The sequence below is a fragment of the Anaerolineae bacterium genome, from assembly GCA_025062375.1.
GTDB lineage: Bacteria > Chloroflexota > Anaerolineae > SpSt-600 > SpSt-600 > SpSt-600.
The window spans coordinates 57,023-114,693 of the sequence record JANXAG010000002.1 but is presented as its reverse complement, the minus strand read 5'-3'; the positions used below and the strand labels follow the sequence as shown (position 1 = coordinate 114,693).

48 protein-coding genes (1 of these 48 cut by a window edge) are annotated in these 57,671 nt (G+C 50.5%); 20 read left to right on the top strand and 28 right to left on the bottom strand.

Translation table 11 applies throughout. The features are described 5' to 3' along the window. The first annotated feature begins 136 nt into the window (after positions 1–136). Positions 137–577, top strand: coding sequence for a hypothetical protein (locus tag NZ653_01370; GenBank protein ID MCS7285779.1), 441 nt, complete (start codon positions 137–139; stop codon positions 575–577). Here the strand turns inward: NZ653_01370 and NZ653_01365 are convergent. From NZ653_01365 to NZ653_01330, 8 genes are read right to left on the bottom strand one after another with little or no spacing between them, the layout of a single operon-like run. Then, positions 574–1,503 carry a pseudouridine-5'-phosphate glycosidase gene (locus NZ653_01365; GenBank protein ID MCS7285778.1) on the bottom strand — a complete coding sequence of 310 codons (930 nt, stop codon included), beginning with the start codon at positions 1,501–1,503 and terminating at the stop codon, positions 574–576. The two genes, NZ653_01370 and NZ653_01365, sit on opposite strands and share 4 nt — an antisense overlap. Beyond that, the gene (locus NZ653_01360; protein MCS7285777.1) at positions 1,484–2,413 is read right to left on the bottom strand and encodes a carbohydrate kinase family protein; all 930 of its coding nucleotides are present in this window, start codon (positions 2,411–2,413) and stop codon (positions 1,484–1,486) included. The genes NZ653_01365 and NZ653_01360 overlap by 20 nt, the downstream gene beginning before the upstream one ends. Positions 2,414–2,416: 3 nt before the next feature. Continuing rightward, positions 2,417–3,322: a signal peptide peptidase SppA gene (gene sppA / locus NZ653_01355; protein ID MCS7285776.1), complete on the bottom strand. Its 906-nt coding sequence runs from the start codon at positions 3,320–3,322 to the stop codon at positions 2,417–2,419. After that, positions 3,322–4,398 (bottom strand): glucose-1-phosphate thymidylyltransferase, encoded by a 1,077-nt coding sequence (locus NZ653_01350; protein ID MCS7285775.1) that lies wholly within the window; start codon positions 4,396–4,398, stop codon positions 3,322–3,324. Before NZ653_01350 ends, sppA begins: the two co-directional genes overlap by 1 nt. A 5-nt stretch (positions 4,399–4,403) precedes the next feature. Next, the gene (locus NZ653_01345; protein MCS7285774.1) at positions 4,404–4,511 is read right to left on the bottom strand and encodes an AURKAIP1/COX24 domain-containing protein; all 108 of its coding nucleotides are present in this window, start codon (positions 4,509–4,511) and stop codon (positions 4,404–4,406) included. 24 nt (positions 4,512–4,535) lie between these two features. Then, entirely contained in the window at positions 4,536–5,279 is a 744-nt protein-coding gene (locus NZ653_01340; GenBank protein ID MCS7285773.1) for a capsular biosynthesis protein, read from the bottom strand. Further along, positions 5,269–5,943, bottom strand: a complete 675-nt coding sequence (locus tag NZ653_01335) for a CpsD/CapB family tyrosine-protein kinase (protein MCS7285772.1) — start codon at positions 5,941–5,943, stop codon at positions 5,269–5,271. The genes NZ653_01340 and NZ653_01335 overlap by 11 nt, the downstream gene beginning before the upstream one ends. Positions 5,944–5,955: 12 nt before the next feature. Then, positions 5,956–6,651 carry a hypothetical protein gene (locus tag NZ653_01330; GenBank protein ID MCS7285771.1) on the bottom strand — a complete coding sequence of 232 codons (696 nt, stop codon included), beginning with the start codon at positions 6,649–6,651 and terminating at the stop codon, positions 5,956–5,958. Between the two features lie 86 nt (positions 6,652–6,737). Between NZ653_01330 and NZ653_01325 the strand changes: the two genes are divergently transcribed. Continuing rightward, positions 6,738–6,914: a hypothetical protein gene (locus NZ653_01325; protein MCS7285770.1), complete on the top strand. Its 177-nt coding sequence runs from the start codon at positions 6,738–6,740 to the stop codon at positions 6,912–6,914. Positions 6,915–7,108: 194 nt separating this feature from the next. Here NZ653_01325 and NZ653_01320 read toward each other — a convergent pair whose 3' ends face one another. Beyond that, positions 7,109–7,336 carry a hypothetical protein gene (locus tag NZ653_01320; protein ID MCS7285769.1) on the bottom strand — a complete coding sequence of 76 codons (228 nt, stop codon included), beginning with the start codon at positions 7,334–7,336 and terminating at the stop codon, positions 7,109–7,111. A 429-nt stretch (positions 7,337–7,765) separates the two neighbouring features. Here NZ653_01320 and NZ653_01315 point away from each other — a divergent pair, with 429 nt between their 5' ends. After that, complete coding sequence (locus NZ653_01315) at positions 7,766–8,980, top strand: hypothetical protein (protein MCS7285768.1); 1,215 nt, start codon at positions 7,766–7,768, stop codon at positions 8,978–8,980. Here NZ653_01315 and NZ653_01310 read toward each other — a convergent pair. After that, a complete protein-coding gene (locus tag NZ653_01310; GenBank protein ID MCS7285767.1) occupies positions 8,926–10,356 on the bottom strand; it encodes a hypothetical protein in 1,431 nt (476 codons plus the stop codon). The two genes, NZ653_01315 and NZ653_01310, sit on opposite strands and share 55 nt — an antisense overlap. A 213-nt stretch (positions 10,357–10,569) precedes the next feature. Between NZ653_01310 and NZ653_01305 the strand changes: the two genes are divergently transcribed. The 4 genes from NZ653_01305 to tatA all read left to right on the top strand — a co-directional run bounded on the left by NZ653_01305 (position 10,570) and on the right by tatA (position 16,447). Beyond that, a complete protein-coding gene (locus NZ653_01305) occupies positions 10,570–12,723 on the top strand; it encodes a hypothetical protein (protein MCS7285766.1) in 2,154 nt (717 codons plus the stop codon). A 392-nt stretch (positions 12,724–13,115) separates the two neighbouring features. After that, complete coding sequence (locus NZ653_01300; protein ID MCS7285765.1) at positions 13,116–14,921, top strand: hypothetical protein; 1,806 nt, start codon at positions 13,116–13,118, stop codon at positions 14,919–14,921. 276 nt (positions 14,922–15,197) lie between these two features. After that, the gene (locus tag NZ653_01295; GenBank protein MCS7285764.1) at positions 15,198–15,911 is read left to right on the top strand and encodes a hypothetical protein; all 714 of its coding nucleotides are present in this window, start codon (positions 15,198–15,200) and stop codon (positions 15,909–15,911) included. 362 nt (positions 15,912–16,273) lie between these two features. Beyond that, positions 16,274–16,447 (top strand): twin-arginine translocase TatA/TatE family subunit, encoded by a 174-nt coding sequence (gene tatA / locus NZ653_01290; GenBank protein ID MCS7285763.1) that lies wholly within the window; start codon positions 16,274–16,276, stop codon positions 16,445–16,447. On the opposite strand, the gene NZ653_01285 is transcribed toward tatA, so the two are convergent. Next, a complete protein-coding gene (locus NZ653_01285) occupies positions 16,444–17,724 on the bottom strand; it encodes a hydroxymethylglutaryl-CoA reductase, degradative (protein MCS7285762.1) in 1,281 nt (426 codons plus the stop codon). The two genes, tatA and NZ653_01285, sit on opposite strands and share 4 nt — an antisense overlap. Before the next feature lie 469 nt (positions 17,725–18,193). Here NZ653_01285 and NZ653_01280 point away from each other — a divergent pair, with 469 nt between their 5' ends. From NZ653_01280 to murI, 3 genes are all read left to right on the top strand, one after another. Continuing rightward, positions 18,194–19,399, top strand: coding sequence for a BMP family ABC transporter substrate-binding protein (locus NZ653_01280; GenBank protein ID MCS7285761.1), 1,206 nt, complete (start codon positions 18,194–18,196; stop codon positions 19,397–19,399). Between the two features lie 65 nt (positions 19,400–19,464). Beyond that, a complete protein-coding gene (lpdA, locus tag NZ653_01275; protein ID MCS7285760.1) occupies positions 19,465–20,874 on the top strand; it encodes a dihydrolipoyl dehydrogenase in 1,410 nt (469 codons plus the stop codon). Between the two features lie 12 nt (positions 20,875–20,886). Next, positions 20,887–21,717 (top strand): glutamate racemase, encoded by an 831-nt coding sequence (murI, locus tag NZ653_01270; protein ID MCS7285759.1) that lies wholly within the window; start codon positions 20,887–20,889, stop codon positions 21,715–21,717. On the opposite strand, the gene mutS is transcribed toward murI, so the two are convergent. From mutS to prxU, 4 genes are all read right to left on the bottom strand, one after another. Then, entirely contained in the window at positions 21,695–24,310 is a 2,616-nt protein-coding gene (gene mutS, locus NZ653_01265; GenBank protein ID MCS7285758.1) for a DNA mismatch repair protein MutS, read from the bottom strand. The two genes, murI and mutS, sit on opposite strands and share 23 nt — an antisense overlap. After that, positions 24,307–25,707 (bottom strand): NAD(P)/FAD-dependent oxidoreductase, encoded by a 1,401-nt coding sequence (locus NZ653_01260; protein MCS7285757.1) that lies wholly within the window; start codon positions 25,705–25,707, stop codon positions 24,307–24,309. Before NZ653_01260 ends, mutS begins: the two co-directional genes overlap by 4 nt. Further along, the gene (gene ligA, locus NZ653_01255; GenBank protein MCS7285756.1) at positions 25,704–27,758 is read right to left on the bottom strand and encodes an NAD-dependent DNA ligase LigA; all 2,055 of its coding nucleotides are present in this window, start codon (positions 27,756–27,758) and stop codon (positions 25,704–25,706) included. Before ligA ends, NZ653_01260 begins: the two co-directional genes overlap by 4 nt. Before the next feature lie 230 nt (positions 27,759–27,988). After that, positions 27,989–28,690, bottom strand: a complete 702-nt coding sequence (gene prxU, locus NZ653_01250; GenBank protein MCS7285755.1) for a thioredoxin-dependent peroxiredoxin — start codon at positions 28,688–28,690, stop codon at positions 27,989–27,991. Between the two features lie 426 nt (positions 28,691–29,116). Here prxU and thyX point away from each other — a divergent pair, with 426 nt between their 5' ends. Both thyX and NZ653_01240 read left to right on the top strand, forming a co-directional pair. Next, a complete protein-coding gene (gene thyX, locus NZ653_01245) occupies positions 29,117–29,788 on the top strand; it encodes an FAD-dependent thymidylate synthase (GenBank protein ID MCS7285754.1) in 672 nt (223 codons plus the stop codon). Next, positions 29,785–30,666 carry a glycosyltransferase family 2 protein gene (locus tag NZ653_01240; GenBank protein MCS7285753.1) on the top strand — a complete coding sequence of 294 codons (882 nt, stop codon included), beginning with the start codon at positions 29,785–29,787 and terminating at the stop codon, positions 30,664–30,666. The genes thyX and NZ653_01240 overlap by 4 nt, the downstream gene beginning before the upstream one ends. Before the next feature lie 82 nt (positions 30,667–30,748). Here the strand turns inward: NZ653_01240 and NZ653_01235 are convergent, their stop codons facing one another. The 4 genes from NZ653_01235 to csx15 all read right to left on the bottom strand — a co-directional run bounded on the left by NZ653_01235 (position 30,749) and on the right by csx15 (position 36,167). Continuing rightward, positions 30,749–32,458, bottom strand: coding sequence for a helicase-associated domain-containing protein (locus NZ653_01235; protein MCS7285752.1), 1,710 nt, complete (start codon positions 32,456–32,458; stop codon positions 30,749–30,751). After that, positions 32,455–33,522, bottom strand: a complete 1,068-nt coding sequence (locus NZ653_01230; GenBank protein MCS7285751.1) for a phosphotransacetylase family protein — start codon at positions 33,520–33,522, stop codon at positions 32,455–32,457. Before NZ653_01230 ends, NZ653_01235 begins: the two co-directional genes overlap by 4 nt. Before the next feature lie 12 nt (positions 33,523–33,534). Beyond that, a complete protein-coding gene (locus NZ653_01225; GenBank protein ID MCS7285750.1) occupies positions 33,535–35,634 on the bottom strand; it encodes an acetate--CoA ligase in 2,100 nt (699 codons plus the stop codon). A gap of 134 nt (positions 35,635–35,768) precedes the next feature. Beyond that, positions 35,769–36,167 carry a CRISPR-associated protein Csx15 gene (csx15, locus tag NZ653_01220; protein ID MCS7285749.1) on the bottom strand — a complete coding sequence of 133 codons (399 nt, stop codon included), beginning with the start codon at positions 36,165–36,167 and terminating at the stop codon, positions 35,769–35,771. Between the two features lie 198 nt (positions 36,168–36,365). Between csx15 and amrB the strand changes: the two genes are divergently transcribed. Next, a complete protein-coding gene (gene amrB, locus NZ653_01215) occupies positions 36,366–37,901 on the top strand; it encodes an AmmeMemoRadiSam system protein B (protein ID MCS7285748.1) in 1,536 nt (511 codons plus the stop codon). Positions 37,902–37,938: 37 nt separating this feature from the next. On the opposite strand, the gene NZ653_01210 is transcribed toward amrB, so the two are convergent. Next, positions 37,939–39,189, bottom strand: a complete 1,251-nt coding sequence (locus NZ653_01210) for a PLP-dependent aminotransferase family protein (protein ID MCS7285747.1) — start codon at positions 39,187–39,189, stop codon at positions 37,939–37,941. Positions 39,190–39,726: 537 nt separating this feature from the next. Between NZ653_01210 and glmU the strand changes: the two genes are divergently transcribed. From glmU to NZ653_01195, 3 genes are read left to right on the top strand one after another with little or no spacing between them, the layout of a single operon-like run. Continuing rightward, the gene (glmU, locus tag NZ653_01205; GenBank protein MCS7285746.1) at positions 39,727–41,064 is read left to right on the top strand and encodes a bifunctional UDP-N-acetylglucosamine diphosphorylase/glucosamine-1-phosphate N-acetyltransferase GlmU; all 1,338 of its coding nucleotides are present in this window, start codon (positions 39,727–39,729) and stop codon (positions 41,062–41,064) included. Then, a complete protein-coding gene (locus NZ653_01200) occupies positions 41,061–42,203 on the top strand; it encodes a hemolysin family protein (protein MCS7285745.1) in 1,143 nt (380 codons plus the stop codon). The genes glmU and NZ653_01200 overlap by 4 nt, the downstream gene beginning before the upstream one ends. Beyond that, entirely contained in the window at positions 42,172–43,053 is an 882-nt protein-coding gene (locus NZ653_01195) for a HEAT repeat domain-containing protein (GenBank protein MCS7285744.1), read from the top strand. Before NZ653_01200 ends, NZ653_01195 begins: the two co-directional genes overlap by 32 nt. On the opposite strand, the gene NZ653_01190 is transcribed toward NZ653_01195, so the two are convergent. After that, positions 43,002–43,997, bottom strand: a complete 996-nt coding sequence (locus tag NZ653_01190; GenBank protein MCS7285743.1) for an ROK family protein — start codon at positions 43,995–43,997, stop codon at positions 43,002–43,004. The genes NZ653_01195 and NZ653_01190 overlap by 52 nt on opposite strands. A 269-nt stretch (positions 43,998–44,266) precedes the next feature. Here NZ653_01190 and NZ653_01185 point away from each other — a divergent pair, with 269 nt between their 5' ends. From NZ653_01185 to NZ653_01170, 4 genes are read left to right on the top strand one after another with little or no spacing between them, the layout of a single operon-like run. Further along, positions 44,267–45,070 (top strand): 4Fe-4S binding protein, encoded by an 804-nt coding sequence (locus NZ653_01185; GenBank protein ID MCS7285742.1) that lies wholly within the window; start codon positions 44,267–44,269, stop codon positions 45,068–45,070. After that, complete coding sequence (locus NZ653_01180) at positions 45,021–46,250, top strand: (Fe-S)-binding protein (protein MCS7285741.1); 1,230 nt, start codon at positions 45,021–45,023, stop codon at positions 46,248–46,250. The genes NZ653_01185 and NZ653_01180 overlap by 50 nt, the downstream gene beginning before the upstream one ends. Beyond that, positions 46,237–46,944, top strand: a complete 708-nt coding sequence (locus NZ653_01175) for a DUF169 domain-containing protein (protein ID MCS7285740.1) — start codon at positions 46,237–46,239, stop codon at positions 46,942–46,944. The genes NZ653_01180 and NZ653_01175 overlap by 14 nt, the downstream gene beginning before the upstream one ends. A gap of 4 nt (positions 46,945–46,948) precedes the next feature. Next, the gene (locus tag NZ653_01170) at positions 46,949–48,097 is read left to right on the top strand and encodes a pyridoxal-phosphate dependent enzyme (GenBank protein MCS7285739.1); all 1,149 of its coding nucleotides are present in this window, start codon (positions 46,949–46,951) and stop codon (positions 48,095–48,097) included. A 57-nt stretch (positions 48,098–48,154) separates the two neighbouring features. On the opposite strand, the gene NZ653_01165 is transcribed toward NZ653_01170, so the two are convergent. The 7 genes from NZ653_01165 to mtnP all read right to left on the bottom strand — a co-directional run. Next, positions 48,155–49,120 (bottom strand): ABC transporter permease, encoded by a 966-nt coding sequence (locus NZ653_01165; GenBank protein ID MCS7285738.1) that lies wholly within the window; start codon positions 49,118–49,120, stop codon positions 48,155–48,157. Beyond that, positions 49,117–50,061: an ABC transporter ATP-binding protein gene (locus NZ653_01160; protein MCS7285737.1), complete on the bottom strand. Its 945-nt coding sequence runs from the start codon at positions 50,059–50,061 to the stop codon at positions 49,117–49,119. The genes NZ653_01165 and NZ653_01160 overlap by 4 nt, the downstream gene beginning before the upstream one ends. Before the next feature lie 24 nt (positions 50,062–50,085). Then, a complete protein-coding gene (locus NZ653_01155; GenBank protein MCS7285736.1) occupies positions 50,086–51,243 on the bottom strand; it encodes an NEW3 domain-containing protein in 1,158 nt (385 codons plus the stop codon). Positions 51,244–51,522: 279 nt separating this feature from the next. After that, on the bottom strand, positions 51,523–52,071 hold the full coding sequence (locus NZ653_01150) for a CvpA family protein (GenBank protein MCS7285735.1): 549 nt from the start codon (positions 52,069–52,071) through the stop codon (positions 51,523–51,525). Between the two features lie 3 nt (positions 52,072–52,074). After that, a complete protein-coding gene (gene buk, locus NZ653_01145; GenBank protein MCS7285734.1) occupies positions 52,075–53,157 on the bottom strand; it encodes a butyrate kinase in 1,083 nt (360 codons plus the stop codon). A gap of 3 nt (positions 53,158–53,160) precedes the next feature. Then, on the bottom strand, positions 53,161–57,084 hold the full coding sequence (locus NZ653_01140; protein ID MCS7285733.1) for a transporter substrate-binding domain-containing protein: 3,924 nt from the start codon (positions 57,082–57,084) through the stop codon (positions 53,161–53,163). Continuing rightward, a protein-coding gene (gene mtnP, locus NZ653_01135; GenBank protein MCS7285732.1) for an S-methyl-5'-thioadenosine phosphorylase crosses the window boundary here: on the bottom strand, positions 57,081–57,671 show its 3' portion. 276 nt of this gene lie beyond the right edge of the window; only the last 591 of its 867 coding nucleotides appear in the window; its start codon lies beyond the right edge, outside the window; its stop codon occupies positions 57,081–57,083. The genes NZ653_01140 and mtnP overlap by 4 nt, the downstream gene beginning before the upstream one ends.

Below are 57,671 nucleotides of genomic sequence, written 5' to 3'. Positions count from 1 at the left end.
TGGATATTTACCAACCGCCGGATGGCTTTCAGGCTGAGTTTGTCCAGGCACTCTAAAGATATGGGTAAAGTTAAGCCAAACTTGCCCTTTCAGAGAAACTCAGCTAAACTTAAACCAACATGGCAGGAGGACCGAAATGGTTGAAGTAGCCATAGAACAGAGAATCGCCAGAGTTGAAGGAAGAATTGAGGAACAATCGAGGCTTTTTGAAGCTATAAATTTAAGACTTTCTTTACTGGACGATAAGATTGACCGCCACTGGCAAAGTCTGGATTCCAAAATCGACACGACAAGGCATGAGCTTAATACCACCAGGCAAGACCTTGAAGGCAAAATGGAAAACCTCAGGGGGGAGCTTGCAGCCACTAGACATGATCTTGAAGGCAAGATAGAAGACCTCAGGAAAGAGCTCGCGGCCACCAGGCAGGACCTTGAAGGCAAAATAGAAAACATGAGGAGAGAACTTGAGGCCAGGATAGAGGCTATAAGGCGCGAATTTTCCACTAAATTTCTCTGGCTTATAGGCCTTCAAGTAACTACTTGGATAACCGTTATCGTTGCAATTTTATTCCGTTAAGCAGTTTGTCTACCTTGAAAGGATGATTCCGTCAAAGCTCTGGCTAACTGAGCGGCTACTTTAGCGTTGTTCAGAAGCAAAGCTTTGTTAGCCTCAAGAGTTTTACCCTCACTCAATTCTGCCAGACGCTGAAGGAGAAATGGGGTTAAACTTTTGCCTTTTATCCCCCTTTCCTCCGCTTCTCTTTGAGCTTTTTCCACTATTTCCTCAAGTTCCCGCCTATCAATTTCTTTATCCCGAGGGACTGGAACTGCCACTATGGCTCCACACTCGGGGCGCAGAGCCCAGTGAGCTCTGAGGAATCTGGCTGCTTCCTCCACCGATGAAGCCGAGTACTCCAGTGGAAGGCCTGAGATAGAGGTGTAGAAAGCAGGGAATTCCTGTGTCCCAAAACCTATGACCGGCACGCCCCACGTTTCCAACCACTCCAGTGTTGCTTCCAGATCCAGAATAGATTTAGCTCCAGAGCAGACTATCGCTACAGGGGTTTCAGCTACGGTAGGTAAATCGGCTGATATGTCAAAGGCTGAGCCTCTGTGAACACCACCAAGACCTCCAGTAGCCACGATCCTGACGCCTATTTTCCCTGCTACAAAAACCGTTCCCGATACAGTGGTTGCCCCATTGCCTCCTGAAGCGACCACAAAAGGTATCTCCCGCCTTGATACTTTACGAATTCCTTCCGCCCTCGCTAAGAACTCTATCTCTTCCCTGCTCAGCCCTGCTTTGATCTTTCCTCCTATAACCGCTACCGTTAGAGGTATGGCTCCCTCTTCGTGGATAGCCCTCTCCATCCCCAGAGCCACTTCAAGGTTATGAGGGTATGGGAGGCCAAAGGTTATTACCACCGACTCCAAAGCCACCTTGGGAAGGGGACTTGAGACTGCTTCTGGAGGGATTGCGATTTCAAATGATAAGGCCTTCATAAACTTTCTCCAGGGAGATATCAGGACAAACGGTCTCTTCACAGCGTAGGGTGAGGGTAGCAGCAGCTACTCCTATACGTATAGCTTCATCGACCGAAAAATCATTGAGCAGCCCGAAAACCGTCCCTGCTGTCAGAGCATCTCCTGCTCCGGTGAAATCCACCACCTCTACTCTAATTGCAGGCACGTGGCCGCTTGTGGAAGGAGTGGAATAACAAACACCCATTTCCGCCATGGTTATGACGGCAATTTTAACCCCTTTTGACACCAATTCCTTGGCGGCTAAGATGGCACTATCCCTATCATAAACCCTTTTGCCCGAAAGGATTTCTGCCTCGGCCTCGTTAGGGGTCAGAAGGTAGAAATCCTTTAAGAAGGGGATGAGCTTTTCCGCCAGATCCGAAGAGGTAGGATCAGCGCAAAGGGGGATAGAGTGCTTTGATGTTATGGAAACTATGGTTTCTATGCTTTCAGGGGGAATGTTGGCGTCGATTATTACCATGCTGGCTTTGCTTATTATCCGGCGGTTCTTCTGAATATACTGAGGAGTCAAGTGTTGCATTATTTTCATATCGTAAACCGAAGCCAATGGAGATCCGCTCTGGTCCAAAATGGCAAGATAAGAAGCAGTGCGTTCACCTTTAATCACTTCTATGCGGGAAACATCAATTCCACTTTCCTTTGCCTGCTCTAAAATCTGTTTGCCAGCGGGGTCATTCCCGACCACGGTGAGGAGAGTGGAATGAACTCCCAGACGAGCGAGGTTTTCGGCTATGTTTCTGGCTACCCCACCAGGGCTTATTTTGACTTTCCCAGGGACAGCCATACCATAAACCGGGATGGAACTGGCCATCCCTTTAGTATCTAAAGCCGCTGCCCCTATGACTACTACTTCCGGATTTTCCTTCATGGTTTATTTATAAACGAACATAAGCCGAGGGAACGGCGTTACAGGCAAGAGGTTCCGGATTTCGTATAAAAGGCTTTCAATAAAGCTTGGCGCGATCCTGTATCGGATAATCCGCGGCTCCCCTTCAATACCTCCTAATTCCCCAGCCAGCCTCAGGGCATCGTCAAAGCTTCCCAGTTTATCCACAAGGCCGAATTTTAAGGCATCTTCCCCCAGGATAAGCCTGCCGTCAGCAATGGGCTTTAATTTTTCCTCAGGAAGGCCTCGTTCCCTGACTATCACCTCCAAAAACATCTCGTGCACTCTATTCACAAGCTCCTGCCAGTAAGCTTTTTCTTCTTCCGTGAGGCTCCGGTAAAAGTTACCTACGTCTTTGTGGGGTCCGCTTTTTATTACTACTACTTCCAGGCCAAGTCTTTCCATAAACTTTTGGGCGTTGGGCATCTCTACAATAACCCCTATGGAACCAGTGAGGGTCGCCGGATGGGCTACTATCTTATCGGCTCCACAGGCGATGTAATAAGCACCCGAAGCAGCTATATCTCCAAGATAAGCCACTGTGGGTTTCTTTAAGGCCTTCAAAGCCCTATAAACTTCATCGCTGGCCACTGCATCCCCACCAGGGCTATTAACATAAAGCAAGATAGCAGCTACCCGAGGGTTCTCATCAGCTGAGCGCAGGGTTTCCACCAGAGTGCGGCTGGCAATGACGAAAGGGGAACTATAGGAATCAGTAGTTACCACCCCTTTCACTTCTATTAATGCCACCCCCTCAGGACCAAGAAATGTTAAAGCTTGGGGGGATCCTCTCGTTCGGCCGAAGGCCAGAAGGCTTCCTCCGCAGCACAGGATTGCCAGAACCGAAAGACCCAGTAAAAGGGTAATCCATAAAATTTTTGTGCGCTTCATTAAAAATTCTCCCGGGCTAAACTTACTCTACTGTGGTCCCCCAGCATCATCCGGTAAGCTTTGGGTTTAGCGTTGGAAGCTTTTATCTCCACATACCTTCCTATAAGGCTGTCTTCCAGCCGGAACGGTATATCTTCTATCCTTGTGCCTTCCATAACTATACAGTGTTCAATTTCGCAGTTCCGGATCAAACAATCGTGGTAGATGGAGGTATAGGGGCCGATGTAAGCGTTTTCAATGCGGGTGTTCTTGCCTATGGCTACAGGCCCCCTTATGTTGCTGTTTATAATCTCAGCTCCCACCTCAATTACCACCCTCCCTGTAACCGATGAATCGCCTTTTATTTCTCCTTCTATGGAGGAATTTATTTCGTCCAGGAGAAGCCGGTTGGCCTCCAGAAGGTCCTCCATTTTACCGGTGTCTATCCACCAGCCTTTGTGGATGTAGGGGTAAACTTTGTAACCTTTGTCTATAAGGTATTGAATTGCATCTGTTATTTCCAGTTCCCCTCGCCAGGAGGGCTTTATTGCTTCTACCGCTTCAAAGATGTGATGGTCAAACATGTAAATGCCTACAAGAGCGAGGTTAGAGGGAGGGGATTTGGGTTTTTCCACCAGCTTTACCACCCTTCCGTCCTTGAGCTCAGCCACTCCGAATTGGGAGGGATTTTCCACCTCCTTTAGCACTATCTGAGCATTCCAGTAGCCCTGGCTGAATTCTTCCACTAAGTGCTTTATCCCCCCCTGAATAACGTTATCCCCCAGGAACATGACGAAAGGGCTGTCGCCCAGGTAATTTTTGGAAATTTTGACAGCATGAGCAAGACCCAGAGGAGCTTCCTGCTTTATGTAAGTGATGCTGGCGTTCCAGGCTGAACCATCTCCCACAGCTTTCATTACCTCTTCAGCTGTATCTCCTACCACTATGCCTATGTCTTTGATGCCGGCTGCTGTTATAGTATCCAACACCCGAAATAGAACAGGACGATTAGCCACCGGCACCAGCTGTTTGGCACTGGTGTAAGTTATGGGCCGGAGCCTTGTGCCTTTGCCTCCGCTCAGGACAAGTGCTTTCATGGTTTTTATCCTCCGATCTTCTGCATTCTGCGCTGCCAGCGGGTCTTTTTGAGGCGCTTTTTGTACTTATGCCGTGCTATCTTGCGCCGGCGCCACTTCAGAACGGATCCCATGTCCTTTTTCACCTCCTTTCCAGATCATATTTTAATCTCTTCGTCCTCAAGGATGGCTTTCGGGTTGAAGAAAAACATTTCCATAGCCTTTTCCTGCCCCAGGACGCAGGAAACCTCCTCAAAAGCTTCGCGCATGGTAGGTTTTCGCCATCTGGGCGAGTGCGCATCGGTAGCTATTATATGAGCCATTCCTTCCTGCAGAAAAAAACGCGAAGTTTCCTTTGCCCTGCCTCCCAATTCTCCTGTTATACTGCTGGAAGTAAGCTGGACAAGCACGCCCATTTTTACCAGAGGCTTAAGAAGCTCAGGGCGGCTCTGGAAATACGCGTAACGCTCAGGATGCGCAAGGATAGGTCTGTAACCACGCTCCAGCAGTTTGAAAAGTGCATATTCCGAATATACCGGGTAAAAGGCGTAGGGCAGTTCCACCAGAATGTAACGGCTTCCGTTTAAGGTGAACGCTTTTCCTTCTTCGAGAAGGAGCAAAACTTCAGGCACCAGCAATACCTCTATACCCGGGAAAATCTGGAGCGCCACGCCTTCCTTTAAGAGTTTACCCTTTAATTCCTCCACCAGCAAGAGGATCTGGTTGCGGTTTAATTCCTGCCCAAATCCAATGTTATGGGGGGTAGCTACCACCGCCGCAATTCCGTCTTCCTGGGCTGCCTTTGCCATCTGGATGGCTTCCTCCCAGTCTTCAGGTCCATCGTCAATTCCAGGTAATATGTGGATGTGTATATCCACAAAGCCCTTAACTTCATGAGCCATAGTATCTCTGAAGCCTCATGTCCACCGGGGCATCAGTAAGGACACTTCCCAGAAGGCGGGCATTGACCTTTTCCAGAAGCTCCTTAGCCCTTACAGCCATTTCCCTTCTGGTGTGACCAGCCCTTATTACCAAAATCACCCCATCGGACTTTGAAGCCAAGATAAGGGCATCAGTGACGGAAATCACGGGAGGGGCATCTAAGAGAAGCATGTCAGCTTCGGCGGACAAGCGCTTGAGGATTTCTTCCATCCTGCGGGAAGCTAAAACCTCAGCGGGGTTCGGGGGAAGGGGACCGCTGGGGAGGAGCAACAAATTTTCAACACCCGTGGCCAGAAGGGGAGGGTTTTTCATAGCTTCTTCATCCACGATCATCGTGGTAAGGCCAACGTTTCCCGGAAGCCCAAAAAGTTCGTGAAGGTAAGGGCGGCGAAGGTCACAATCAGCCAGAATAACCTTTTTACCGGCCTGAGCTATGACCACCCCCAAATTGGCTAAAACAGTGCTTTTCCCTTCCTCAGCACCGGGAGAGGTTACAAGGAGTATGCGGAGGGGCCTATCAAGCCCGGAAAATTCCAGATTGGTCCTTAAAATACGGTAAGCTTCTGCTATGGGCGAACGCGGGTGGTGGATTGTAATAAGATCTGGCGAAATGTTTCCCTTCATTTTCTCTCCTTTTCACCTTCTTAGCTTTATCCTTGGGGAGGCAAGCCTGGTTTCCGAAGAATAAGTAGGAATCGCACCCAGCACTGGCAAGCCAAGGCGTCTTTCCACATCTTCTCCCGCCCAGAGGATATCGGCCTCAAGCCATTCCAGGAAGAAAATGATAATTACCCCCAGCAGAGCACCGAAAACCGCTCCCGCCAGGACATTCATTTTAGTTTGTGGTCTATAGAGGGTATAGCGGGCATTGTTAAGGATAAAGGCTTCAACCCGATCCTGCTTATCCTGACGCTGATTCCATTCGGTCTGGTCTTCCACAAAGATTTCAGCCATGGTCTGAGCTATGCGCTGGGCAAGGGGGCCATCGTAATCCCTAACTTCCAGCCTGAGGGTGAAATCAGTTTCATCGGCTTTTGTGGCGACTTTGCTTAAAAGCTGCTGGGGGGTAAGGTCAAGCTGGAGCCTTTCTATAGTCCGCTGGGCTGTCTTTTCGTTAGCGATGAAATTACGGAAGCTCGGTAGAAGGGTTTTGGCGGCATTAGCTAAACCCCAGTCAGCCCTTGCAGCTCGGAACTGAATCGTGATGTAGCCTTTGTATTCGGGAATTTGCCATTTACTGAAAAGGAAAGCGCTCAATGAGGTGAGAAACATAAGGACCAGTATTATCCACCCCCGCCTTCTGAGAACTCTCAGATAGTCCCTGAGCTCCATACCCTTCCTCCGGCCCTGACTTTTACAGGGATTATTATAGCACAAGGGGACATAAAAGGGCAAAAGGGCGTGTCCCATCATGTAAAATGTTGCCATGCTTTACCCGAGAGCAGGATGGATGCGGCCCCACCTGTGGCCCCAGCATACTGGCCATCGTCGCCCAGACCTTGCAGATGGCAAGTCACCTGGCCCGGCAAAAAGTTAACCCCAACAAGCGATTTGCCCCGGAGACAAATCACATCCCCTCCCCCGCCTTCCCATAGAATGCTAAACCCTGGCAGCGAGATAAGCCGATGTTTCGCCATCCGTAATGCCTCCGCACTTTATCAACGCCCACATGATTATCTTCACGGCAGTTGATGCGCAGCCTGTTGGAATACGAACGCCTGGACACCTGAACCAGAGCTGTAAACGAGTTCGACTTTATTTCAATAAAAGCAAATGGGCAGGGCAAACGTCAGCATGAGAAAGAGGCTTTGGAGATGGAGAAAATCACCCATGCGCTGAGCAAGAGGACCACTTGCAATGGGCGAACGGGCTCCATTTCCTGACTCGCACTTATCGCCCAGGTAGCGTTAACGGGACAAAGTTGCTCCGGACCTTCCGGATTTAAGCACCTCTCACTTTCCTGACGGGCTGTGAAAAACTCGGCCAGCGGTATTTGGCCTCTGCTGGGGTGGAGCATTTAAACGATAACCCATGAGACCAAGGGCTGTAGAGGCTGGAGAAAAGGCTTTGCACATCCCTTGCTTTAATGGCCAAAAGCATGGAAAAATTTCCCGGCTCTGAGCAGGCGGTGAGCCTGCTTTGGCAATTCTGGGACTTTATATGGAGAAAGCCTCCTCGGCATACTGACGATGAACGCGTCGTGCTGTTACTGCCTTTCATGCTGGGCAGGGCAAGTGCAGATTTTAGATATAAACGTTAGGTTGCTCCCCGGATCCTTTTGGGGTAAAATTTAAACCAAAAATTTGGAGGTGCAGTTATTCCATCGGCGGATGCTCTTATTCTATTCATACTGGTTTTAGCCCGGGTAAGGATTGATACCCTCGCTCAACTCGTTCTGCCCCAGCGCCATCAGGATGTAGCTTCCTTACCCCTTACCAGCTTGATTTTGAGTCCCAAGGCTCAGGAATTACTTAAAGATTGGCTTACTGACCCTCTATCTCTTCTGCTTATTTCCACAACCTTCGGCCTTGTGGCTCTTTATTTGCTGATGGACATAGTAAAGCCACAGCTTTACAGCCTCAAACTTGGCATAATTTTTGGGATAATTTTCTCCACCGTCATAGCGGAGTCTGTGCTTTTTATAATGCTGAGGCATCAGGCAGGACCAGCCTCATACACTCACGACGGCGGAGTTATCCAGACAGAAGAGGCTATCAAGTTATTACAAGCAGGAAAAAATCCCTATGTTGAAGACTACACTGACACCCCGATGGCCGAATGGGGATTGGATTATAAAACAGCCCTTTATCACTACCCCTATTTACCTTGGACCTTCCTTTTCCCCTGGCCCTTTTACCGAATCTTCGAAGCTTCTCTGGGATGGTATGACCAGCGGTTCGTCTACCTTGTGCTTTTTGTTCTGACCCTGATTATGGTTTCCTTCTTTGTTCCCAAACCTGAAAATAGGTTAAAATTAGTGGCAGTTCTGGGCCTTAACCCGATCATGGGAAGTGACGTAATCTTCGGACAAAATGATTCCTTTGTCCTATTCTGGTTGGTGTTGAGCTTGTGGTTTCTGGTCAAGGTTAAGACCAAGGTAGGAGAGATTGCTTCAGCTGTTTTCCTTGCTTTAGCCTGTGCCTCTAAGCCTACTGCGTGGTTTTTTGTTCCGTTCTACTTCTTCTATCTTTGGAGGGAAAAAGGTGAAACCCGTGCCCTTCTTTACCCGATTGTAGCCTTCGCCTTAGCATTTTTGGTTATCGTAACACCATTTTTCCTCTGGGATCCTGAGGCCATGGTGGATGATGTATGGAGATGGGCAGCCGGAACCGCTAAAATCTCCTACCAGATCAGAGGCTGGGGTATAGCTAATTTTATCCTTGCCCTTGGGCTTGTGGAATCCCGCCTCAGTTACTTCCCTTTCTGGATTTTGGAGATAACATTTACCCTCCCGGTAGCTATTGCTTTAGGGCTTCGCTTATACCGATATCCATCTCTCAGGGTCGCTCTCTGGGCCTACGGCCTCACCCTCTTTATCTTTTTCTACTTCTCCCGTTTCCTGAACGAAAATTATCTGGGATACATCCTTGCTGTTCTGGCCCTTGGCTACTGGCTTAACGATCCTTCCCTAACAAAAATCACCGCGAGGGAATCCTCGTAAACTTTGCGCCACCCCTTTTGTAATTCAAGGCAGCGGACAAGGGGAACTTCTCTTTCAACGATTACAATCTTCACTTTATACCTCTCTAAAATTCGTCCCCATCCCTCCTCTGCTCTGGCCACTCGGAGGAAGTCCCTCAAAATCTCTTCACCATAAAGGTCAGTTCTTCCGTCTACGAACACCTTACAATAAGGGTAAAGGTGCCAAATAAGATAACCGCCCCAATTGTAACTGTTAAAAAGATTACCCGTAAGCCCTTCTTTTAGGCTAAATTCTACCGCGTTCCTCGGTAAGCTGCTTTGCTCCTGTGCTTGTATGGATTGCTCCTTCAAAACATGGTACGCCCTAAAGCTTGCCACCGCTAAAGCTAAGATCAGGATTAACGTGTTCAAGTAGCTGCGCTTGCTGGAAGGGCGAAGGAAATCAAAGCGCTGGAGGGCAACTTCCCCATAGCGCATGAGAGTCAACCCGGCCAACAAAGAGTAGAAAGCTATGTTGCGAACAGCTAAAAGATAAAGGTAAAAGAATCCTAAAAGAGGCAATAGGTCTGCCCATTTAACCGAGGTCTTGGAAAAAGCCAGGATCAGCATAATAGCAATCGTGAGCCATATGCCCGGGTGGTTAGCCAGGATGTGGAAGTCAGGAGAGGCCCATTCTTGAATGTAGGCTTGCAGGGTTCTAATCCTCAAAGTCTTAACAGGGTAAAGCAGAAGCTCAAAACCCCAGGGGTTAAAACAAATGGCCAAAAGCGTTAGAGGTAGGATTAAAGCCAAAAGTTTAGCTTTCCTTCTGGCCTCTGGATCTTTGTAAAGCAAAGAATCTCCCAAGTTTCCTACCAAAGAAAGGAGCATTACCGCTAAACCTGCTATGTATCCTCCGTGCAAGTTAGCCCAAAGCATAAAGACAAAAGGCAGAAGGATGACATCGGTTCTCCCCCTTAACCTCTCAAGGCGGTTTATAATGAAAGCAAATGCCAGGAAAGAAAAAAGATGCGGGCGGGGTGTCCAAACCACGGAGGAGGCCAGGGCAGCCACAAGCAAAGAGAAACCTTTCACATAAGGGTTGCCTTGACTGGAATAAATAATGGCAAAAGATAAAGTAACAATAAAAGCTGTCGCTAGAGCTATTGCTTGAAGCCCCCCAATTCGGTAAAGGCCGTAAAAGAAATGCTGAGAAAGCCAGCTGTGGTTAAGCCAGGGAGTTCCCTCAACGGTGTGGGAGAAAAAATCAAAATTCAACGGTCTTAAAGCTGGGGAATAACGGCCCGCTGCCAGGTGCCACCACATGTCAGTGTCAACAGGAGCTCGCAAGGCCATAAGGAATATGGATAGAAATAGAAGCAACACAAATAAACTGGAAGTCTTTAAACGCCCCATCGCCAACACCTTAACGCTGAATTGCCCCCATAATTATAACGGAGTCTGAACTCTAAACCTAATAAACTCCCAAATTTTGACTTAATGGCCCTTGGGTGATATAAAGCTTTCAGAGCTCTCAAAAGAGGGAGAACTTTGAACTGCACGGCTGCGAAACCGCTTTTAAAAAGGATGATTTCAATCCCCGGAAAACCTGAACGGTTTGTACAATGGGTGCCTTTTATTTTGTTTCTCCTATGGAGCTGGCGAGTGCAAAATATCTTTACCCATTTACCAGCTTACGAAGACGTGCTGGAAGTGTTATGGGGAATTCGGTGGTATCATGAAACTATTTTTGTGCGCCATATCCCTCCCTGGTTCACCCCTTTTGTTTTCCACCCCCTTGGATGGCATACAACTACATTGGCCCATACACCTTTCCTTTTCATCCTGGCATTGCCCCTGTATGAGCTCGGCGGGGAAGCTTTTGCCTACAATATTTTAGCCATGATATCTCTTGCTTTCTCCTTTTCGGGAGCGTTACGTTTCGCACGGCTTTTTACACCCAAATTTCCCGCTCTTATAATTGCCATAGTTTTCACCTTTTCAAGCATGCACTTTTCCCGGGTTAAAGGCCACATGCACATGCTATGGGGCTTTAGTTTGTTGCCGTGGCTCGCATTGGCTATAGAAAAGCTGAAACGTGTCTCCTCGCCTCAGGCGGAAAGAACTTTAACCATTATAATTGGCTTAATATGGGGGTTAATGGTCAACTTCGTCCTCTACGGCATATTCATGGGGGCGATGGTTTTTGCCCTGTGGGGATCTCAGATTTTCCAGTTAAAAAGGCTTAAACAGGCCTTTATTACAGCCATTATAGCATGCCTGGTGGCCTCACCTGTGCTCGTGCTTCAAATAATTGGCCGCTGGCAAGATAACACCCTGTTTTTTGGCTTAGATCACAATGTGTACTGGGGAGCAAGCCTGAACAGTCTATTCATTCCTTCTGCTTACCACCCTTTACCTTTAATTCAAAAGTTTGCGCGTTCCCTCTACCGTGGCCCATACAGCGAGACCGAAACCCCAAGCCTAGGCCTAATCACATTCATTTTAGCCTTAGCTGGTATAGTTGTCCTTTTGAGAAATAAAACCCTTCCCGGAAGCCCCTTAACCTTAGCTGTAGTCGGCTTAATTTTAGGCCTTGGTCCGTTGCTTAAATGGGATGGAGAAGTTATTCAGGCTTCCTTTTTCCGGCCCTTAAACACTTTAATATGGCGCCTGGGACATGTGCTGAAACCCGGAATATTCAGGAGCTCTCAGCCCGATTTGCCCTTTGACTCAGGATTCCCCTTGCCCGGTTTTCTACTAACAGCATTAGTTCCCTTTTGGGAGGTCGGCCGCGTTGCGTCCCGTTACACTTTTGTCGGGGGTTTAGGGGTTATAACCTTAGCTGGATTAGCTCTAAGAAGCTTTCCTAAGGGGCTTCGCTACGTTATTGCAATCCTGTGGTTAATAGAGACACTCCCTTATCCGACCAGCGAATTGCCCCTTCATTTCAACCTTCATCCTGCTTATGTTTGGATAACTGGACAAACTTTGGAACCAGGAGAGGGCATCGCTGACCTTGCTTTTCCTACCCTTACCCTCAGACCAGAGAACTTGTGGGCAACCCTATTGCATCAAAAACCAACAGCTTCTGGCTTAGGCTCCTCTTTACCCGAACATTTCTTCGCATTATGGGCACATCTCTTGCAAAATGAGGACGCTCTGGCCAGGCCTGATATAGGCCTCTTGCTCCAACAGTATCGTATTAGATATCTCCTCGTGCATTTTGTGCATGGTGGTAAAGAAGAGGCTATGTGGAGATTAATTAACACAAACCCGGTGTTTATACCCATAGGTTGTTTTGCCCCCGTCGAGGAAATTTCACCCTGGTCTTACAAAATTTGCGTGGCTAAAGTTAAAGACATGGAAGATCCAATGAATCTGGTCAGGTTAGATGGGTGGTCCGGAAAAGAAGAATGGGGAATTTGGGCTGAAGGGCTATTATCTAAAGCTCAGTGGCTTGCCCCAAAGCGAGAAGACTATGTATTAAAGCTGAAGGCTTTTCCTTTCTGCGTTCCGGAAAAACAACAAACAATGGCGATAAGAATAAATGGGCAAGAAATTGCCCTGCACAAATGGGAGGATTGCAAGCTTTGGGAGGGCACAATCTTGCTTCCTCGTTCCAAAATTAGGCGTGGGTGGAATGAATTGACCTTTGAATATGCTTATGCGTTAAAACCCTCTGAAATCGCCGAAATGAAGGGCGGTGATGAACGAGCCCTATCTGTTGGATTCTTAGAAGCGAGGGTCTACCAATGGGAAGGCAGAAAAAACGAGCCGTAATTAGTGTGATGTTATTTCTTTTCACCCTCTATCTCTGGAGCTACAAAGGCACTTCCCACTCACCTGATGAGTGGCTATTCATTGACAAAATGAGCCAGGCCTTGCGCTCGGGTTTTCATACCCTTGAATCTGGCCACCTGCAATATATAGGTCTGTATGCTTTAGGAGTTCCCTTACTGGTCGTAAGCCAACTTGTAGAAACTTTTGGAACTTATCAAATCTTGCTCTTTCTGAACGCTTTTGCAACCGCTGTTACTGGTGGAATAATTGTGCTTTTGCTTTTAGAGTTGGGTTACGGTATTGGGACTGCTACAGCTGTGGCCATCGCTTATGGAGTTGGGACTCTCGCCTGGCCTTACAGCGGCTATTTGTTGAGGGAACCCCTTGCGGCCATGGGGCTTACTCTGGCAGCCTTCATGCTCTTGAGGTATCAGGAAAAAGGCGGTTTCAAAAGATTGCTCGGGTGGTTTTTAGTATTTACCTGGGTAGCCATTACAAAACGAACCACTTCCTTTCTCATTTTTCCCTTCAGCCTGTATTTAATGTGGATCTTCTACATACGGAAGGAGCCTGCAGCTTTTTGGAATAGATGGTTTTCCATGGGGTTTAAATCAAAGGCCTTGATACTGCTTTGCCTCATTCTGTCCGCAATTGTCCTCTTTCACTTTCTAGTTAAAAATTACGTGCCTTTTCCTCAAAGGCTCAGCGAAGCTTTCCCCGATCTTCACAATTTAGCTGGGCTGCTGGTCAGCCCAGGATGGGGGCTTTTGATATTCTGTCCCATACTATGGTTAACCCTCCCTGGCTTACCGGGATTCCTTTACAGGAAGTTCGGAAGAGGTCTCTTTTTAGCGAGTCTTGGGCTAATTTATCTGTTCGCTTCCACACGTGCGCATTTCTGGTGGGGTTTCTGGGGCTGGGGCCCGAGGCAAGTGAACCCCGTTTTACCATTCTTATCGCTCCCTTTGGCTGAAACTTTAGAAACTTTCTGGAATAAAAAGCTCTTCCGCATAATTTTCGGTGTGCTCCTGTTATTGAGCACGATGTTTGCAGCTATGCAAAGTATAATGGCTTATCCTTTCTATGAGGAAGTTTTCAAAGCCGGCATAACCCTTAAGGAATTCACATGGAACTTGCGCACCTCCCCACCGTTAAATCACTGGCGCTTATTAAACATAACCAAAGCCGAAGTAGTCTGGGCATCTTCCACTGGCATGCATTGGGGTTTATTCATCTTTCTATCAAGCTTATTAATTTTAGCCACATTATCTCTCAAAAATGCAACAAATATTTCGCACAAAATGGGTTTTAACGCAAAAATTTTAGCCCTTCTACTCTTAATTTCAGTCGCTTTGATTTTAAAACTTTCGTATCTGGATGAAGAATTTGGGAGTAAAAGCGGTTTTGTAGAGGCTTACAGGCTTCTGCGGCAAGAGCGAAGCCCGGATAGCAAACTTATAATCTACATGTGGGGTGAACCGCCCTGGGCTTATATTCCTCGTGTAGCGATGCTCAATTATTGTAAGGGCCTCTGCCCCCATCATATTGTTGTAATAAAAGAGCAATTCATAGATGGCCGGCCTAAATGGAGAGAACAATTGTGGCAATTGATAAGCGATGCTGAGGATGTGTGGGTTGTTATGCAGGGCCTTGCTGAAACTTCTTCCGAGCGATGGGTTGAGTTTGCATTGGCTGAGCATCTTTATCTCGCTGAAAACAAGTGGACTGGGCCCTCTGTTAGGCTGGTGAGGTTCAAAAAGGGAGGCAAGAACGTAATAGCCTCAGGGGAATTAAAAGAAAACGCAGAGATATCAGGTTACGTTGTAAAAACTCATGGCTCAGTATTAGAACCCTCGGATTTTCTCTATGTTGACTTGAAATGGAGATTGCCTTTAGTCACTTTATGGGACTGGAAAACATCCCTCCAGCTGCTGGACGAAGCAGGCCGGGTGGCGTCCCAAATCGATTATCCTGTCTCTTTCTTGATGAAACCTGAGGAGGCAGAAAAGGAAGGATGGTTTACCGCAAGATATGCCTTAAGATTGCCTCAAATGCCAGGCGAGTATGAATTAATTTTAGTGCTATACAGCGACCAAGGCCGTTTCGTTTTCGAAAATGGTTTGGATCATGCGAAATTAGCGAAGGTGAAGATTTTATGGGCAAATCTTGTCACCATCACAACAGTTTTAGCGAAATAAACGAGAAAAAGGCTATCGTTTGCTGGATATTGCGTTAATAATCGCTATAACAGCCGTCGGAGTTTTTTTTCAGGCTTTGGAAAATCAGCCCAGTGCCTCCTGGCCTGAACAGCGCCGAGGCAGAGTGGGTTTATATTACCCTCCGCATCCTTGAAGGATATGTGTTCCAAATTTCAGAGCTTGGCACTTTTTTCCTATTTAGCAGCCCTACCAACGTTAATTACGGGGCAATCGGCTACTGCGCTATGTGTAGAGCAGCGCTTGGTGGAATATTGAATGGCTTTTGCGGCTTCAGGGCTTTACGCAATAACCTTCGCTTGTGGGCATGTTAATCGTCTGGCTTTTCCTCCTAACCCCTTGCCTTTGGTCCAAGCTTTTACCTGGTACATGCTTTGGCGTGGGCTAAATAGGAAGGAAAATTGGGCTTTTGCCTGTGGAGGGATTGCTTTAGGTCTAAGCTTTTATTGCTATCAGGCTTCTTTTGCTCTGATATTTGCAGGAATCATTTTCTGGACGGTCTGGATAAAAAGAGCTTTCAAGGAAGCGGCGCTTTTCTGGACAGGCTTCTGGATATCTTCTTTGCCCTTTTTAATGACCTTTCTCAAGTCGCCTCATTACGTTAATCAATTTATTTTTAACCCTCAGGTTCATCAGGGAAAGCTTATTCCGCTCCTCGTCAGGCAGATTTCAGAACATGTGGCCCTTTTTGGTTTCACAGGTGACGGAACATGGCGACACAATCTTGCGGGGAGGCCCCTTTTTAGCCTTTTAATAGCCGCGTTTTTTTGGGCAGGCATAGTGATTGCTGTTCTGCGGGTTCGTTTGAACTCGTATTTCTTTGCCTTACTGAATTTTGCAATAATGCTCCTCCCCGACGTATTAGCTCGTGCCGATACAGGGCCCCATTTCCTGCACCTTGCAGGAGCTTTTGTTCCTGCATGTTTTATGTCAGGGGAAGCGAGACCATGTCCTTTGAGGAGATATTTGTGAGGACGGCGCACTTGCTTAAAGATTATTTTCCTCAACTTTCCTCGTAAGCCAAGTGGACACTACCCCAGGTTATGGCAAATATCCAACAACCAGCTGGATTCCAAGCGAATGTATATGCGCTGTTTATGAGTTGCCTATCCCAGCGGAAGGATCAGAGGGCAATTATGTCCTTTCCATCGGAGCCTACGATCCCATCACTGAGGGGCGTTTGCTCCTTCGAGACGAGTTAGGCAATATTCTAGGTACGAGCCTTAAAATTGCGGAATTTGAACTCTTCCCCTGAGTATTTCCAGCCTCAATTTGCCCCACGCGGTAGGTGTGATATAATCTACCCGCAAATCATTCGGTGAAGGAGGTCTAAGGTGCCTCACCTGGGAGTGCCTGAGCTGTTGATTATCCTTTTGATTATTATAATAATTTTTGGCGTGGGGAAATTGCCGGAGCTGGGGGGAGCCCTGGGCAAGAGCATAAGGGAGTTTCGCAAAGCAACTTCCGGGCTTGATGAAGAAGAAAAGGGGGAGGAAAAAAAGGGTTAACCCCTTTTTAATTGCTGAAGAATTTCGCTCGCTCTGCGAGGGCTTATAACGCCCTCTTCTACCATTTTCTTGGCTACTAAATCTATGAGTTCCCCGGTAGCGCCCGCCGCTATAGCAACCTGACGAGCGTGAAGTTTCATGTGACCTCTTTGTATTCCTTCAGTAGCAAGGGCTAGGAGGGCTGCTAAATTCTGGCCTAACCCAACACTGGCCATAACCTGGGCCAATTCTTTCGCAGTTTCGACTCCCAAGATTTTAAGGCATAATTTTGCTACGGGGTGAACTCTGGTAGCTCCCCCCACTGTGCCTACAGCTATAGGTAGTTCAATGAAACCTTCCAAATCCCCCTCTTCATTTTGCTTCCAGGTCGTTAATGGCCCATATTGCCCATTTCGAACGGCGTATGCGTGAGCTCCTGCTTCCAGAGCTCTCCAGTCGTTTCCAGTTGCTATAGCTACTGCGTCTATTCCATTCATTATCCCCTTGTTGTGAGTCGCAGCCCGGTATGGGTCCACTGCTGCTAAGGCCCAGGCCTCTACAATCCTCCTGGCCACTTCTTTTCCCGGCAGCCCTTTACTCTCAAGCGCTTTCCACGGTATAAGGCATCGAGCTCGAGCTAAGCGGCGGTCGGAGAGATTGGAAAGAATACGCAGGATAACTCTACCCCCTGTGATTTCTTCTATAAAAGGAGCTATTGTTTCGGCCACGGTGTTAACTACATTGGCCCCCATAGCATCTCTCGTGTCGTAAAGGAGGTGGATTACCAGCATGGGGCCCGCGGGGGTATCCGGGAATTTCCTTATCTCTAACCCTTTGCTCCCTCCTCCCAGGGAAACGATGGTGGGATGTTTGGCATCAGCCAGTTGGAAAATTTCATCTCGAGCCTCAAGGATCTTCTGCGTCGCTTCTTCCATATCCACAATGTCCATCACCTGGATCTGAGCTATCATTAAAGGTTCAGAACTTTCAGCCTGGAAACCACCCCCTTCCCTGACGAGTTTCGCTGCATGGCTCAGCCCCGCCACTACTGACGGCTCTTCTATGGCCATTGGAATGAGGTAATCTTTACCGTTTATGAGGAAATTGACAGCAACCCCCAGAGGCAAAGGGAAGAGTCCTATTACGTTTTCTATCATTTTTTCAGCCTGTTCAAGGGAAAGGCTTTTTTCTAAAAGCGCTTTTTCTTCCGGGGAAAGGTTTGCCCAGTGGGCTATAATTTCGATTCTTTCCTGCAAACTTAGCCTATAGAATCCTGGAAGACGGGAGGTTTTTTCCAAGGTTTTCCTCCTTAAAATCGTCACCTAAATTTTAACCGCTTTCAGTTTGGAAGCAAAAGTGCGGCCATCGCGTACGCGATTGGCGGAGTTTGAAAAAGGATGAGCGATCAACCGGTAACCTTAAGGGAACGAGCTCGCAACTGCTTGTTTTCTTTGCTCCCCAGAATAAAAGTCAGTGACCTTCACCTGCGGCCGTTACGGGACGGAATTTTTCCGGGTTGCTCGGGCTGTCAGTTCCTATCAGGAGGTGGAGAAGACGCTCTGGTTAGCCCAAAAACAATTAATACTCAGATGGTAGTGGTATGTTGTCCCTGGCCGAGCCTTCCGGGCCCATTATCCAGCGCCCCACCGGCCAGGCTGCTCTGGTTTATCTGTACCTTTTTCCGAGGCTTAAGACTTGGCAAAAAATTTCCCCTATGCTATACTAAAATTGCCCTTGGATGGGCAAATCTTTTGAGGAGGAGATTGTATGCACCGCAAGAGGCTCCTTCTGATCATTGCCGTTTTTACCGTTCTTGCTTTGCTGGCGGCCTGTGCTACCCCTACCCCCATAGTTGTAGAAAAGCCTGTGATTAAAAAGATAAAGGCCGCTTTTATCTATGTAGGCCCCATTGGAGATTACGGCTGGACCCACGCCCACGATGTTGGCCGCAAGTATGTCCAGGAAAAATTCAAGGACTGGCTTGAGACCGTTTACGCCGAATCCGTCCCTGAGGCTGACGTTGCCCGTTATCTGGACCGCTTCGTGGTAGAAGAGAAAGCAGATGTAGTCTTCACTACCTCTTTCGGGTATATGGACGCTACTATAGAAGCAGGTAAGAAGTATCCCGATAAGATCTTCTTCCACTGCTCTGGATATAAGCGAGCCAAGAACGTGGGCACTTACTTTGCTGAATTCTACCAGCTTTACTACCTCAACGGCCTGATGGCTGGAGCCCTCACTAAGAGCGGGAAGGTCGGCTATGTTGCTGCTCACCCCATCCCCGAAGTAATCCGCCACATTAATGCCTTCGCCTTGGGCGTGAAAGAGGTTAATCCCGATGCAAAGGTGGATGTCCGCTGGCTTTTCTCCTGGTACGATCCGGCTAAGGCCCGCGAAGCAGCCGAAGCTATGATCGCCGATGGGGCTGATGTCCTGGCCTTCACCGAAGACTCCCCTGCCGTGATCCAGGTAGGCGAGGAATACACTACCCAGAAGGGCAAGCCTGTTTACACTTTCGCCCACTACAGCCCAATGCTCCAGTACGGCCCCAACTCCGTGGTTAGTGGCCAGCTGGTTCACTGGGAGAAAATTTACGAGGACATCCTCATGAAGATTTACCTAGGCGTCTACACCAACCAGAACCTGGAAAACGTGGACTACTGGTGGCTCCTCAAGGAAGAGGCTGTGGAGCTCGGGGCTGACTTCGGAGTTCCCATTAACCCCAAGTTTGAGGATGCTCCCAAGGCCAAGAAGGTGAAGGACCCCATCTTCGGCGAGATAAGCGTGTATGACCTGGTCTTCAAGCGCTTGGCCCAGATGAAGGAGCCCACCGTCCTCTTTGACCCCTTCACTGGCCCCATTTATGACCAGGATGGCAAGCTCAGGATAGAGCCTGGGCGCCGCGCCACCTACCACGAGCTCTGGACTATGGACTGGTTCGTGGACAACGTGGTGGGCAAGATACCGAAGTAAAACTTAACGGTAAGACGGGGGGTGCCCTCGGGTACCCCCCTTTTAATTTATCCCTGGAGGTGGAAATGGAGGAATTGGAATTTGATCTGGCGATAGTAGGGGCCGGGCCAGCAGGATATGTGGGGGCTATAAGAGCTGCCCAGCTTGGAGCCAGGGTTGCCCTGGTGGAAAAGGACCGTATTGGAGGAACCTGCCTCAACCGGGGGTGCATTCCTTCCAAAGCCCTCCTCCACGCAGCAGAGGCAGCCGAGTTGATCCAAAAAGCCCCTAACTGGGGGGTAAAGGCCCGCTTTGATGGGTTTAACCTTGAAAGCCTCAGGGATTTCAGAGATAAAACGGTGGAAAAAATGGTAAAGGGGGTTGAAACCCTCTTAAAGAGCTACAACATCCCCATTTTCCAGGGGGAAGCTTCTTTCCTGGACCCCCTGACCCTGAAGGTTACGACGAGGGAAGGCGAGCAACGTATCAGGGCCCGCAATTTCCTTGTGGCCACGGGTTCAGAGCCAGCAATCCCTCCAATTTCCGGAGCCAATCTCCCGGGGGTTTCAGATTCGGATGAGATAACCAGACTGGAAAGCATACCCTCGTCTATTGTTATAATCGGGGCTGGCGTTATAGGCATGGAGCTTGCCACCCTCTATAGCAGTCTGGGCAGCAAGGTCACAGTGCTGGAGCTTCTTCCCCGCATCCTTCCGCCTGCCGATGGAGCCATTGCTTCCAGATTTCTCGCTCTTATCAAGAAGCGAGGGGTTGAAGTTATAACTTCGGTTAAAGTAGAGGCGATAGAGCCGGAAGGAGACAAGCTTAAGGTGGTTTGTTCCGGAGAGAAGCCCTTCCACTTCCTGGCCGAAAAAGTAATCCTGGCTGTTGGGAGGCGACCGTATACCCGTGGCCTTAACCTTGATGGAATCGGGATAGAGCTGGATAAGGGGTTTGTGAAGGTGAACGGTTACCTTCAGACTTCAATCCCTCACATTTTTGCGGCCGGGGATTGTGTGGGAGGGGCATTAATGGCCCACAAGGCTTCCTATGAAGGGGAGATAGCCGTTGAAAACGCTCTTGGCCACCACCGAACCCCTGATTATCGTGCCATCCCTTACTGTATTTACACTTTCCCGGAAATAGCCGGAGTTGGCCTCACGGAGGAAGAGGCCAGGAAGGAAGGGGTGGATTTTGAGGTGGCCAGTTTCCCCTTTACAGCCAACGCCAGAGCCTGGACTATGGATTCAGCTGAAGGGGTTGTGCGGCTTATATGTGAGAAAGGCTCCAGGAAGATCATCGGGGCTCACATAATGGGGCCGTGGGCCGGGGAACTGATAGGCGAATTGGCTCTGGCGGTTCGCCTGGAGCTCAAAGCTCAAGAGGTGGCCTGGACGGTCCACCCCCATCCTTCTCTCTCCGAGGCGGTGATGGAAGCTGCCAAAGCAGCCTTTTACGGCGAAGCCATACATTATAGGGCAATACGCCGCAGATGATGGGAGGTAAAATTGCCTTCAAAACAGGACCCCATCGGAATCTTTGACTCTGGAGTAGGAGGGCTTTCGGTCTGGCGAGAGGTAACCCGGCTTCTGCCCTTTGAAGATATCCTTTACTTTGCTGATTCCGCTCATCTTCCTTACGGTGAGCGTTCTTTGGAAGAAGTCAGGGCTTTTTCTGAAGCCATAACCGGATTTTTGATAGAACAGGGAGCCAAAGTTGTGGTGGTTGCCTGCAACACAGCCTCTGCTGCTGCCCTCCATTACCTCAGGGAACGTTTCTCTGTCCCCATAGTCGGAATGGAGCCAGCCGTTAAACCGGCCGTAACTGTGACGAAAAACGGGAAAATAGGGGTTATCGCCACAAAAGCCACCTTCCAGGGGATTCTCTTCCAGCGGTTGGTAGAGAGGTTCGGGCAAGGGGTGGAAATTTACACTAAAGCTTGTCCTGGTCTGGTGGAGATGGTGGAAGAAGGACTCCTTAACGGCCAGGAGGCTGAAGAGAAGGTAAAAGCCCAGCTTGAACCTCTCCTCAAAGAAGGGATAGACGTACTGGTCCTGGGCTGCACTCACTATCCTTTCCTAAGGGAAACCCTGGAAAAGGTGGCTGGCCCTGGAGTAGCGGTAGTGGATCCATCCGAGGCAGTAGCTCGTCAGGTGAAGAGGGTGCTGGAAGGTCGTGGGCTTTTGCGGGAAGAAGGGCCAAAAGGCCGTTACACTTTTTTCACTTCAGGGGAGCCAGAAAAGTTCGGGAAAATTCTGCACAAATTGACAGGACTTAGCGGGCCAGTCGTCAGGGTTACCTGGGTGGGAGGAAAGGTTACCGTCCCAGATCTCCTTTGAGCTTTCTCTGGAGCTCGTTAAGGAGGACAAGAGCCTGGATGGGGGTAATGTTAGCAATGTCCACCCTGAAGATTTCTCTCACCACATCCCAAACCGCTTTGTCATTGGCCGGCAGGAGGAAGCTATCAGGTTCAGGAGCTATTTCCCGGAAGGTCAGAGGCTGGGGTGTGTAGCCTTTCTCCGCCTTTTCCAGGATCTCCCTCGCCCTTTCCGTCACTTCCTCGGGCAGGCCGGCCAGTTTTGCTACTTGGATGCCATAGCTCTTGCCCGCTCCACCCCGAACTACACGCCTTAAGAAGATGATCTTTCCTCCTTCTTCGGCCACAGCCAGGCTGTAGTTCTTGACTCCCTCAAGGTGTTCCTCAAGTTCTGTAAGTTCATGGTAATGGGTGGCGAAAAGGGTGCGGGCTTTTATACGATTGTGAATGTATTCAGCTACAGCCCAGGCTATGCTCATCCCATCGTAGGTGCTGGTGCCCCGGCCGACTTCGTCCAGAATTATGAGGCTTCTGGGGGTAGCATTGTGGAGGATGTGAGCAGTTTCTCCCATTTCTACCAGGAAGGTGGAGCGCCCCTTGGCAATTTCGTCCGTTGCGCCGATGCGGGTGAAGATCCTGTCCACAAGGCCTATGTGGGCTTCTTTGGCCGGGACGAAACTTCCCATTTGAGCCATGAGGGTAATAAGGGCCACCTGGCGGACGTAGACGCTTTTACCGCTCATGTTAGGCCCGGTTATTACAAGAAGCCTCTCTCCATCACCCCCCAGGGAAACATCGTTGGGGACAAAAAGCTCTCCTTCGGGCATCATCCTCTCCACTACGGGGTGACGCCCTTCTTTTATGCTTATGACCAGGCTTTCGTCCACAGTGGGTTTTGTGTATCCGTAGCGAGCTGCAGCTTCCGCCAGAGAGCACAGGACATCCAGTTGAGCTAAGATCCGGCCTGCCTGCTGGAGGCGATCCATCCGAGAGGCTACCTCCCTCCTGAGCCTGATGAAGAGCTCGTATTCCAGCTCTCTGGCTTTATCCTGGGCTGCCAGTATTTCACTTTCTTTGGCCTTAAGCTCCGGGGTGATGAAGCGCTCGGCTCCTGAGATGGTGGCCTTCCGCTCGTAGTGGGGCGGGACCAGGTGGAGGTAACTTCTGGTTACCTCGATGAAGAAGCCAAAGACTTCGTTGTATCGGATCCGGAGGTTTTTGATGCCAGTCCTCTCCCTTTCCCTGGCTTCATACTCTGCCAGCCAGGCCCTGCCTGAAGCTACCTCCCGGCGCAGAGAGTCCAGTTCTCTGCTGTATCCAGGGCGAATGAGCCCCCCTTCCCTGACCAGAACTGGTGGGTTGTCTACCAGGGCGTTGCGGATGAGGTGGGCTACATCCTGAAGTGGGTCAAGAGCATGGTTCAGTTGCTGAAGTAAAGGGGCTTGAGCACGGCTCAAAGTTTCTTTTATCGGTGGTATCCTCTCCAGAGAGCGCCTCAGGCCCACAAGATCTCTGGCGTTAGCGCTCCCAAAACCTATCCTTCCCACCAGTCTCTCCACATCGTAGAGGCCATCCAAGAGAGCTCGCAGGTCGGAACGCAGGAGGTGATCCTGGGCGAGATTCTCAACGGCATCAAGCCTTGCCCTTATCGCTTCGGGGTCCAAGAGGGGTTTGGTTATCCAGCGTTTGAGGAGTCTGGCACCCATGGCCGTGCAGGTGTGATCCAGAACCCAGAATAGAGAGCCCTGGGTTTCTCCTTCCCGCAGGGTTCTCAGGAGTTCCAGGTTGCGGCAAGTGACGGCATCCAGGTTCATGTAGGTGGAAAGGTTGTAAACCCTGATAGCCCTTATGTGTTCCAGATCCGAAAGCTGGTTCTCCTTGAGGTAGCAGAGCAAGGCGCCAGCCGCTCTGAGGGCAAGGGGCAAAACTTTCAGTTCCTGGGGGATTGAAGCGAGGTGGGAAAAGAGGATTTCCTGAGCAGAAGGAAGGGAGAAGGCCTCCTCTCTGTGGGGGGAAATGCGGGCCTTCCGGATGTTCAGGAGGCGGGAGACAAAGGCTTCATTGGAAACGAGGTGAGGCGGGAGCACATACTCGCTTGGGCGGAGGCGTTCCAGTTCCTCCAGGAGAGTTTCTAAGGGGTTTCCTCCCTCAACCTGGGTGGCTGAGAAATCCCCGGTGGAAAGTTCCATGAAAGCTAGGCCATATCCTTCATCTCCGCGGAGGATAGCCGCCAGGAAATTCTCTTCCTTATCGGGCAGGAGCCCTTCTTCCACCACCGTCCCCGGGGTTATAACCCGGACTATTTCCCTTCTTACCAGGCGCTTGCCTTTGCCCGGTTGTTCCATCTGTTCGGCTATGGCGATTTTGTAGCCCTTCTCTATGAGTTTGCCGATGTAAGTGGTAAGCTGGTGGTAGGGGATCCCGCACATGGGAAGCTTTACAGTCTTGGAAAAGCGCCGAGAGGTGAGGACGAGCTCCAGTTCCCGGGAGGCGATTTTGGCGTCCTCGTCAAACATTTCGTAGAAATCACCCAGACGGAAGAGGAGGATAGCGTCAGGGTAGAGGGCTTTGAGCTGGCGGTATTGTTTGAGCATTGGGGTGAAATTTTCTTTCATCGTTCTTTTACCCTGCGGAGTATTTCCTCAGCCACTGCCAGGCCCGAAGCTGAAGCCTGGACCAGCCCCCTTGTCACTCCGGCGCCGTCTCCAGCGGCAAAGAGGTTCTTGACCTGGGTTTCAAGGGACGGGGTAAGTTTGAGGCGCGAAGAGTAAAACTTAACCTCTACCCCGTAAAGGAGGGTATGGGGCGAATAAACCCCAGGGACCAGTTCATCCATAGCCTTGAGCATTTCCAGGATGTCCACAAGGTAGCGGTAAGGCAAAACAAGGCCCAGATCGCCTGGTGTTGCGTCCTTGAGGGTTGGAACTACTATGCTCCGGGACAGCCTTTCGGGGGTTGAGCGGCGTCCCTGCTCCAGGTCTCCAAGCCGCTGGACAATTACCCCCCCGCTCAGGAGGTTGGCCAGCCTGGCGATGGATTTGCCATAGGCTATAGGGTCTTTAAAAGGCTCGGTGAAACGCTTGCTCACCAGGATGGCGAAGTTGGTGTTGAGGGTTTTATGGTTAGCATAACTGTGGCCATTTACAGTCACCACATCCCCCACATATTCCAGAACTACCTCACCGTAGGGGTTCATGCAGAAGGTCCGGACTTTGTCGTCAAAAGCTCTGGAAGTATAGAAAAGCTTGCTCTCGTAGAGGACACTGGTGAGGGGTTCCATAACGACGGCGGGGACTTCCACCCTTACCCCGATATCTACAGGGTTACGGTCCAGAGATAAATTCAACTCCTTAGCAATTTCCGTCAACCAGGAAGCGCCTTCCCTGCCTGGAGCTATGATCACGAAATCAGCCTGGAGGACTTCGCCTCTTTCGGTTTCCACCCCCTTGACGATGGAGTTTTCGGTCAGGATACGGGCTACAGGGGTTTTCATCCTTAATTCCACGCCCCGGGACAGGAGCTCTTCCTGCATATTGCGTAAAACTTTGCGGCAATTTTCAGTGCCAATGTGGCGAACAGGCATGGCCAGAAGTTTAAGGCCAGCCCTGGCCGCCTTTTTCTGGAGCCGTTCTACCTCATCGGGGTCATTCCCGAAAATGGGGCTTTCGGCTCCAAAGCGGATGTAAAGCCTGTCCACCTCACGCATAAGAGCTTGAAGTTTATCCCCGTTCAGGTATTCTCCAAGGTTACCCCCCACTTCGGGAGAAAGGGTGAGTTTGCCATCGCTGAAAGCTCCTGCTCCGCCCCAGCCCGAGAGGACGTTGCAGGGATTACAGTGGACGCATTTCCCCCCTGGCCGCTGAGCAGGGCAATGTCTCTTTTCCAACTCGTGGCCTTTGTCAAGAATCAGTATGCTAAGGGATGGATTTTCTTCGCTCAGCTTAAGAGCGGCGAAGATTCCGGTGGGCCCTGCCCCCACTATTATCACATCAAAGCGCTCTTTTCCACTCAACTTTTAATCCCCTCCTCTATCATTCTCCGAACATCCTCCTCCGTTATCATAGGAACACCAAGCTCCCGGGCCCGGTTGTATTTTGTAGCACCGGGGGCTTCACCTACTATGAGGTAATTGGTCTTGCGGGTTACTGCATCGGCTACTTTTCCGCCGTAGCGTTCAATCAGTGCGGCGAATTCTTCCCTGGGCACCGATAGAGTTCCGGTGATCACGAAGGTCAGGCCCGCCAGAGGCCTGGGCCCCTCTACCACCACTTCAACTTCTTCAGCCATTCGCACACCTGCCCGGCGAAGCTTCTCAATGATTTCCCGATGGCGAGGCCTGGAGAAGAAATCCACCACGCTCCGGGCTATCCTTGGCCCAATGCCTTCAATTTGCATGAGCTCTTCTTCCGTAGCAGCCATAAGCTTATCAATGGAAGGATAATGCTTGGCCAAAGTCTGGGCCACAATTTCCCCCACATACCTTATCCCGAGAGCCGTCAGAACACGCCAGAAAGGCCTCTGCTTGGAGGCTTCTATAGCATTGAGGAGATTGCTTACCCTCTTTTCAGCGAAGCCTTCTAACCGGAGAAGCTGCTCGGGCTTGAGGTAATATAGGTCGGCCACATCTTTGACCAGGCCCTCTTTCACCAGGAGTTCTGCAACCTTCTCTCCCATACCCTCAATATCCATAGCTCCTTTGGAGGCCCAGTATTCCACTCGACGCACAAGCTGAGCTGGGCATGCAGCGTTCACGCAGTAATAATCCACCTCGTTTTCAGGCTTGACTGCGGGCTCTCCGCAGACAGGGCAATTTTTGGGCATGTAGAAGATCTTCTCCTGGCCCGTGCGCAGCTCCTTCACCGGTCCCACCACCTGGGGGATGACTTCTCCAGCCCGTCTCACGATTACGGTATCTCCGATGCGGATGTCTTTTCGGTGAATATCTTCCTCGTTGTGGAGGGCAGCCTGCTTTACAATGACTCCACCCACGTGGACTGGCTCTAATATCGCCACGGGGTTGAGAGAGCCGGTGCGGCCCACATTTATCACGATATCCAGGAGCTTAGTGGTGGCTTCCCGGCCCGGGAACTTGTAAGCCACGGCCCCTCTGGGAGCATTCCCCACAACGCCGAGGGCTTCCTGAAGGGCTAAATCGTTTATCTTAACCACAACTCCGTCCACTTCGTAGTCCAGAGAGTCCCTTTTCTTCATCAGTTCCTTGGATAAAGCGATGACCTCTTCAAAGCTTCTGGCCAGTCGGTTCTCGGGGTTGACGGGAAAACCGAGGGATTTAAGGTATTCCAGAGCCTCCCACTGAGTCTTTATGGGTTTTCCCCCCTCAATTTCCACAATGGCGTAGGTAAATAGGCTGAGGGGCCTCTGGGCTGTTATAGATGGATCAAGTTGGCGTATGGAGCCAGCTGCAGCATTACGCGGGTTAGCGAAAGTCCTCTGGCCCAGCTCCGCTTGGCGGCGGTTGAACTCCTCAAAGGCACTCACAGGCATGTAAGCCTCGCCCCTCACCACGATGCGCTTAGGGGGCTCAGCATCGGGAATAACGGGGATCCGAAGGGGTACAGCTTTTATGGTCTTAAGGTTAGCTGTAACATCTTCACCCACAAAACCATCGCCTCTCGTAGCGCCTTTTACGTAAACACCATTTTCGTAAGTAAGCACTACCGTAAGGCCATCAACCTTGGGCTCAACGGTAAACTCCAGATCCTCAGGCTTAACCCCTTCAGGCAGGATCTTAGAAATACGCCTGAACCATGCCCACATCTCTTCATCGTTGAAGGCATCCTGGAGGCTAAGCATGGGTTTGGGATGTCTCACCTCGGCAAAGCCCTCTGCCGGCTGGCCTCCGACCCTCTGGGTGGGGGAATCGGGCGTAATGAACTCAGGATAGAGTTCCTCAAGCCTCTTAAGCTCCCGCATAAGAGCATCGTATTCAGCATCGCTTATTTCGGGCGCATCCAGGACATAGTAAAGGTAATTGTGGTAATGGATAAGCCTGCGCAGCTCTTCTATCCTCTTTTTAGCCTCCTCACGGCTCAACTCCGCCATAGCCCCCTCCTCAGGGTCAATTTGTATCCCAGCAATTTAAATTACTGCATTTTAGTCAATTTGGCAAGGGGAATCCTGTAGAGGCGGATTGAGGTCTGCCTGCCAGAAGAGGAAACATTTTGGGCCTGCGCACACCATCTATTTCAGGCCCTGGTGGCCGATCGTGCTCAGTTCAACGCGCCCAGCCCGCGCCAGCTTTCCAGCCCCTGATTAGCCTGTCCTTTCAAGCCTTATGGTTTCCAGACCTCCCAAACTTTACCCACCAGCGCTGGACTGGGCTTAAGAGTAGTTTTGCCTGGCTGCCAGCCGGATGGGGTTACCTCTCCAGTAGCTCGCACATGTTGGAACGCTTTGATCTGTCTTATCAATTCATCGGGATTCCGGCCCACCTCCGGGGTTAAAACTTCCATCGCCCGAATAACGAAGTCCGGATCAATGATGAATCGGCCGCGAATATCTACCCCGGCAGCTTCATCGTACACCCCGTAAACTCTGCCTATTTTCCCTCCCGGATCTTCCAGCATTGGGAATGGGACGCCTCCGCTGACCATTTTTGATAATTCCTGTTCCTGCCAGACCTTGTGCACGAAACGGCTGTCGGTGCTTATGGCCAGCACTTCTACACCGAGAGCCTTGAGCTCTTCATATCGGGCAGCGACCGCTGCCAGTTCTGTTGGTCAGACAAAGGTAAAGTCTCCCGGATAGAAGCAAAGAACAATCCACTTCCCTTTATAGTCAGAAAGCTTGACCGGCTGAAAACCCACGCCCTCAATGTAGGCGTTGGCTTCAAAGTCAATGGCTTCCTGGCCAACTCTTGCTATCATTTTGACCTCCTCTTTTAAAGCTATTTTTTCAGGCATAACTGAAGGTTCAACCTCCGGCAAGATTGGTCCGCGCGCTGGTCTGACGCAGCTATCTTTAAGTTCCGCCATATTAACCTCCTTTAGACTATCACTTGCCATCGCTTTTTTCATGACAGGCTAACAGGGGCACAACTCGCTGCAAGGTGCGAAAAATTCCCAGGTTTGACATTCAGGCTGGGCGCTCTTCTAAACCCAATCCCAGGCTTGTGACCGGAGAAGGTTAATAGATTACTTTGGTAGTATTATAAATCGCTGAGGGCAAACTGTCAAACAACTTGTGCAGTGAGGACAGGCCCTCGGCCTGCCAGCTGGTTCTTTTCCAGGCCCTGGCGCAATCACCCTTTAACCTGGTTTATGCCTTGAGCGCCCGATTCTCGTTCCCAGATTCACCACCTCTGTGACAGTTAAAGAATCGCGGGGCTTCATCCACTGGCAGGAAGCCACCCTTGGCGATGCTCAAAGGACAAAGTATAATTTCCTCCAAGGAGGTGAGGCATGCGGGTTGAACTTATCGCAATTACCCGATTTTTAAAGGGCGATGGAAGCCCCGAAGCCCTTATAGAACATGCCGGCCGGGTGTGCTACCGAAGCCAGAGCCATGGAGATCCAGCTTCTTTCATAAAGGCTCGGATTCGCGACGGGCATGAAAGTATAATTGAGCACGCTTCGGCAACCTTTGAAATCAGCGGCATCTCCCGAGCTTGCAGCCATCAATTGGTCCGCCACCGGTTAGCCTCCTACTCGCAGGAAAGCCAGCGATATGTATCCATGGATAATCCGGAATGGGTCCTCCCGCCTTCCATTGCCAACGACGAAGAAGCCCGGAAAATATGGGAGCAATTTGCCGAAAAGGTAAAAGAGGCCTATCGGGCTCTGCGCGCCCGGGGTATTGCCAAGGAAGATGCACGTTTCGTTTTACCTAACGCCACAGCTACCCGCATCGTGGTCACGATGAATTTCCGGGAGCTCCGCCACTTTTTCCGGGTACGCATTTCCCCCCAGGCTCAGTGGGAGATAAGAGAGCTCGCCGTTCGCATGCTGGAGATCATTTACCCCTACGCCCCAGCCGTATTTGAGGATTTGCGGGAAGAATTGCATCAAAGATATCCCCATTTCTTTACTTTAGGCTTTTCGGGTGGATTACTTCAGGAGGTAGGGGAAAAGTGAGGGAAGGGCTTAAAGTTGAAATCAGTTTGCCTTCTGTTTCAGTAATTGTAACGGCTTACAACGAGCAGGCGTTCATTGAAACGACCATTGCCTCAATCCTGGAGAGCGGTTTTCCCTGCGAACTCATCGTGGTTGATGATGGCTCAACCGATCAAACCCCAAGAATACTTGAAAAGTTCGGCGAAAAAATCAAAGTCATAACTCACCCCACCAACAGAGGCAAGGGCGCTGCAATGGCTTCAGGACTGAAGGAGGCCACCGGTGAAATTGTGATTTTCTGCGATGCTCACCTTTTGGGGCTCAAGCAGCACCACTTGCTATTTATGGTGTTGCCACTGGTTTACGGTTCGGCCAAGGCTGTCCTGGGTGTTGGGATACAGGAGAAAATCCCTCTTCCGCTGGTGGATATCGGCCCTCTCCTGGTTTTAACGGGCCAGCGCGCTTACTACAGGTCAGATTTACTGCCCCTGGTGGATGAGATAGAGGACCTCGGTTATGGAGTGGAAACCTTTCTTCTGACCAAGTTCCCCCGGAATAGAACCGCCGTAGTCTTGCTTCCAGGACTAATCCATTTGACAAAACAGGATATGGCACCTCTTTTGGCTGTTACAGTGGGATACTTAAGAGAGGCCATTGAGATCCTGGAGACCCTGGCGAGAATTCAGGGCTTAGCCCCTAAAGAGCTCATAGAATTGAGAAGAAGGCTTTCCGCGCTGCTGGCCAGATACATGGGCACCGATAAAAAGAGAGCTCTCTGGCCTGCATTTGCCGCTGACCGCCCCTTGAGGTGGTTTAAACGCAGGCCATTCATTGGTTTTCGCCTCAGAAGACCCCACAATGCTACCAGGGAAGAGGTCCACAGGTCTTTTAAGAACTAATGCGTGTTTGCCTGCACCCAAGTTTTCGGATTCTGAACGCCAGGGTGTTGCTCAACCAGCACCTTTTAGCCTGAGCTGAAATTTAACTTTGAGACTCAGGAGGGGTCTCTTTTCGCAAAAAGTAGCCAGCCCGGTTTAAAAGCTCCTCTATTTTAGGTATGTCGCGTTTCTCTATTAAAGCCATAGTGGGGGAAAGCATGGTTCTCAGCAGTTCTTTGAACTCCGGTTCCTCCCGGAATTTCTCCATAATCCAGGGCGCTGGTGCTTCCAGGACGGTTATTGTTCGTAAGGTAAAGGTTTTGTAGAGCCTCGCCCAGCGTCTGAGGGATTGCACTACGACAGATGGAAGACGCCCCCCAGTGGCTCTCCGAAGGAAATCCAAGATCATCTCTACCGTTATACCCCGCTGGAATGCTTCCTTGAGGGATGAGCGAGTTATCAGGTAAAGGTAAGCCTGGTCCGTAGAGCCAGTCCATGAGGCAAACCTCTCTACCTGGAAGCGATGATAGAGGCTGGCCTCGCGGGGAACCAGGATGGTGAAATCCTGCCTAACCACTATAGGCTCTTCCGGATGGGGTCTAACGGGAGCTCTACTGAGGAGTTCTTCTCCCCAGGAGGAAAGGCGGAAAGAGTTCACACTACCTTTCTCATCCGTCCCGAGCTCCAGAACTCCCAACCAGTAGAGGGGGCCTGTAACGATGAAGCGAATCAAAGCTCCTTCAACTTTATCCCAGTGCTCAAAACCCATTAGATATTCCCCGGTAACCCGGTCGCGGATGTACCATGAACTGTAATTTCCATCGGGGCGCTGGAAATCGGGCTCCTCTTCTTTGATGAAGTTAACGAAAGAATCCAGGGATACCCATTGATTCCCCGGACAGCGTGCCAGGAAAGAGATTATACGCCTTCGAGCTAAGCGGGGGTCGTTGGAGCGACCTGTTTCCTCCCAGATGAGGTTTGGGAGGAGACGAAGTTCATTCCAGGAGACGCTTTCAAGCCAGACCTGCCACAGGCCCGTCAGCCTTTCGTGAGAGGGGGCCTTGAGCCAGGGGCGCAGCCTTTCGGGAAAAGGCCTGATTTTGCCGGCCTCTAAAGTTATAAGGCCCAGAGCTATGGCCATATGCTGCACCAAAGTGAAGAAAACATCATTTCCAGTGGGAGGCCAGGTTTCTCTCTCTTTGATGAAGCTGACGATTGATTCAGCCCTCTCGGGGGGCAAAGAGCCCTCAGCAGTAGCCTGGGCTGGTTCTTTCTGCAGGCAAACCAGATAAAGAAAGAGGGCTTCACACAGGTAATGGCTGGCCCGCAATGAATGAGCGGGAATTAAGGGCTCCAGGGCTTTGGTGCTCATCTTCTCCAATGACACCGGAATGAGGTGTATAAGCTCCTGGGGGATGTAAATGACTTCGGTAAGGCCGCTTTCGGTCAGCTCAAAGGTCTTGAAAATTAGGCCTAGGAACCATAGTTTTTCGGCGGGGCCTGCGGGATTCTCCCACGGCCTTTCCCGGAGCAGTTTGGCGGGTCCGAAAGGCCTTATGGGGCCATAACGGCGGGTAAAAAAAGAGGACAGAACTTTTCCTCCCCAGCGGATGAGATTGTCAAGGGCTTCGCGCTCTTCCGGGGTAAGGCGGCCCAGGATTTTGCTGAAAGCTTCTGGGTCCTTCATGCGAGCCTCGAGGCGCTTGACGAATTCCTGTCGCCCTTCCTGACCCGGGCTCAGCCCCCACTGCTGAGCTATCACCTCTAACATTATTAGCTCGTGTTCCAGGAGGCTTTCCCTGAGTTCTTTCATAAGCCGAGGGAAGAGCGCAGAAGGGAAAAGTTGAATCGTTCGTTCAAGAGTTCCTCAAAGCGGGCCACCTTTCTCTCCTGATAGAAGCGGCTGCGGCCAAAGTAATTCTCTACCAGCTCCACGCTGGTAAAAGTATCGTGGCGGACCACAATCATGGGTATTCCCACTTCTTCGGCCCTGCCCAAGATAATTGGGCTTGGGCGGATATTCCCGGTAAGCACCACGCACTTGGTGGAAGTTTCCAGAGCCGCAAGCTGGATATCGGGCCTGTCGCCTCCTGTTATAACTACCTTATTGGGCCGACGGCGGAAGTAAGAAAGGGCTAAATCTACGCTCATAGCTCCTACCATCACATACTCTATAAGTTCATCGGTTTTATCAGGGCAACAGAGGATTTCCCCGTCCAGAACCTCTACCAGCTCTTTCACTGTTATAGAAGCCAGGATTCTTTCGTGAGGTAGAATTCCGAACACTTTTACCCCTTTGGCTTCAATATATGGGCGAATAACCTCTTCAACATACTGCATCCTGGGTCTTGGCACCATATTTATCACGATCCCCAGGAGCCTATCCTCCAGGCGGGATTGAGCTGCCAGAATATCATCTACCACTCCCAGGTCTGAGGTATACTTTATTATCATCAGAGCCGGGGCATTAAGGAGTTGGGTTACCCTTGGGGCCGACAAGCCAGCGATATAGCCTTCCCGGAGAGTCCCAGCCCCCTCCAGCAATATTAAATCCCTACCTCTGGCGCAATCGGAGCACGCTCTCTTGAGCTTTTCTTCAAAATCCTCCCGAATTTTCCCCGTTAATATAGCCTCCACTACATTGGGGGTAAGAGCAATGGGGACTATTTCCGAAAGAGGCTGAGAGAGCTGAAAATAGCGTTTGAAGAAAAGAGCATCTTCGTCTACTACCTCTCCATTTTCCTGGCGAGCTGCGGTGCTTACAGGCTTCATGTAAGCTACGGACAGACCCTCCTGCCTGAGCCTTTTGCCTATCCCGAAACAAAAAGAGCTTTTGCCCGAAAATTTCTCAACGGAAGAGATGTAAAGCACAGCCATGTTCTTCCTCCTTTAATTTCTAGGGCTTAAAGTTATTCTCATATCCACGGCCATAGCCCCTTTCCCCTCTTCCAGGACCATAAGCGGGTTTATATCCATCTCCACGATTTCGGGAAAATCCACAACCAGCTTCGCAACCCTTAGGATTACATCTACCACGGCCCTTATATCCCTGGGTGGCTCTCCTCTTACCCCCTTGAGAAGCTGGATTGACTTCACCTCGTTTACCATCTCCTCTGCTTCTTCTCTGGATATAGGGGCGATCCTGAAGGACACATCCTTGAGGACTTCCACATAAATTCCTCCCAGGCCGAACATAACAAGGGGGCCAAATTGCGGATCCCTGCTCATCCCTACTATCACCTCTTTACCCCCCCTGACCATTTGCTGAACCTGGCAACCCCAGATGGTGGCATCGGGCATGTAACGGGTAGCCCTGTAAACCAGAAGTTCAAAAGTGTCCCGGACTTCGGAAGGACTCTGGATATTCAGCTTAACTCCTCCTATGTCAGTCTTGTGGATGATGTCAGGGGAAGCTATCTTCATTACTACGGGATAGCCTATTTCTTCGGCGATGGCAACAGCTTCTTCGGGAGTGCGGGCGAGAGCAGTACGAGGCCCCTTTATCCCACAAGCCTCCATAATAGCTCTGGCTTCAGCATCCCCCAGAAACAGGCGACCTTCATCCCAGGCTTGAGCTATTGTCTTTCTTATAACTTCCACATCAAATTCAAAGGTTGGAATTTCCGGGATGGGTTTCTCTATCCACTCTTTGTATTCCCACATGGCTTTGAAAACAGCCACAGCTCTTTCCGGGACTTCGTAATTGGGGATGCTATATTCTCTGAGGATGCGAACGCCCCTTTCAATAGTAGCGCGCCCCATGAAAGAAGCTAAAACAGGTTTGGAATAACGAGAAGCGATTTCCCCTACAGCCCTGGCCGTTTCTTCAACCTGAGTCATAACCTGAGGGGAAAGGATAACCAAAACCCCGCCCACATTGGGGTCTTTAAGGACTGCCTCTAAGGCTACCGCATAGCGGTCTGCCAGTGCATCCCCCAGGACATCCACCGGGTTCAAGACACTTGCAGCTGGAGGGAGGCGCCCCCTCAGGAAGGCTATGGTTTCGGGAGAGAGGGTGGCGATACTAAGTCCCGCTCGTTCACAGGCATCAACAGCCATTATCCCTGGCCCACCGGCATTAGTTATGATGGCGATGGAGTTTTTTTCCAGCAGCGGCTGGCGCGCAAAGCCTACTGCCAGGTCAAAAAGATCCTGCACCGACCTTGCCCTTATTATCCCCGATTGCTTAAAGGCGGCTTCGTAGGCTTTTTCCGAGCCCGCTAAGGTTCCAGTGTGAGAGGACACAGCTCTGGCACCTGCACCTGTAGTCCCTGCCTTTATGGCTATTACGGGCTTGGAGCGAGTGACCCTCTGGGCTATCTCCAGAAAGCGAGGGCCGTTGACCACTCCCTCAAGATAGGCAGCTATAACCCTTGTATTGGGGTCTTCTTCCCATAGTTCCAGAAAATCTACCTCATTGAGGTCAGCTTTGTTCCCAAGACTTACAAATCTGGAAAAGCCTATCCCTTCCGTAATGGACATATCCAGGACCGAAGTGCACAGTGCCCCTGATTGGGACATAAAAGCGATGGAACCAGGCAGGGCCATGGAGGCAGCAAAGGAAGCATTGAGAGGGATTACGGTATCTATAAAGCCCAGGACGTTGGGCCCGAGGATTCGTAACCCATAGCGTCTGGCTATTTCTACAAGGGCTTTTTCCCTTTCTAAACCCTCCTTTCCCACCTCTTTAAATCCAGCAGAGATAACAATTAGACCTTTAACCCCCTTTTTCCCGCAATCTTCTGCGGCCTGAAGCACGAGGGGAGCAGGAATTACAATAACCGCCAGATCCACCTCATCCGGCACCGAAAGAATAGATGGGTAACACCTTAAGCCCAGGATTTCAGTGGCGTTGGGGTTTATGGGGTATATTTTGCCCTGGAAACCGGATTTTATGATGTTTGAAAGCACCCCATAACCGAGTTTTGCGGGATCCCTGGAGGCCCCTATAACCGCCACAGACTTAGGAGCGATAAAAGCCTCAAGCATTTTGACGCTCCTTCTGCTATTTGTGTTTGGATTATACCTTGCGGCAGCAAAGCTTGCAAGCTAAGTGGTAAATTCAGTAAACCTGGCGCCGCTTTTGAGGGATGTTCCTGGCCCGGCCTTGCCTCATTGACCAGCTATTGTCTTCTTTTGCGTGCTTCTTCACGGATTGTCTGAAGGTCTATAACTTCAGCAACTTCAAAGCGAGGGGGGACAACCCTGTTTCCGTGCTCATCCACCACCGGCCTCATTCGTATTATCGGGGGGAAATATCCCATACGGCCATGAAGTTCCGCCAGGAGAACGACGGCAATGAAGTTAAGCGACGGGGGGTTAATTAAGATCGGCAGAGTTTGCCACTCTACTGGTGAGAATCCCGCTGCGTCTGCCAGCGCACGTACCTGTGGCACAAGGGGCTGCTGAGGGTCAATCTGGGTAGGAATTTCCACCACCTTTTCCACCCTCTGTCTGATAAAGCTTTCTATCTGCGCAATATGCTCCTGGGTCAAAGGATGGGAAAAATTGATAAGAATCATGAGAGCACCCCCTTCTTTGTGTTGGGTTACTGTGAAATTTCCTCTATCGCTGGAATTTGGGCATCTGGATTATACTTTAATGCTCAAATCCGTCAAGCTCGCTTGGGGGAAGCGGGTTTTCCTCGTCCGCCCGGGTTGAACAGGGTAATCTTCCCTGCCAGAAGAGGTTGGTGGTATAATTCTTCCAAAGGAGGAAATATGAGTGAACTTTCCCGGGGAGTAGCTTTTATTCTTCTTTTGGCTCTGCTCGCAGGAGCCTGCGCCCGAGCAACTCCTGTAATTTCAGAAATTCGCAAACCGGCGGTAGCTGGCCAGTTTTACCCTTCTGACCCTGAAGAACTTTCGCGAATGGTTGAGGCAATGCTGGCCAGAGCCGAAAAGGTCCTGACCTCACCTCCCCAGATCCTTATAGTCCCCCACGCCGGCTACATCTTTTCCGGCCAAGTGGCTGCCTGGGCTTTCAAACAGGTGGAAGGGCTCCGATACGATGCTGTTGTCATAATCGGGGTGAACCATTATGTGCCCGGTTTCCAGCAGGTTTCCGTTTACGCCGGTGATGCCTTTGAAACCCCTCTCGGCTTAGTCCCTATCGCCGGAGACATAGCTAAAAGCCTTCTGAAACACGAGGGCATAGTGTTCGATAAAGAACCCCACAAACGAGAGCACTCCATAGAAGTGGAAGTGCCTTTTATCCAGAAGGCTTTGCCTGACACCCCCATCGTTCCGATAGTGGTAGGGGAACCTGTGGAGAAAAATGCTCCCCTGCTGGCCGATGCTCTTGCGAAAGTCGCAAAGGGCCGCAAATTGCTTTTCGTCGCCAGCTCAGACCTATCCCATTACCCTTCTTATCAGGATGCCAGGAGAGTTGATCGCGCTACTCTGGAAGCAATCCTTTCAATGGATCCCCAAAATTTCCTCAAAACCACCGAGGAATGGATGAACAAAGGTATACCTAACCTCGGGACCTGTGCATGTGGGCGAGGGGCAATTTTAACGGCCTTGTTCCTGGCCCAAAAGCTTGCCCTGAACAGGGCTACAGTCCTCCGTTACGCTAATTCAGGCGACACACCTTTTGGAGATGCAGAAAGGGTGGTGGGATATGGAGCGGTTGCTTTCTGGAAAGAAGAGGGCGATAAGCCTCCTCCTCCCTCCGATTTGCCAGCTATTGATTCATTGGCTCCATCCATTGAACCTGTGGCCCTCAGGCCTGAGCAGAAAGAACGGCTCCTCAAAATAGCAAGAGAAACCATAGCTTACTTTCTGGATTATGGCTTTGCGCCCCTTTACAAAGTGGAAGAGGAACTGCAAAGGCCCAGTGGTGTTTTTGTCACCCTGAAAAAGCATGGGGAACTAAGAGGGTGCATGGGGGAAATTCTCCCTCAAAGGCCTCTTTTTGTGGCTACCCAATGGGCAGCCCTGGCGGCCGCCTTCAACGATCCACGCTTTTCACCCCTTTCCAGGGAAGAACTGGATGAAGTTAAGCTGGAAATTTCCCTGCTCTCCATTCCCCAGGTTCTGAAAGACCCGGAAAAAGTGGAGGTGGGCAAGCATGGAATTATAATCGTTAAAGAGGAAAAGATGGGACTTCTTCTACCCCAGGTTCCGATAGAAGAAGGGTGGAGTAGGGAAGAATTTTTGAGAGGTGTCTGCCGTAAAGCAGGCTTGCCCGAGGATGCGTGGAAAGAAAAGGATGTAAAACTTTACGTTTTCACTGCTGATGTTTTTGGGGAATAAAAGGGGGTGAGCCTGAAGACCCACCCCCTTTTAAGCCTTACTCTTCAAGCTCCGCCTTGATGGCGTTAGCCAGACGCCTTATTCCCTCCCGAATTCTCTCCGGAGGCTGGTTGGAGAAATTCAGGCGCATGCAGTTGCGCCCTCCACCGTTGGGATAGAAAGCGAAGCCCGGGACGAAGGCCACCCTTTCCTCCTTGGCTTTTTCCAGCAATTTCTCAGAGTCTACCTTTTCAGGCATGGTGACCCACAGGAAGAGCCCACCTTCGGGTCTGGTCCAGGTAACGCCTTCGGGGAAAAATTCCTCCATAGCCTGAATCATTACATCTCTCCTCTCCTTGTAAACCCTGCGGATTTTGCGGACGTGTTCCTTGAGAAGCCCTCGCCCCAGGATATCGGCCGCGACAAACTGTGGGAAAGTGGCGGTGTGGAGGTCTGCACCCTGCTTGGCCAGAACCAGCTTGTTTATGACCCGACTGGGGGCTGTAACCCATCCAATCCTGAGGCCTGGAGCCAGGGTTTTGGATAAAGTGCAGAGGTAGATAACGTTTTCCTTATGGAGAGTGATCAAGGGCACAAGATCTCTTCCTTCAAAGCGCAGCTCCCCATAAGGGTCATCCTCCACGATAAAAGTGCCATGGCGGGCTGCCAGCTCTATGATTTTGTACCTTCGCTCCTCGCTTATGGTAACTCCTGCAGGGTTGTGGAAGTTGGGGAGAACGTAGATGAACTTAACCTTGTATTTCTGCAGCAACTTCTCCATATGCTCCACGATTATACCTTCATCGTCCATGGGGGCCGTCAGAAACCGGGCTCCGTAAGCGCTCCAAGCCTGGATTGCGCCCACGTAAGTGGGTTCACTGGTCAAAATGTAATCTCCTGGGTCTATGAAAACTTTGCCCACCAAGTCAAGGGCTTGCTGGGAGCCTGTGGTTATGAGGATATTCTCCTCTTCAGCAGGGACCCCATATTTTTGCATTTTTTCTGCCAGAAGGCGGCGCAGCTCTGGATGCCCTTCGGTAGGGCCATATTGGAGAGATGCGGGACCGTAATGGGCTAAAACGTATTCGCAAGCTTCTCTCACCTCTCTTATAGGGAAAAGCTCGGGAGCGGGCAGCCCCCCAGCAAAGGATATAACATCGGGGTGGACAGTAAATTTGAGAAGCTCTCTAATTATTGAGCTGGCCATTTTGTGGGTTCGAGAAGCGAAAGCTTCTTCCCAATTGGTTGTGTACCGCCCATCAAAAACCGATATTGGCGCCCTGATTTCGGTTAAAATATCAACCTCCATCTCTCGCTCCTCCTTAAGAAAATTAAAAACCGCCTGTAATGTGCTACAGGCGGTTCGCTTGCTCACGATTTATAAGCCCTATAAGTAGCCCCATACCCGAAATCATCTCAAATTGCACCTTTTTTATCAAGCTCCTTTGCTTACGGCAAATACCATTATAGCACACTCATTTTCCAGAGTCAAGCTGCCGGCCCCCGAGCGCACCACCTCCTCCAGAGATCGCTCCTACCATCCCTCTCCCAACGCACCCGTAGCAAACGATTGTTTAAACTCTTCTCTCAGGCCGGTCACAAACGAAGCGAATTCTCCCCGGTGTAATAAGAGATGGACCTGGACGATCAGCACGCTGGCCGCGATAACTTATACTCGCCCGGTTGAGCCGGGACGGAGTCCCTTGGAGGGGACTTTTAAACTGGCTTGTTTGTCCAGGCACTCCAAAGATGCAGGTAAAGTCAAGTCAACTCGGGTTGCCTGGATTTCCTCACTATGCTAAAATTATTTCCAGAGCTTTTTGAAATTTATCCAAGGAGAGAAGGGATGGAAAATGTCAAAATTATTATTTTAGCCGCTGGACTTGGCAAAAGGATGAAATCAAAACACCCAAAAGTTTTGCACCCCCTCTGCGGTAAACCTATGCTGGAATATGTTCTGGAAATCGCCACTGCTTTAACCCCCCAGAAACCCGTGGTGGTCATAGGCCATGGGGGAGAAGAGGTAGCCAAAGTCGTGGGAGAAAGAGCTATCACAGTCCACCAGGGGGAGCTCCTGGGGACAGGCCACGCTGTTCTCAAGGCTTTGGAGACTTTAACCTCATGGCCTCCAGCAATCCTGGTCCTCTATGGTGATATGCCCCTTCTGAGAAAAGAGACCCTTGAAGAGGTTATCAGAGCCCATTGGGAGCAAAAACCCACCATAACTTTCTTAACTGTCCACTTATCCGAATCAATGGGTTTTGGAAGAGTGGTGCGGGATGAAAGCGGTAATGTGGTTAAAGTGGTAGAAGAAGCTGAAGCTAACCCCCAGGAAAAGGCTATAACTGAGCTTAACGTGGGAGTTTACTGCTTCCAGACCGAATGGCTTAAGGAGCACCTTCCGTCCCTCAAACCCCATCCCAATGGGGAATATTACCTCCCGGACCTCATCGGTGTAGCTATCGGGGAAGGGAACCCTGTGCAGACAGTGACCCTTAAGGACCCCGAGGAAGCCATGGGGATAAATAATAGATACCATTTGGCCCTGGCAGAAGCGGCCATGAGACGCAGGATAAATCGCTACTGGATGGAAAGCGGAGTTACGTTTATAAATCCAGAAGTCACCTATGTAGAAGCAGGGGTGGAAATAGGCAGGGACACCATCATTTACCCCCACACTTTCCTCTTGGGCAAAACGAAGATTGGTGAAGATTGCGTTATAGGCCCGGGAACTATCATAAAGGATTCCAGAATAGGGGACAAATGTGTTGTGGAAGCTTCAGTTGTGGAGGGGGCCGTTCTGGAAGAAGAGGTTAAAGTTGGGCCCTTTTCCCACCTCCGCCCAGGAACTCATCTGGCCCGAGGAGTTCACATAGGAAACTTTGCTGAAATTAAAAACAGCTATATAGGACCTGGCACTAAGGTTAACCATTTCAGTTACCTGGGAGACGCTACGGTCGGGGCCAAAGTGAACATAGGTGCAGGAACCATAACTTGCAACTTTGATGGTCAAACCAAGCATCCTACCATCATAGAGGATGAGGCCTTTATCGGAAGCGATACGATGCTGGTAGCGCCGGTTAAGGTGGGCAAGAAAGCTAAAACTGGGGCTGGCTCAGTAGTGACGAGAGATGTTCCCCCCGGAGCATTGGTTTACGGGGTTCCGGCGAAGGAGAAAAAATGAGCTACATTGCTCTATGGCTCTTAAGCCTGGCGGTTTTCTGGGCGAGTTTCGTCTTGAAAAACCTCTGGCTAAAGAGGCATAAACCTGATGAAGAAGGCAGATTTTCCTTTGACTTTTTAGCTGGCACTTCTCTTCTCCTGGCTGGAGCCAGTTCCTTCAGAGCTCTGGAGCCTTTCCTGCCACCATCATTAACTTTTCTCCTTGTGCTTCTCCTCAACGGTTTTTCAGCCATGCTCCTCCAGACTCTCGGTGAAAGGGTAAGCAGTTACCCTTCTCCTCTGGAAGGGCTATCTGAATTTGTTGCCCTGCTCCTGGCACCTTTGACCATCCTGTACAGCAAAGCCCGAAAAATTTTTGGTTTCAGAGAATCTGAAGGCGAAAAAACGCTGGGGTTGGGAAAGGAAAAACACGAAATTGTGGAAGGGGCAATGGACCTGGAAGAGACTATAGTGAGGGAAATAATGGTGCCCAGAATTGATTTAGTGACCTTGAAAGCTGAAGCCACCGTGGCGGAGGCGATAAAGCTGGCCACCGAAAGCGGCCACTCCCGTTTCCCCGCTTATGAGGATTCCATAGACAATATTGTGGGCATAATCCATGTGAAAGACTTGCTCCGGAAAGCATGGGAAGGGGGATGGGACGAACAGGTGAAAGCCATCCTTCGCCCTCCTTACTTTGTTCCTGAAACCAAAAACGCTGCTGAGCTCCTCAGGGAGATGCAACGTCAGAGAATCCATATGGCTATAGTGGTGGACGAGTACGGAGGAACTGCTGGGATTGTCACTCTGGAAGATTTGCTGGAGGAGATACTCGGCGAGATACAGGATGAATACGACCGCGAGGAACCCCTTATCCGTGAAATCGGGGAGGGGGAATACATCCTGGATGCCAGGCTCAGCCTTGAGGACCTGGAGGAAATTATCGGTAAAGAATTAGACCTGGAGGGTATTGACACTGTAGGGGGGCTGGTGTATAGTAAATTTGGAAGAGTGCCCGAAAAGGGAGCCCGTTTCCAGCTGGAAGGCTTCGATTTCGAAGTTCTATCGCTAGTCGGAAGACGAATAGGAAAAGTGCGTCTCCGGAAAATCGTGGAGGAGAGGGGAGAAAATGAAAGTGGAAAAGGTGAAACAGTGGAGTAAGATGGACAAGCTACGACTGTTGAACACCATATTTGAAAGTGATGAATACAGTCAGGAGCACCTTCAGGTGCTTGATATCTTGCTGGAAGATGAGGACCCGGACGTCAGGGCGAACGCTGCAATGGTTATCTGGAACTACCCCGAAGCCCATTTTATTGATAAACTCTTTGACCTGGCTCTTAACGATCCAGCGCAGGGGGTTCGCTCGCAAGCTATTAGAACCCTGGGCCGGTACATCTATGAAGGTTCCATAAACGAGTATGAGCTTTTTTCCACCGATCCTATGGCCGAGATCCTGGCTCCGGAGCTACCCTTTGAAGATTTCCTCAGGGTGAAGAATTTTCTCATCAGCGTCTTCCACAATGAAAGTTTGCCCCTGGAATCAAGGCGGCACGCTGTGGAGGCCCTGGGATTCCTTACCGACCCAGAAATCCTGGATATAATAGAGAAAGCCTACAATTGTCCTGACCTCCAGATGAAAGTGAGCGCTCTCTTTGCTATGGGCAGGAACAGCCACCAGAAGTGGGCTCCTATTATCTTGAAAGAGCTCAAGAACGATGTTTACGACATACGCTATGAGGCTGTTAGAGCGGCGGGGGAAGCGGGAGTAAAAGAGGCCACCCCCGACCTTATAGAAATCGCCCTGCACGAAAAAGATAAAGACCTGAGGATGGAAGCTATATGGTCTCTTGGCCTGATCGGTGGAGAAAAAGCCAAAAACACCCTCTCCAAATTGTGCTCAGATCCGGACCCTGATATCCGGGAAGTAGCGGAGGCAGCTTTAGAAGAGTGCGAGCTTTACGAAGAATCAGAGGAATGGCTTGATAATTTGTTGACGATTAAGGATTGAAGGCTTTCCTTAGCCAGAAGGTAGGCTCCTAAAAGCCCTGCCTCATCCCCAAGGGCGGCAGGCACTATTTCAAAGTCTTGCAGAAATTCCTTCATAGTAAGCTTTTTGACCACTTCCTCCGCTGGCTCCAGAAGCAATCTACCCACCTTTGCCACCCCTCCGCCTACTATTATCCTTGAGGGGTTAAAGATATGGATGAGGCTAACGAATCCAATTCCCAGATAGTAACCGGCTTCTCTGAATAGTTCCTGCGCTAAAGGATCTCCTTCAAGGGCAGCCATTGCCACTTCCTTTGCGCTCAGGCTTTCAATGGGGCCTTCCACAAACCTGGGGATGGAGGAATTGATTCCCTCTTTCAGGCGCCTCAAAGCCTCCCGAGCGATGGCTGGCCCCGAAGCCAGAGCTTCCAGGCACCCTATCCCCCCACAGGTGCATGGAGGGCCATCCGGTTTTACCACGATGTGGCCAACCTCCCCCGCAAAGCCCCCAGCTCCCAAAAGGAGGGAGCCATCCACAATTATACCACCACCTATGCCTGTGCTTACCGTAACGTAAATGATGTTGGAAAACCCTTTCCCAGCCCCCAACCTGTGCTCGGCCAGGGCTGCTACGTTAGCATCATTCCCCACAAAAGCCGGAACCCCAAAGCGTTTCCAGAGGATTTCGGCAAAGGGGATGTTTTCCCAGCCTGGCAAATTGGGAGCCGAAAGGATAACACCTCTCCATGGATCCAGAGGGCCAGGAGCTCCAACCCCTATGGCTGCAGGCTTCTCCCAGCCTTTCATCACTTCTTCAATAGCCGTGAAGATTCGACCTAAAGTAGCTTCTAACCCTTCATGAGCAAGGGTGGGAAGAATGTGGCGAGCCAGAGGTTTTCCCTCTTCGGTATAAAGGGCTGCTCTTATGCTGGTTCCGCCCAGGTCAACTGCCACAAAGTTTTTCATCTGAACCTCCCGGGTAAGCTCTTTCGCAAAAACCAGGATTATCACTTTGATTATATCACATCGGGGCTTCCAGTAGAATGCGATTGCCGCCTTTTTTAATACCAAAGTTCGGAATCGGGTATTACGACCAGGAATCTTATCTCCACTGCGAGCCCAGGGCTTAAAGTTTTATTCCGGCAGCATGAACTCGGTGAGAATTTGACCGTCCGGTAGATCTGACAAATTTGCATCCCTTATTTTTTGCGATAAAATGAACCAAAGGAGGAAAGATGTCGCGTTTTCATTCCGCAGGCGAAGAGGCGCTGTGGGAAAGGGTATTGCTCTATTTATTTGCCCGCTATGCTGAACTTCCCCTCTTGTCTTTGAGCTTTTCCTTGCTCAGAGGAAAATGGAAAAAGCTGGGACAGCTTCCTTTCCTTCGGTTTGCCCTGGGATGGACCTTAGCTGCACCTTTCGCGCGCTGGGCCGATACTGCTAAACCCCTCCCGTTCCCTCAGGTCCTGGAATTCCTGGAGCGAGTGGATGGCCCTATAGCAGTGGGGCCATGCCGTTGCCGTATATCCCACAGGGCATGCTCTCATCCTCTGGAAACTGATATTGTAATCCGCTCGGGAGTTGAAGCCTGGACAAAAGCTTTCCCCAAAGATTACCGCTTTATCACCTTTGAAGAAGCCAAAGAGATTATATCCGAGTGTCACAACCTGGGGATGTGGCAGATGGTGTTTGTCCATTGCCCGACCTACGGAAACACCGAGTATGTTATCTGTAATTGCTGCACCTGCGGTTGTGTCCCCTACATCCTGAACCGGGAACTCGGGCAGAGGGTTTACCCTTTCATCTTGGGGCCCTATATCTCTAAAACCGATTTAACTCGCTGCAGAGGCTTTGGGGAATGCGTGAGAGCGTGCCCATTTGGAGCGAGAGCTGTTGAGAACCATAGGAGCTATTTGAAAGGATTGTGCTTCGGCTGCGGGAGATGCGTTGAGGTCTGCCCAGTTGAAGCTATAACCATGGTTAGGCGCTATGAATCCGAAGAAATACACCCGGGAACCGTTCGCTCGGGAACGCTGTAACCTCTGCGGGGAGTGTTTTCACCGCTGTCCTGTTTTGAGCCTTCGCCCGCAAGAGGCAGCCAGGGAGATGGAAAGGCTCTTAAAGGGGAAAAGTTCCAGGATCCTCAAAGTTTGCACTTCGTGCATGGCCTGCAATACCTTTTGCCCTCAGGATGCCAGGCCCGCCAACCTTATTCTGGACCTCTGGCATGAAATATACAGGGAAAGAGGCCTTCCCCTTTACGCCCGCTATTTCCTCCCCCATTCCCGACCTAATTTCCGCACAGATATTGTCGCCCGGCTCCCACCAGAGGAGCGCCTGAAGTTAGCTGGATGGTCAAGAACGGAACCCATTCAAGAATTCCTCTATTCTGGCTGCAATCTTCTCATGGTCCCCTATTTGACTTTTTCCCGCCTCTTTCAGGGTATAGAAATAAGAGGTGGCTTAGATTACTGCTGTGGGGAAATGCTCTTCAGAATGGGGCTCTACGAGGAGGTGGAACAGGTAGCCGCCAGGCTTACCCTATGGTTCCGCAGGTTAAAGGCTGAGCACGTTTACGTCCTATGCACCGCCTGCTTCAACATGCTTAAAAATGTGCTACCACAGTTCGGGGCTGATTTCTCCAGCATACACTTTTCCCATTACTTTGAATTTCTCCTGGATGGCCTCAAAAGGGAGAATTTTGGCCCTGTGCGCCCCCTCAGGCTGAAAGTCACAGTGCAAGATTCCTGTCACTCTCGCCTCTTAGGAGAGGATTTCGCCGAAATTCCAAGGAAGATACTGAATCTGCTTGGAGTAGAAGTGACAGAAGCGCCCCACAATAGGGAAAGTCAGCTCTGCTGTGGCATTGGCGGTGGATTTTCTCCCTTCGCAGCCTATCACCCCTTTTCCATTCTGGCCTCAGCAAGGGCTACTTCACGGGATCACCGCCGGGTTAAAGCAGAGGCCACCTGTGTTTACTGCGCCGGGTGCCTGGCCATGTTTTCGGTAGCTCGCCTGGCTGACCCTAACCTGCGGCCGGTGATTCACCTTCTGGAGCTTGTCCAGTGGGCTATTGGGGAAAAACCATCTCGCCGGCAAAACTCCCTCGCTTTATGGCTGATATTGGGGACGGTGAGGCATCAATTCCCCCTTCTTTTAAGCCGGAAACGTTTCCATCACCCCCCAATACCGGAGGTTCCTGGAAATGGTGGGAGTTAAAGTGCTTTCAGCCCAGGACCAATACACACACTTTCCCATCTACCAGGGGGTATCTTACTGCGATGCTGTGCGCCTTGCTGGAGAAGGTCAGATGCTGAAAGTCCTGCCGGGCTCCATCAAAGTCTGCCGCTGGTCCCCTGTAGTTCTGGGCTTTAAGGAAGCCAGGAAACCCTTTGAACTCCGGCTTTCTCCAAGGCTTCAGTTTCCCACCACAGGCTTTCTCCTGGGTCCTCTGGAGGATTTCCCGGTAGACCCGGAAATCGTGATAATCCGGACTGATTTCTTCTCTTTGAGAAGTCTGATTGAGAGAGCTGGAAGGGAATGGCTCTGGTGTGGGCACGGCAACCGCCTGGAAGTTTCAGCCAATAACTTAATGACAGAAGGCCAAGCTCCGGGGGCCTGGCTGATAACTGCGGTTAACAAAGCCTTGAGCAAACTTGCCCCTCTGAGGGGCTGGCAAAGTTTAACCCGTTTTCTCTTCAGAAGCTACCTCATCACTGCCGGATACGAAGCTGTTATTTCCCGCACCCTCGCCGACATGTCCCTGTGTCGCAATTCTACTGTAATTCCTCTTCTTACCGGGCGTGTAAACGTCTCTTTTTTCTGCACCGGCGGCATAAACTGGGGAATGAACAACCCTGACCACCTGACCTCCGGCTGGCCCTGGGAGGTTTTCACTCGCCTGAGGAGGTAAAGGAATGGAAGAACGAGCTATTTTTACCCGGTTCCCAGCCCTTAAAGGTAAGGTTCCCTTCATCCAGCTCGCCACACTCCCAACTCCGCTCACCTTTATGGAGAAGCTTTCTTCCCGGTTCGGAGCAGAAATCTGGGTTAAGAGAGATGGTCTAACTCATCCCGTTTACGGGGGGAACAAGATACGCAAATTTGAGTTTATATTTGCCGATATCCTGCGCCGTAAAGCCCGCGTTGTGATAACGGGAGGGGCCCTTGGCTCCCATCATACCCTTGCCACAGCTGTAATCGCTCATCAGTTCGGGATTAAAGCTGTTTGTTGCTATTTCTGTGAACCCATAGGCGAAGAGGTGCGGCGAAATCTCCTTATGAGCGTGCCTCTGGGAATTGAAGCCCACTTCTGCGGCGATTATCCCGGGCTTGCCTTATCTTTTATATGGCAGTATCTGCGCCACTTTTCCCTTTCCCGCAAACTTCCTTATTTTATCTATCCAGGTGCCTCAGGAACCCTTGGCATTCTGGGTTATGTCAACGCCGCTTTAGAAATCAAAGAGCAACTAGATACGATGAATATTCCCGAACCCGAAGCTATCTTCGTAGCAGTGGGTTCCTGCGGGACTTTCGCGGGGCTTCTTTTGGGAGCGAGGCTGGCAAACCTGAAAAGCCGGATCATCGGAGTCAGGGTGATTGAAGAAAGCATTGCTAATCGGCCTAAGGTGGCTCGTATGGTTAACAGGACCGTCCGCTTTCTCCGGAAGCTTGACCCCGGAGTACCCCCGATGGAACTGAAGCCGGATGAAATAATATTGATAGGGGAGTATCTTGGGCCAGGCTATGCTCACCCTACCCCCGAATCTTCAAGGGCTGTAGAATTGACGGCGGAGCTTGAGGGTCTACCCCTCGAAACCACCTACACCGGCAAGACAATGGCTGCCCTGCTGGACTACGCCAGAGCTAATCCTCGCTCCCGTTTGCTCTTCCTGGACACTTTTGCTGAAAAGCCTTCCCTTAAAGAGGGAGATTATCGCCTGCTTCCCAGACGTTTCTGGCCTGTGTTCAACCCCTCACACCGTGTGCCCTGCTGGTGCATTACTGGCTGGCTGAAACCAGGATATTGTTGGAAAAAATCTATAACCCCGCGCGAAGGCTTTTAATAACTCTGAAAAGGGGCTCGTTAAAAGCGCGGGAAAAGCGTCAGACATGAGTAAAAATTAAGCTCTTATTTCCTGCCTCTGGAAAAGCACATAACTCAAGGCGAAAAGCAAGATCGTAGAAGCTACCAGTCCTGTGAGGTGAGGCCAGATGAGAAGGAGGCTCTGGCTCAGAGGCAAAGGAGAACCTAGAATAGCCCCCTGCAGTTGGAAAGCCAGCAGCGGCCCAAGGGCCCGGATCTCGGGTCGAAGAAGGGCTAATGTTATTTCTCCATACAAAATATTTGGTGAAAGACGCGAAAGAGCCATAGTAGCCTGAACCTGGGCAAGGTATTCTTCCGGTAAACCGAAATGGACAGGTCGCAGCAGGGGAGCCAGTGCCTCAGCAATCGTAACCCAGAAAGCGGAGAAAAAGAGCCATACAGCTATGGAGGCCAGGGCGGCTGTAGCGGGCTGCCTGAAGATTACGGAAAAGAGCAAAGCTACAGCGAGCCATATCCCGCCGTAGAATAGACAGGCCCCTAAATGCAAAAAGCTCCTTAAAACCTCCTCCCCCCTCGGAGGTACGCCCAGCAGAAGTAGCCCCAGACCCATCACCAAAAGCCATATTGCTACCAGCATCAAGGCCAGGGTGAAAAAACCTGCCAGGAACTTGCCGAAGAGAAGAGCATCGCGGTAGATGGGTTGAGCAAGAAGGCGAGAAATAGTCCGGCGGTTAAATTCACCGTTAATAGCATCAAAAGCCAGAGCTATAGCTACCAAAGGGACAAGGAAACCTAAAAGGCCCACAAAGGCCGGCAAAGGCTCCCTGTTCTCTGTAAAAAGCTTGAGGAATAAAAATGGGTCATGCCCTATAACAGTTCTTATCTTTTGAATAGCAGCATAAACGGTTACGAAAGCTGTGAGAGCTATGAGCGCTTCCAAAATCTGCATCCGGACACTGGTCAAATGGTCGGCCATCTCTTTGGTCATTACTGCCCATAAGCCTTTCCAGGGCGAACCCTCACGCTCAGCTCTGAGGTTCATTTTTCCACCTCCAACTTTTCAAAATAGCCAGTGTAAACTTCATCAAGGTTTGGCTCTTCAACCGCGAGGCCTCTGAAAATTCCTCCGGCTTCCAAGATGGCCCGCACAGTTTCTGAACGCACATCTTTTTCCGCTTTAGCCTCGTAAATTCCAGGAGCCGGCTGGTATACTTCAAGGACGCCGGGGACGCTTCGCAGGGCTTTAATGATGGCCTCAGGAGAGCCCTGGGCTTCCAGACGGATTCTGTAAGCATAACCCAGAACTTTGAGGGCTAACTCGCTAACGGTGCCTTCCAGCACCATCTTTCCCCTGTGGAAAAGGCCCACGCGGTCGCATATCTTCTGAACCTGAGATAATATGTGAGAAGAAAGCAAAACGGTTATCCCACGCCTTTTAAGCTCTTTGACCATTTCCAGGAATTCCCTTGCTCCTTCGGGGTCAAGCCCTTGGGTAGGCTCATCCAGGATAATTAAACTGGGGTTTTTTATGAGAATTTCCGCCAGCCCCAGGCGTTGTCGCATACCCCGGGAGAAGGCAGCTACAGGCTTATCGGCCACATCTTTGAGGCCAACCTGTTCCAGAGCTTGCTCTATGCGTTTATAAGCTTCGCGCCTGGAAAGACCGTTGAGCTTTGCTATGTAAATCATGTTCTCTCTGGCGGTTAAATCATCGTAAAAGCCTACCAGCTCCGGGAGATATCCAACCCTGGACTTAACGCTCAGGGGCTGGCGGGTAGGGTCAAAACCCAAAACCCTTACACTGCCAGAGGTAGGTTCAGTGAGGCCCAGAAGCATGAGGATAGTAGTGGTTTTTCCAGAACCGTTGGGCCCCAGCAAGCCGAAAACTTCCCCTTCCTGGACCTTGAGGTTGAGCTTATCCACCGCCACAAGCTCACCATAGCGTTTGGTGAGCCCGACCGTTTCTACAACCCACCTTGTCATAGGGTTCACCTCTTGTCAAAGGGGTTAGCGCCGGCCGAAGCGCATTACAGCAAGAGCTACCACAAGAACAGCCACAGCGATTATTCCCAAACCGACCACACCCCACAGGGTTGAAGTTAACACAGTAATGCGGAAATCGGCGGAAGCACTGGACCCCTCTTTAGGGGTAGCATTAAGGGTCAGCATGTAGTCTCCAGCCACTGCCTTTTCCGACGGGCGCACCTTAACCGTCACTTCTACCTGCTTTCCCACAGGGATTTCGTCGATTTCATCGCTGGGTTCGAACTCCACACTCCATCCTGAGGGCTCATAGGCATTCAGTTTTACTCCGTAGGCCGGAGCGGAACCGTTGTTCTGGATCACAACTCTAAGGGGGGATTCACGGCCAGCGTAAGCTTGACCCGAGAGCCTACCATCAGGGGTAGTTATAGACAAGCGAGGCTGACCGGTTATCTCAGCTACGAGAGTAGCAGAGGTTTCCACTTCAGGCCCCTGGACTCTTATATTTATGGGATAGCTCCCAGCTGGCAATTCAACGAAGGGCTCAACTTCTACCGTCAAGCGTTCTGAACTATTAGCCTTTATCGGGATGCTGGATACATCTTTCCCGTAAGACTTGAAGCTTACAATGAACCCCTTAGGAACATCAGCGCTCAAGTTCACCGTTATATCCTCATCGCCTTCGTTCTTCACGGTTACATCGTAGCGGAAAGTGGTGGTGGAAGTCCCTTTAAGGGTCGGAAGCTCGACCTCCATGGAGAGCCTGGGGGGCAATTTCTCTTTAAAAACCAGCTCCAGAGGGAAAGAGGCGACAGCTCCAGCACTTTCAGCTACTACGGTAAAGGTAAAGGCTCCTGAAGAAAGCCCGGGAGGCAGTTCAAGCCTCAGAGAAACGGATGCTTCCTCACCTGGCCGGAGGTAAACCGCCTGAATTATGTCTCCTCCTCCCCGGAAAGTAGCAGTCCATCCTTCGGGCAGGTCTTTTACATTGAGGCGGACAGTAAGGGGATATAAGCTGTTATTCTTGACGGTAAGATCAAAATAGGGGGTTTTCCCCGGTTCAATAACGCGGGAAGGGTAACGGGTAAAAATAACTAGTCCCTCGGAAGGTCCCTGGGCGAAGACTGGTGCGACCACCAGAGCCAGCATTATAGGCAAAACCACCCAGTAAAGCCGCCCCATTTCCATCACCTCCTCGAAGGTTTGCTATTACAGGGAAAAAAATTATATGAAGTGCGATAGGGTTGTCAAGCTCGCACGGCTCCTGCGCAAGAAGACCATTACCAGTCTGTAAAGTTCCTGACGCTGAGGTCTTGCGTAGGGGCTGAACATTTTGCTCTATTTTCCAGCACCCAAACTCCTGCCATTTTCCTGAACAGCTTGCTCCCGGCCAGTAGAAGATGCTTCCACCTTTGCAGCCTCCTCCAGAGCTGGATAACCCCGCCTTTATCCCCAATGAATTCAGAGGCGGGGTTCCAGAAGCGAGGGTAACCCTTTAGGGAAGAAAGGTCTGAGCACCAGCAGGATTGTTCTCCCAAACTCTTCTATAAAAGGGGCTATGAGGGAAGCGATTCTGGTCTCAAGGATGGCTTTTCGGTATTGATCCCACCTGAGCCAGTTAACTTTTAAGGCGTGATCCAGGAAAAAGAGAACAAGACTGATTAAAATCAGCGCAAAGAGCAATCCGAAAATCATCCCACCCATTCTGTCGGTTATTGTCAGGTATCGCCCCCTGGGTGGTTTCAAAAAGTCAAGGGCGATGTAGAGGAAGAAGGAGAAAAAGCCCGCCAGTAGCAGGGTAAAGGTCAAAATTTCCGTAAATGGTAATGGTAAATCGAAGTTAAGGGCGAACCATCTGGCAGGTCTCTGGAAAACCAGAGTGGTCGCCAGAGTAGCAAGGTAAAGGCATACCACATCAATTAACTCTCTTAAGCTTCCCCTGCTAAAGCCCCAGAACGCCCCAGCACCAAGCCCAAGAAGGATGAGACCGTCCAGTGGATTAAAAATCATGGTTCAGTATTCCTTCGCTTTTTCCTCGCCCCTCAGCACCCTCAGAGCTCCCTGAGCCATGGCCAGCATTTCATCCTCCCCTGGATAAACCAGGATGGGAGCGATCCATCCCACTCTTTCTTTTATCCAGCCTACCAGCATTTCAGAGCGAGCGAGGCCTCCGGTTAGCACGATAGCGTCTATTTCTCCCTTGAGGACCGTAGCCATTGCTCCTATTTCCTTGGCAATCTGATAGGCCATGGCTTCGTAGATAAGGCGGGCACGTTCATCTCCCTGAGCTATGCGCTTTTCCACTTCCCTTGCATCGTTGGTGCCAAGGTGGGCCAGAAGTCCTCCTCTGCGAGTTACTTTGATAATCATCTCTTCGTAAGTGTAGCGAGTTTTATCGTAAGGCGGGACTGAATAGCACATTCTTATGAGATCTCCGATGGGCAATCCGCCAGCCCTTTCCGGGGAAAAGGGGCCGGTTCCATCCAGAGCCTGATTTACATCCACCATTCTGCCCTTGCGGTGGGCTGAAACTGATATCCCGCCGCCCATATGGACTATGACCAGGTTGAGTTCCTGGTAGCTTTTTCCAAGATCCCTGCCAGCTTTGCGGCCTGCCGCTTTTAAGTTCAGAGCATGGGATAGGCTCTTACGTTCTATTTCCGGAAGGCCTGAAATTCGGGCAATATCATCAAATTCATCAACGCACACTGGATCCACCACAAAAGCGGGAACTCCTGCTTTCTGCGCTATTTCGTAAGCCAGAAAAGCTCCCAGGTTTGAGGCATGTTCCCTTTCCTTGGGCGCCCCGAGGTCTTCCAGCATTTTTTGGTTTATGAGGTAAGTGCCGCTCTCCAGAGGGCGCATTATCCCTCCCCTTCCCACCACTGCGCTGAGGGATGAAAGGGCAACCCCGCTTTTTTCCAGAAACTTCAGCACTGCATCCCGGCGCAGGGGATATTGCTCTACAATTCTTTTGTACTGGAGAAGCTCCTCGGGCGAGTGGTATATCTCTTCCCTCAAGATGCAATTTTCATCCTCAAAAAGAGCAATTTTGGTTGAAGTAGAGCCAGGATTTATGGTTAAAATCAGGAACATGGCTTAACCCTCCGTTGTGAAGATTATTTTCCCCAAAGTTTGGCGAAGGGTTTCCGGGTCCACAGGCTCCACAAGATGGAGCCCGGCCGTTGTCCTCAGAAGGCGAGACAAATTCGCAGGCACAGGACCTTTAACCAAGAAGATGAATTTTCTGGCGAAAGCCGGCTCTATCTCCACTGCCTTTCTGTAAAATTCAAAACAATCTTCCGAAAACTCCGGAGACAAAAGACAAAAGATGGCTGAAAGCTTTTCCTTCCCCATTAATTCCAGAGCTTCCGAAAGGCTGTAAGCTTTCAAGCAGCGGTAGCCCCAGGAAGAAAAGGTCCTCTCCATTTCCAGAATACGAAGCCCCTTACCCATAAGGAGAACAGTTGGGCTCTGGCTTTTTTCCAGCTCCCTGAGGGTCTTGAGAGCCCAATCTGGCTCCGGAACCACAATGGGAATCTCTACCCCGAAGCGAACCCCTCCTTCGGGAAGATTTTCAGCCCATACGGTGCCACCGTGTCGGGCTATGATGCTGTATGTTATGGACAGTCCCAGCCCTTCATGCCCATCCTTCCCGCTCACAAAGGGATTGAATATGTGCGGAAGTATATCTTCAGGTATGGGGGGGCCATCGTTTATGAACTCAATGACGATCATGGGCTCTGGGCTTTCCTGCTTTCTTGTGCGGACTATGAGTTTTCCTCCGCCCTTGGGTTTGAGGGCTTGGTAGGCATTGATTATTATTTGCTCAAAAGCTTGCTGGAGCTGGTATGGATCACCCCCTGTTTCCGGAAGGTCAGAAGCTAACTCTCTGGTTACCTCTACGTTGTTGCTCTTCAGTTCCGAATGATAGAAAGCTAAGGTTTGTTCCACGATCTGGTTTACATTCACTCTGAGCCGCGGAGCTGGCCTTTGTTCGGCAAAATCGGCTATGGCTTTCACGATGTTGGATGCCCTTCGGGCATTAGCTTCCATCTCTTGCAATGCTTCCCTTACTTTTTCAGGGATAGGTTCCATTTGCAGAAGAGAGGCATATCCAAGGATTACAGCCAGAGGGTTGTTGAGTTCGTGGGCCAGAGCCGAGGCCATCTTGCCCAGGGAAGCCAGAGTGTGGGTCTGCAAGAGGCGATTCTGCAGGGCTAATTTTTCCGTTATGTCTTCAAAGATTACCACCATTTTCTCCACTAAACCCGTCACGCCTATTATTGGGTGGTGAATTATTCGGAAGGTCCGGTTCTTGAGGTGCCAGAGTTTTTCTCTGCCATTGGGTATATTTTGAGGGGTAACAGGAGGGTGGATATCGCGAAGGGATGGAAAAACTTCGTAAACGGTGCGACCGATCAGTTCTCTGCAAGGAAGCCCCGCCAATTTTCCGAAAGCTTCGTTGGCCCTGAGGATGCGAAAGCCTGGATCCACTAAAACGATGCCTTCACGGATTCCGTTAAAGGTTTCATCCCATTCTTCGCCAGCCTTCTTTACCTCCCGGAACAAGATTGCATTATTTATGGCTACTGCGGCCTGATCAGCAATAGCGCGAGCGATGGAGATTTCCATTGGGGAGAAGTAGCGAGGCTCATCGCAGAAGATGGCTATACTTCCCAGCAGTTTCCCCCGGTGGAAAAGGGGAAGGTAGAGAGCAGAACTTATGCCTTCGTCCATAGTGGCTCCGCGAATGCTGATGAAGAATGGGTCTTTCAAAATGTCGCTTACCATCAAAGGAGGCGGGGCTTCTTCAAGGTCCGGGGGCCATATCTGGAGGGATTCAATCAAGGATACGTAACCAGCGGAGAGGCCATCGCTGGCCACGCACCGGAGTTTTTTCTCCTCGTCAAACAACAAAATTGCACTGCGGTCCGCATCAAGAAGCCCGATGATTAACCCCTTGAGCAGGGAGAGAATTCCATCAAGGTCCAGGTAAGAGTTTAACACCCTTATGGAATCCTGAAGGGAGGCAAGCTGGTGGTAACGAGTTTGGATTTCATGGTAGAGGCGGGCATTTTGGATGGCCATTGTCAGCTGATAGGCTACAGCCTGGAGAAGTTGTATTTCGGTGGCGGAGAACTCCCTCTTTTCCCCTTTAACTTCAATCCCTATGGAGCCGACAATGTTTTCCTGATGGATTAGAGGTATAAACAGGAGCGAACGGATTTCGGCCATAGCCAAAAGAGTGCGGATCTGCTCCAGAAGAGGTTCAGCTTCCACATCGGGGACGACAAGAGGTTTGCGGGTTTCTATAAGGTAAGACAAAGCTGGATAGGTTCTGAGGTCAAATTTCAGGCCCAGGGAATCCTGAATCGGGAATTCGGCTTCCACCGTCCCTTCCATTTTGTCCAGATCAAAAAGTATGATGGCACAGTGGCTTACTCCCAGAGTTTCCACGATTTTGGCTGCCGCTGTGTTCAATATTTTCCGGATGTCAAAGGAAGAGCTGGCCAAAGAGGCTATTTCCTGAATCAAGGTTCTGTGGAGCACTTCCTGGGCGAGGTCCTGAAGCTGAGCATCAAGGCCGCGGCGTAATTTTATATTCTCCAGAGCTACCGAGGCTTGTTCGGCAAGGGCTACCAGGAGTTCCTGCTCATCGGGAGAGAATCCCCTTTTTACCTCTTTAGTCCCCACCAGAACGCCAAGGATTTTCCCGGCAGCATGGATAGGAATGCAGAGGCAACTTCCGGCTTGTGGATAGATTTCAGCACATTGAGGATCGCTCTGGGCCTCAGCAAGGTGGGAAATTTCGCCGGTGCGGGCCACGCGCGAGACGATGTTTTCAGAATAGAGGCTCAGCTCCCTTCCCCCACCTTCCTTCAGTTCTACCAGAACCCCACGGCTTTCATCCAGAAGCCAGAGACTGGATGAGGAAACTCCCACCACATCCCGGGCTATGGTTATTACTACTTGGGCTATCTCCCGTTCATCTGAGAGGAGGGGGAGTTTACGGCTCAGCTCGTAGAGGGCTTTGAGGCGTTCTCGCAGAGTTTTTTCGACCGTCACGCTTTTGCGCACTTCCCGGCGAAGGGTTAAGTTCCAGATGTAGAGGAAGAAGGTTGTTAAAAAGAGGAAAATTACAAGTCCAGAGACGCGGATAAGCAAAGGCATAACTGCTATTCTGGGGTGAATCTCCGCAGAGGTGCCAAACCATTTCTGATAAAGAGCTGCCAGGGTGCTGTTGCTTTCCAGGATCTCAAGGCCAGTGTTAAGGATGGAGAGAAGTTCTTCCTCGCCCTTCCTGACAGCCATACAGTAAGGGGATGGGAAAAGGGGAGCCCCTACTGTTTTTACCTTTTCCTCGGCTCCGGCTTTCTTAAGGATGAAAAGGCCGACCCATTTGTTTCCAACGAAGGCATCTACCTTTCCTTCCAGGAGAAGTTCTAACCCTTCCTCCTGGGTTTCAACTGCCAGGATGTTGATTTCGGGCAAGGTGCTCAGGTAATCGTATGAGACATCGCCTTTCTGAACTGCTACTTTGAGGCCCTTAAGGTCGTTAACGGAAGAGATACCCTGGCGGTCTGCCAGGATGAAGATAGTGGAGTAACTCTGGAGGAATGGGCGGGAGAAGCTGTAAATGGTGGCTCTTTCGGGGGTATAGCGCATCCCTTGGATGGCATCAACCCGGCCTTCTTCCAGAGCTCTGCGCGCCTCTTCCCAGAGCATCGGCCTTATCTCAACTTCTACACCCAGGTTGAGAGCGAGGGAATAGACCAGGTCTACGTTGAAGCCTTTGTACTCGTTCCCTTCCACGTATTCAAACGGAGGAAAAGCATAATCCCCAGCGATTACGATTTTGCCTTTGCGGGCAAGCCATTCCTTCTGAGAAGGGGACAGAGCGGGCTTCTTCAATGTAAGCAGGTTGAAATATACACCCGCTCCCGCAAGAAGAGCCAGAACAATCCCTAAGGCCAGTAAAATTTTGGGTCTGGATAACAAGTCCCGGATTTTGATAATCATTGAATGTATTTGCCTATGAGCAAACGAAGTTTTTCTTTGAGCTCCTGGGGAATAAGATCTCTCTGGGTGACGATGGCATCAGCCAGGGCCCGCGAGCATGCGCAGGTCCTCTCTTCGGGGATAGCGGAAATGAGGTAACGGAGAGCTTCTTGAGCTATTTTCACGTTGGCTTCCAAGTTTCTTATCACCATTTCAGCTGTAACAGGCTCTTCGGTTTCATGCCAGACGTCGTAGTCGGTAACGTGAGCCATTACTGAGTAGCAGATCTCGGCTTCTCGGGCCAGCTGGGCTTCTGGAGAGGCCGTCATCCCGATTATATCCACACCCCACTGACGGTAGATGCGGGATTCACCTTTTGATGAAAAACGAGGCCCCTCAATAACGATAAAGGTTCCTCCTCTGTGGACTCTTGCGCCAGTCTTTTTCACAGCTTGGTAAACGAGCTCTGAGAGTTCCGGGCAGAACGGTTCAGCAAAGGATACGTGGACTACTATCCCATCTCCGAAGAAAGAATAAGCTCTTTTCCCTTTGGTATGGTCAAAGAGCTGATCTGGAATGACGATGTCCCTTGGGGCGATTTCCTCTTT

What these genes read in the sequence shown, in the direction of transcription:
- NZ653_01370 (MCS7285779.1), top strand. Translation starts at nt 137, where the DNA reads ATGGTTGAAGTAGCCATAGAACAGAGAATCGCCAGAGTTGAAGGAAGA.
- NZ653_01365 (MCS7285778.1), bottom strand. Translation starts at nt 1,503, where the DNA reads ATGAAGGCCTTATCATTTGAAATCGCAATCCCTCCAGAAGCAGTCTCA.
- NZ653_01360 (MCS7285777.1), bottom strand. Translation starts at nt 2,413, where the DNA reads ATGAAGGAAAATCCGGAAGTAGTAGTCATAGGGGCAGCGGCTTTAGAT.
- sppA (MCS7285776.1), bottom strand. Translation starts at nt 3,322, where the DNA reads ATGAAGCGCACAAAAATTTTATGGATTACCCTTTTACTGGGTCTTTCG.
- NZ653_01350 (MCS7285775.1), bottom strand. Translation starts at nt 4,398, where the DNA reads ATGAAAGCACTTGTCCTGAGCGGAGGCAAAGGCACAAGGCTCCGGCCC.
- NZ653_01345 (MCS7285774.1), bottom strand. Translation starts at nt 4,511, where the DNA reads ATGGGATCCGTTCTGAAGTGGCGCCGGCGCAAGATAGCACGGCATAAG.
- NZ653_01340 (MCS7285773.1), bottom strand. Translation starts at nt 5,279, where the DNA reads ATGGCTCATGAAGTTAAGGGCTTTGTGGATATACACATCCACATATTA.
- NZ653_01335 (MCS7285772.1), bottom strand. Translation starts at nt 5,943, where the DNA reads ATGAAGGGAAACATTTCGCCAGATCTTATTACAATCCACCACCCGCGT.
- NZ653_01330 (MCS7285771.1), bottom strand. Translation starts at nt 6,651, where the DNA reads ATGGAGCTCAGGGACTATCTGAGAGTTCTCAGAAGGCGGGGGTGGATA.
- NZ653_01325 (MCS7285770.1), top strand. Translation starts at nt 6,738, where the DNA reads ATGTTGCCATGCTTTACCCGAGAGCAGGATGGATGCGGCCCCACCTGT.
- NZ653_01320 (MCS7285769.1), bottom strand. Translation starts at nt 7,336, where the DNA reads ATGCTCCACCCCAGCAGAGGCCAAATACCGCTGGCCGAGTTTTTCACA.
- NZ653_01310 (MCS7285767.1), bottom strand. Translation starts at nt 10,356, where the DNA reads ATGGGGCGTTTAAAGACTTCCAGTTTATTTGTGTTGCTTCTATTTCTA.
- NZ653_01300 (MCS7285765.1), top strand. Translation starts at nt 13,116, where the DNA reads ATGGGGCTTACTCTGGCAGCCTTCATGCTCTTGAGGTATCAGGAAAAA.
- NZ653_01295 (MCS7285764.1), top strand. Translation starts at nt 15,198, where the DNA reads ATGGCTTTTGCGGCTTCAGGGCTTTACGCAATAACCTTCGCTTGTGGG.
- NZ653_01280 (MCS7285761.1), top strand. Translation starts at nt 18,194, where the DNA reads ATGCACCGCAAGAGGCTCCTTCTGATCATTGCCGTTTTTACCGTTCTT.
- lpdA (MCS7285760.1), top strand. Translation starts at nt 19,465, where the DNA reads ATGGAGGAATTGGAATTTGATCTGGCGATAGTAGGGGCCGGGCCAGCA.
- mutS (MCS7285758.1), bottom strand. Translation starts at nt 24,310, where the DNA reads ATGAAAGAAAATTTCACCCCAATGCTCAAACAATACCGCCAGCTCAAA.
- ligA (MCS7285756.1), bottom strand. Translation starts at nt 27,758, where the DNA reads ATGGCGGAGTTGAGCCGTGAGGAGGCTAAAAAGAGGATAGAAGAGCTG.
- thyX (MCS7285754.1), top strand. Translation starts at nt 29,117, where the DNA reads ATGCGGGTTGAACTTATCGCAATTACCCGATTTTTAAAGGGCGATGGA.
- NZ653_01235 (MCS7285752.1), bottom strand. Translation starts at nt 32,458, where the DNA reads ATGAAAGAACTCAGGGAAAGCCTCCTGGAACACGAGCTAATAATGTTA.
- NZ653_01230 (MCS7285751.1), bottom strand. Translation starts at nt 33,522, where the DNA reads ATGGCTGTGCTTTACATCTCTTCCGTTGAGAAATTTTCGGGCAAAAGC.
- NZ653_01225 (MCS7285750.1), bottom strand. Translation starts at nt 35,634, where the DNA reads ATGCTTGAGGCTTTTATCGCTCCTAAGTCTGTGGCGGTTATAGGGGCC.
- csx15 (MCS7285749.1), bottom strand. Translation starts at nt 36,167, where the DNA reads ATGATTCTTATCAATTTTTCCCATCCTTTGACCCAGGAGCATATTGCG.
- amrB (MCS7285748.1), top strand. Translation starts at nt 36,366, where the DNA reads ATGAGTGAACTTTCCCGGGGAGTAGCTTTTATTCTTCTTTTGGCTCTG.
- NZ653_01210 (MCS7285747.1), bottom strand. Translation starts at nt 39,189, where the DNA reads ATGGAGGTTGATATTTTAACCGAAATCAGGGCGCCAATATCGGTTTTT.
- glmU (MCS7285746.1), top strand. Translation starts at nt 39,727, where the DNA reads ATGGAAAATGTCAAAATTATTATTTTAGCCGCTGGACTTGGCAAAAGG.
- NZ653_01200 (MCS7285745.1), top strand. Translation starts at nt 41,061, where the DNA reads ATGAGCTACATTGCTCTATGGCTCTTAAGCCTGGCGGTTTTCTGGGCG.
- NZ653_01195 (MCS7285744.1), top strand. Translation starts at nt 42,172, where the DNA reads ATGAAAGTGGAAAAGGTGAAACAGTGGAGTAAGATGGACAAGCTACGA.
- NZ653_01190 (MCS7285743.1), bottom strand. Translation starts at nt 43,997, where the DNA reads ATGAAAAACTTTGTGGCAGTTGACCTGGGCGGAACCAGCATAAGAGCA.
- NZ653_01185 (MCS7285742.1), top strand. Translation starts at nt 44,267, where the DNA reads ATGTCGCGTTTTCATTCCGCAGGCGAAGAGGCGCTGTGGGAAAGGGTA.
- NZ653_01180 (MCS7285741.1), top strand. Translation starts at nt 45,021, where the DNA reads ATGAATCCGAAGAAATACACCCGGGAACCGTTCGCTCGGGAACGCTGT.
- NZ653_01175 (MCS7285740.1), top strand. Translation starts at nt 46,237, where the DNA reads ATGGTGGGAGTTAAAGTGCTTTCAGCCCAGGACCAATACACACACTTT.
- NZ653_01170 (MCS7285739.1), top strand. Translation starts at nt 46,949, where the DNA reads ATGGAAGAACGAGCTATTTTTACCCGGTTCCCAGCCCTTAAAGGTAAG.
- NZ653_01165 (MCS7285738.1), bottom strand. Translation starts at nt 49,120, where the DNA reads ATGAACCTCAGAGCTGAGCGTGAGGGTTCGCCCTGGAAAGGCTTATGG.
- NZ653_01160 (MCS7285737.1), bottom strand. Translation starts at nt 50,061, where the DNA reads ATGACAAGGTGGGTTGTAGAAACGGTCGGGCTCACCAAACGCTATGGT.
- NZ653_01155 (MCS7285736.1), bottom strand. Translation starts at nt 51,243, where the DNA reads ATGGGGCGGCTTTACTGGGTGGTTTTGCCTATAATGCTGGCTCTGGTG.
- NZ653_01150 (MCS7285735.1), bottom strand. Translation starts at nt 52,071, where the DNA reads ATGATTTTTAATCCACTGGACGGTCTCATCCTTCTTGGGCTTGGTGCT.
- buk (MCS7285734.1), bottom strand. Translation starts at nt 53,157, where the DNA reads ATGTTCCTGATTTTAACCATAAATCCTGGCTCTACTTCAACCAAAATT.
- NZ653_01140 (MCS7285733.1), bottom strand. Translation starts at nt 57,084, where the DNA reads ATGATTATCAAAATCCGGGACTTGTTATCCAGACCCAAAATTTTACTG.